We start from the raw sequence: 57,671 nt of genomic DNA, 5'->3' as shown, positions 1-57,671 counted from the left end.
CCTGCTGATTATTCTCGGACTGGAGTGGCTGCTGCGCCGTCTGTTCCATACCGGCGCGCGTACTCGCGGCTGGTTTACTGGACGCAAACGTCGTCGCGCGCAGCGTCATACTCAGACCGCATTAATGAAACTGGCGGAAGGCGATCATCGTCAGGTTGAAAAACTGCTGTCAAAAGATGCCGATCACGCTGAAGTGCCGGTCGCCAACTATCTGCTGGCGGCAGAAGCGGCGCAGCAGCGCGGCGATGAAATTCGTGCTAATCAGCACCTTGAACGCGCTGCCGAGCTGTCGGACAACGATGTTATTCCGGTTGAGATTACCCGCGCGCGTATTTTGCTGGCGCGCAATGAAGATCATGCCGCGCGTCACGGTATCGACCGTTTACTGGAAGTCGCGCCGCGTCACCCGGAAGTGTTGCGTCTGGCAGAGCAGGCTTATGTGCGCACCGGCGCCTGGGGTTCACTGATTGATATCCTGCCGGCAATGGAAAAATCCCAGGTAGGTGATGAACAGCATCGCGCCGATTTGCAACAGCAGGCGTGGCTGGGCCTGATGAGTCAGGCGATGGCCGATCAAGGCAGCGAGGGGCTGAAGCGCTGGTGGTCGAACCTGAGCCGCAAAACGCGGCAGCAAACGGCGCTACAGGTAGCCATGGCTGACCACTTGATTGAGTGTGACGATCACCAGACGGCGCAGGACATCGTGCTGGACGGCCTGAAGCGCCACTACGACGATCGCCTGGTGCTGCTGATGCCGCGCATTAAAAGCAACAATCCTGAAGCGCTGGAGAAAGCGCTGCGCCAGCAGATCAAACAGCATGGCGCAACGCCGCTGCTGCACAGCACGCTGGGACAGATGCTGATGCGCCACGGCGAATGGCAGCAGGCCGCAGAGGCATTTCAACAGGCGCTGGCGCAGCGTCCAGACGCTTTTGACTATGCGTGGCTGGCGGATGCCTGGGATCGCCTGCATCGCCCGGAAGAAGCCGCGAAAATGCGCCGCGAAGGCTTATTGCTGACGCTAAAAAACAATCCTGACCCCTAATTGTTATTACTTGTTTGAGCCGGGCTTGCCCGGCTTTTTTTTGCCTGTTTTCAGGGCAAAAAAATACCTGCCAGAGGCAGGTATAAGATCAGGTCGGTAAGACAACCTTAAGGCACCCGACTCAACGGGGTGTCTGTTGACCCTGTAAGGCGTAAGCGATACAGGCAGGCAGACAACGGGCACCAGATAGTGGCTCTGCATCATTCCCAGGTTTATGCAGCATCAGCAGACATAAGAGGTGGAATGAGCATCTACGCGCTAAGTATTGCACAGAGCGTGCCAGGTTGCCGGATATATAATAAAAATCATTATAATCAATACTATAAAGGCAGCGATCGCTTACAGAAGAATCTAGCCTGTTGGTAAAAGACGACAAATCGCCGTCTCGCTGTCTCTGTTTTGAGACGATGAAAACAGATTTTAATAAAAACATTATTAATCAAATGCTTATTCGTCTCAAAAAAGAGACAATTCCTGCGCCCTTCTCTTTTCAACAAGGCTCATCAAAATCTGAAAGGAAATAGCTTCGCTCTCCACAGCAAGGCGTTCATCAGGCAAAATACCCGCTACGGCTAACAGACGCAGGCTGGCCTGTTTAGCGGCGCATGAGGCGTGTACCCGCGCAGACCGTGTAAGCATGGATGCCTGAGCGACTTTGCGAGCCACGCCGGTATTTAACCCACAGCGGCGTTTTTCTACAGACGAAAAAAAACCTGCTTTTTCAGGCAGGTTTATAAAATGGTCGGCGAGAGAGGATGACGCTTGTCTGCGACAAGCGCCCTCCGGGCCGTTGCTGCGCAACCTTGTCTCGCTTGCGCTCGACTCAAACCTCCTTCGGAGGCTCTCATCCTCTTTTTCTACAGACGAAAAAAAACCTGCTTTTTCAAGCAGGTTTATAAAATGGTCGGCGAGAGAGGATTCGAACCTCCGACCCACTGGTCCCAAACCAGTTGCGCTACCAAGCTGCGCTACTCGCCGATAATTTTTATTGTTCTCTTTTGCCTGGTGCGAAGAGAGGGACTTGAACCCTCACGTCCGTTAAGACACTAACACCTGAAGCTAGCGCGTCTACCAATTCCGCCACCTTCGCGTATCCCAGCAAAATCTGGGGTGGCTAATGGGACTCGAACCCACGACAACTGGAATCACAATCCAGGGCTCTACCAACTGAGCTATAGCCACCACAATTTGGTATGTTGCAAGTCACTGACCTACAGCATGTAACTCTTTACTAACGCGGTAATGTAACCACCGCAGCTCCTGCGCACAAACTAAATGGCGCGCCCGACAGGATTCGAACCTGAGACCTCTGCCTCCGGAGGGCAGCGCTCTATCCAGCTGAGCTACGGGCGCGTAGCGCCGTTGCGGATGGGCATACTACGGACTTGGGGTGATCCTGTCCAGTGCTTTTTTAATAAAAAAACGCGTTTGATTACGCTTTGTGCATTTCGTCGAGGAATAGAGCGTTTTGACTATTTCCTCATCGAAAAAACACCGCAGTAATCAGCGAGATCAAAGATCGCCGCGCCAGTGATAGCCTAAATATTTGAGCAGTTTTAACTGACGACGCAGTCGGCTGGGTTGTCGAATCAGTCGATAGAGCCATTCCAGCCCTAAATGCTGCCAAATCTTCGGCGCGCGCTTCACCTGCCCGGTAAACACATCGTAAGTTCCGCCAACACCCATATAGAGCGCGTGCGGCCAGTGGGCGCGGCAGTCGCGCATCAGCAGTTCCTGACGCGGCGACCCCAGCGCTACGGTTACGATACGCGCGCCGCTGGCGGCGATGCGGGTAAACAGGGCATCGCGGTCGGCAGGCGCGAAATAGCCGTGCTGCGCGCCGACAATATTTACATTCCACTGGCGACGTAGCTTATCGCACGTTTCATCCAGCACCGCCGGACGGCCGCCGATCAAAAACACCGGCGTTCCCTGCCGTCCCGCGCGTTCCATCAGCGCTTCCCACAAATCCGCGCCGGCAATGCGCTGTATCGCCGCATGGCGGTATTTCTTACGCACCGAGCGCACGATACTGATACCGTCCGGATACTTGTACTCCGCTTCCAGTAACAGCGCTCGCAGGCTGTCATCCTGCTCTGCCGTCAGAATCTTTTCGGCATTAATCGCGACAAGCGTCCCGCTGCGTACCTTTTCTTCCGGCAGCAGAAAATCCACAAACGCGGACATACTGTCGAAACCATACAGCGACACGCCGCGAATCTCATACTGCGGCGCTTCTGGTAACCTTGTCATGGTAGAGTTCTGTTTTCCTGTTGTGCCCAGAGACGTTAAGATGGGCTATGTAAAACCTGGCCGCCGCGACGTCGAATTAACCCGGCGCGATCCAGCAGCCAGCAAAGCAGCTTCGCTACGCCCAGGCAGACCAGAAAAATTAATGCAAAAAAGACGACGCGTGAGCCAAATGCATCCAGCCCTTCGCGTGCCAGCACAATCATATTAAACACCGCGCCGAAGCAAAAACTCTGCATAACGGCGCCGCTATAGCGGTTCTCAGCATCGCGTCCGTGTCGATAGAGGGTGTCGAAGCCCTTAATGATTAATCCGACCGCTATCGCGCCTGGCAGAATAAACCACACGCCGCCCATCACCAATAGCGAGCCAAGCAGCGTCGGCGAGATTGCCAGTCCAGAATGGTTATTCAGCACTTCCCAGGTAAAGTAGTTGGCGCTGTTGAGCACCATTGACGGCTTGCCCGGCCACAGCCAGCCCGGAATATAGACGTAGAAGTCACGCCAGATGGGCGCCAGTCCCTGAAAATCGATTCTGGCGTAATTCTCCAGCAGCAATGCCAGGTTTTCCCACGGGGAAAAAGTATCGCGCGTCAGATAAAGAAAGGTATAAAACGCCTCATCGCCCAGAACGTTCAGGTTATAGCGGCGCAGCGCCAGCCAGAACATACCGCCGATCGCCAGCACGCCCGCAGCGGCCAGCATCCACAGCGTGATCCAGCCGCGAGTAATACCAATAAACAGAAACAGCGCAAAAGCGATAATGATATTCGCGCGCGTGCCGCCGACCAGCGCATAGGTCAGCAGACCAAAGGCCGTCGTCACCGCCAGAAACAGCAGCCAGTTGCGCTGCGTAGGACGCAAAAAGTAGAGGATCAACATCGCCGGGATAAAGAAATAGAAGAAGCGCTTTAGCGCCACGCCGGAAACTTCGCTGGAAAAAATCTGGTTATAGGCCGTCAGCCGGAACAGCAGAAAACCGTTGTGCAGAAAAAATACCGTCACGGTGCCGATAGCGACCAGCGCCAGCAGCACACAGGTGAGGTGCGTCTCAACGCGATTCATCTGCAACCAGGGTCTGGCGCGCGGCACGCCCGCAGGGCGCAACCGCACTTTATAGCTGACGTAATACACGGCATAGAATGCCGTCGCTGACAGCAATGCCTGCAACAGGTATTCCGGCGGCACCACTTCCACGTTAAAGCGGAACACCAGCATGCACGTCAGCGGGAATCCGAAATAGAAGGTCAGCAAAAACAGCAGGGTAAAAAACAGATGAAAGTTAAAGCGCTCTCGTCTGAACTCGCGCCAGGTCAAGGTTAAGATAAAACCCAGCGACAGCAGATAAACCACCAGCAGACCGCTGAACTGCATGAGGTTCATAATGTCTCCCTTTCACACTGGCGCAAAGCCTCGCGCCAGCCCGCGATATAGCCGGGGGCAAAAAAGGCGATGGCTTGCCGATCGCAGCCTGCCAGCTGACGGCGCGCCTCCGCGACGCACTCTCTGTTAAGCGTATCGCTGCTAAACAAAACCGGCAGCCCCTGTTCGCTAATATCGCGCCAGAACGGATTGCGCCGGTTCAGCACAAAAGGCACGTTGGCCTGAATCAGCAGGCACAGCGTCCCAATCCCCTGCTGCCGCTCGAACATAAAATAACCTAAATGACAGCGACCCAGCAGGGCTAAATAGTCATCAAACGCCAGGTTGCTGCGCAGCAGTTCAACCTGACCGTGTGGAAACAGCGTCTTTGCGGCCGTCGCGACCTCATCAATATAGGCCTCATTATTCGGCGGGTAACCCAGCGGAACGACAATGCGCACCTCTTCGCCAAACTGTTCGCGAATCGCCTTCAATCCTTCAATATGGCGATTGCTGGCGTCGCCGGAATTTCCCAGCAGGATGGTAAAGCGTTCATCAGGCGTGCTCTCTGGCGCGGCGGCAGGCATCTTCGTCGGAAAATAGAGCAGCTGACCTGGAACGCGCGGATGACGCTGCTGGTAGTAGTGCAGATCGCCCTGGGTAGCGAAGATCCGCGCGACGCGTCCCTGTGCGATACGGCGCAGCAGATAAAACAGCCGAAACTTCAGGCTGCGCGACGCTTCATAGAGATCGGCGCCCCAGACGTGCCAGTAAAGCTGACTGGCGCGAATTTTACCGCTCAGCAGCGCCAGCCAGATAGCCGGATTAAACTGCCCGTGGCAGAAAAAACGCTGCTCAGGATGCTTTGCTCGCGCGATCAGCGCCTGGGCCAGCGCTTTTTTTGTCGCGAAGGTTTCAATATTCAGCTGGCTGAAGGCGGAAAACGCCGCCGGCTGCTGCTGCGTAACCACCATAAAATGACGCGGCTGCGCCGTGGGCAGCTCAACGCTCATTACGTCGTTGAAAAAGCGCAGCACCGTCTGATTGTGATGAGGGATGTCCGATCCCAGAACGTGAATTAACGTCATGTTTTCCGGTAATAGATAATAAATGCGCCGCAGCAGAGCGCGAAATAACAGATATAGGTTGCCATATAGGCCTGAGCCGCGCCGGTAACGCCTGACAGCGGAATGAGCCAGTGCGAAAAAGCGATCAGCAAGGCAAACTGGCTAAGCTCGGCGAGAATATAAAAACGCAGCGACGCTTTAGCAATGACCAGATAGCCGAAAACGTAGGCGCCGACCTTAAACACATCGCCGCACAGCTGCCAGACAAAGAGATCGCGCATGGCGTGAAACGCCGGGGAAAAGAGCAGCCAGATAGCTACGTCGCGCAGCAGCCAGACGCAAAAGCCTGTTGCCGCCACGGCGGGCAGCACAAAGCGCAGCGCCCGCCCGATCTCGCGGGCTATATCGCGCTTCTGCTCCAGCCGCGCCAGCGTCGGCAGCAGCCAGACGCTAAAAGTAGCGGTAATAAACTGTAGCCAGGCGTCAGAAATGCTGGTGACGCCTTGCCATAATCCTACCTGCGCCCAGCCTTCGCGCTGCGCCAGCAGGTTACGCATCAGCACCCAGGCAACCGGCAGCGTGACCGAGGTAATCAGCGCCATCAGGGTAAATTTCGCCAGGCTGCGCGCAAACTCTGAATGCCACTGCGGCTTTAGCCAGGCGAGCGACAGCGGCACGCGCCGCCGCAGCATGATAAGCGCCGGAACCACCACCAGCGCGAGCACCAGCGCAAACCCCACCAGCGCGCCCGCATAACCGCCCACCCACCAGCAGAGCACATAGGCCGCTACGCCGATGAGGCTGCCGATAATCAACGACAGCGCATTACCACGCGCGTCGCGATAGCCTTTCAGCAGCGCCAGCGCCAGGTTAGCCCAGGCGATGCCGAACTGGAGAAAGGCGACGATGCGGATGACATTCTGAAAGCGCGTATGGCCAAACAGCGCCTGGCTAACGGGCGCCGCCGCCAGCAAAAACACCAGCGCCAGCAGCGTGGAGAAACCCAGCACCATGGCAGAGGCCGTGCCCAGCATGGCGCGTAGCGGCTCCGGCTGATGCTGATACTGCGCCACATAAGTGGTGACGCCATTAAAGATGCCTGCGCCCGCCAGCACGCCAAGCACGGTAATCAGCTGGCGGAAGTTACCCGCCTGCCCCACCCCTTCCGGGCCGAAGCTCACCGCCAGCAGCTTGACGACCAGCAGCCCGGCAGCAATCTTCACCAGCGTAGACGAGGCCGTCCACACCGACGCTTTTGCCAGCGACATCAGGCAAAAAAGCTCAGTAAGGAACTGATAACCGTATTCTGGTTATTGTCCGTCAGGTTATAAAACAGCGGCAGGCGCAGCAGCCGCTCGCTTTCGACGGTGGTGAAAATATCCTCGCCGTGGAAGCGGCCAAACTGTTCGCCCGCTGGCGAGCTGTGCAGCGGGATATAGTGGAAAACCGTCAGGATCTCCGCCTCTTTCATCCAGTTAATCAACGCCTGGCGATCGTCGCTGTCGCGTAGTTTGATATAGAACATATGCGCGTTGTGCTCGCACTCAGCGGGCAGAGACGGCAGCGTGATACGCCCGGTGGCCGCCAGCGGCTGCAACGCGGTGTAATAGCGCTGCCACAGGCGCAAACGCTGCTCATTGACGCGTTCGGCCGCCTCCAGCTGCGCCCACAGATAGGCCGCCTGTAAATCCGCCATCAGATAGCTGGAGCCGATGTCGCGCCAGGTATATTTATCTACCTGCCCGCGGAAAAACTGGCTGCGATTGGTGCCTTTCTCACGAATGATTTCGGCACGCTCCACCAGCGCGGCATCATTGATCAGCGTCGCGCCGCCTTCCCCGCCGGCGGTGTAGTTCTTGGTTTCATGAAAGCTAAAGCAGCCGATATGACCTATAGTGCCCAGCGCGCGCCCTTTATAGCGCGACATTACGCCCTGCGCCGCATCCTCAATGACATAGAGTCGATGCTTTGCCGCCAGCGCCATGATCGTATCCATTTCACAGGCCACGCCCGCATAGTGCACCGGCACGATGGCGCGGGTTTTAGCCGTAATCGCGGCTTCGATTTTGCTTTCATCAATGTTGAGCGTATCCGGGCGCACATCGACGAAAACAATGGTCGCGCCGCGCAGCACGAAGGCATTGGCGGTGGAGACAAAGGTATAGCTCGGCATAATTACTTCATCGCCGGGCTGAATATTGATCAGCAGCGCGGCCATCTCCAGCGAGGCGGTACAGGACGGCGTCAGCAGCACTTTCTTACTGCCGAAACGCTGCTCCATCCACTGCTGACAGCGGCGGGTAAAGCCCCCGTCGCCGCACAGTTTGCCGCTGGCCATCGCCGACTGCATATAGTCAAGTTCGCTGCCGACAACCGGCGGCGCATTAAATGGAATCATGATCTTTCCTGTAGAACCAGTAAGCAGTGCTTTCCAGCCGCGCACCGCTGCGTAAATAGAGTCGCATTGCCGCTAAATTGCTGAGCTGCGTTGCAACGCGCAGGCAGTTGAGCTGACGCGCCCGTCCCCAGTCCGCTCCCGCCAGCAGCAGGCGCTGGCCGATGCCGTTGCCCTGCGCATGCGGCAGCACGCCCAGCAGCCCGACGCGCGCCTCGCCTTGCGTTTCGCGTAGCGAGATAAAACCCTGTAGCGCGCCGGACGCGTCGCTGGCGATCAGGCACTGATGATCAAAGGTGCCGCGCACCGCGTTTTCAATCCACTGGGCGTAAAAGCGCGCGCTGGCGTCCGCCGCGAACCAGGGGGCGCGAAAACGGCTTTGAACAAAGATGTGCGCCGCCGCCGCGCGCAGCGCGTCGATCTGCGACTCGCGCGCGATGCGAATGCCGGACTGACGTTCGGTGCGTTTAATATTAATCGCAAGGTCGGCTTCGCCTTCTGCCAGCTGAAAGCCCTGCTGGCAGAGCGCATCGATCGCCTCCAGCCGATCGGCGGGGACTTTGATTTGCCACAGATCGGCCGGCTGTCGCAGCGCGTCGTCCAGCGGCCTGTCGCCATCCAGCTCAAGACGCGTCGTGTTCAGCCCGAAGAACGCGCTTTCCCAGGCAAGGGGATTAATACTGACGTGGACGGGCATGGAGTAAGTCCAGCAAATACTGGCCGTAGCCGGTTTTGATTAACGCCTCGCCTGCGGCGCGCAATTGTTCGTCGCTGAGCCAGCCGTTGCGCCAGGCAATCTCTTCCAGACAGGCGACTTTAAAGCCCTGACGCTTCTCTACGGTCTGCACAAAGGTACTGGCTTCAATCAGAAACCGCACCAGCGCTGAGCCGATAAATCCCGCTCCGCCGGTGATCAAAAACTGTTTCACCGCCATACTCCTCGCGTATCCACAATCCAGCGTTGCGTTACCTGCGCGGGATCGACCGCGCGAAACTGGCTGTGGTCCACCAGCATCACTAACACATCTGCCTGCGCCAGCGCCTGCTCGCGCGTGACCAGCTCAGCGTTATCGCCGAGCGCGGCGGGCAGCGCAGCGATATGCGGCTCTACCACCCAGCTCTGGCCGCGATGCCACTCGGCGATCATCTGCGCCACCTGCATGGCCGGGCTTTCACGCAGATCGTCGATGTCAGGTTTAAAGGCGAGGCCGAAACAGGCGATAACGATCTCATCGGCGCGCTTGCCGCTCTGGGTCAGGCAGTCGGCCAGCGCCGTTTTAACCTGATTGAGCACCCAGTGCGGCTTGCTGTCGTTTACTTCACGCGCGGTGCGGATCAGGCGCGCCAGCGACGGATTCTGCGCCACGATAAACCAGGGATCGACCGCAATACAGTGTCCGCCGACGCCGGGTCCCGGCTGTAAAATATTGACGCGCGGATGACGGTTCGCCAGCGCGATCAGTTCCCAGACGTTAATCCCCTGATCGGCGCAAATCAGCGAAAGCTCATTGGCGAAGGCGATATTCACGTCGCGAAAACTGTTCTCTGTCAGCTTGCACAGCTCCGCCGTGCGCGCGTTGGTCTCCACGCATTCGCCCTGAAGGAAGAGACGGTAGAGCGCGCTGGCCTGCGCTGAACAGGCGGGCGTCATGCCGCCGATAACGCGATCGTTATGAATCAGTTCCTGCATGATCTTACCCGGCAGCACGCGTTCCGGGCAGTAGGCGATAAAGACATCCGGCGTTCCGCCATGCTGCGGGAAACGCAGATCCGGCCGCGTGACGGCCAGCCATTCCGCCATCTGCTCCGTCGCGCCAACCGGCGACGTCGATTCCAGGATGACCAGATCGCCCTTTTTCAACACCGGCGCGATAGACTCTGCGGCCGCTTTAACAAAGCGCAGATCGGGCTGGTGGTCGGCCATAAAGGGCGTGGGCACCGCAATCAGAAAAGCATCGGCCGCTTCGGGCTGTGTCGTCGCGCGCAAAAATCCCTGCGCTACGGCGTCGTGCACCACTTTATCCAGCGCAGGCTCGACGATGTGGATCGCGCCGCGATTAATGGTCTCTACCGCGTGGGCGTTAATATCCACACCCACGACTTTTTTCTTCTGCGAGGCAAAAACGGCTGCGGTAGGCAGACCAATGTAGCCCAGACCAATAACGGAAATGGTGTCAAAACTCATAGATCAACTCTGTCTTTTAAAGCCTGCAAAATACGCTGGCAGGCGTTGCCGTCGCCGTAAGGATTATGCGCGCGGCTCATGGTTTGCCAGGCGGCCTCGCTGGTCAGCAGCAGGCTGACCTCAGCCACAATTTTTTCTATATCGGTGCCGACCAGCTTCACGGTGCCCGCATCGACCGCTTCAGGCCGTTCAGTGGTATCACGCATCACCAGCACCGGTTTGCCCAGCGAAGGGGCCTCTTCCTGAATGCCGCCGGAGTCGGTCAGGATGAGCCAGGCCCGATTCATTAGCCAGACAAAAGGCAGATACTCCTGCGGCTCGATCAGCACGATATTTTCAATACCGCTGAGAATGCGGTTGACCGGCTCGCTGACGTTCGGATTGAGGTGCACCGGATAGACAATCTGCGCGTCAGGATGCCGACGGGCGATGCGCGCCAGCGCGCTACAGATGCGCTCGAATCCCTCGCCGAAGCTTTCGCGTCGATGCCCCGTAACCAGCACCAGCTTCTTCTCGCTGTCGAGAAACGGATAGTATCCGGCGAGCTGCGCATTCAGGCCGGGATCGGCAATAACCCGGTCGCGCACCCACAGCAGCGCATCAATTACCGTGTTGCCGGTGACGAAAATGCGCGTATCGGGCAGGTTCTCCGCCAGCAGGTTCTGACGCGAGCGCTCTGTCGGCGTAAAGTGCAGCTGAGCGAGATGGCCGGTTAGCCTGCGGTTGCCCTCTTCCGGCCAGGGCGATGTGAGGTCGCCGGTGCGCAGTCCCGCCTCGACGTGGCCGACCGGGATCTGCTGGTAAAAGGCGGCCAGACTGGCGGCCAGCGTCGTGGTGGTGTCGCCATGCACCAGCACCACGTCGGGTTTGAAGTCGAGCAGCACGGTTTTCATACCCTGCAAAATACGGCAGGTAATCTCCGTCAGCCCTTGTTCCGGACGCATCACGTTCAGGTCATAGTCTGGTTGCAGCGCAAACAGACGCAGCACCTGATCGAGCATTTCGCGGTGCTGCGCCGTGACGCACAGGCGTGCGTCGAATGCAGGATCCTGCGCCAGCGCCTGCACCAGCGGCGCCATTTTTATCGCCTCCGGGCGAGTCCCGAATACAGTAAGCACTTTCACGCGATGTCTCTCGCTGATCTGCTGCTGGAGCGCCGCGCCAGCGCGACGCCAGCGCCCGTTAATGCGCCTAACGCGCCCCACATAATCATCATAAACAGACGACGCGGGCTATCGCGCGATACCGGCTCCTCGGGCGTACGCAAATAACGGTAGGTCTGGAAGGTACGGTTCAGCGTTGGCCCGGCATTGAGCGATGTCAGCATCGCCCTGTTCTGATCATAGCTGATATCAAAGGTCGGTCCGGTCGCCTGAAGGGTTTCCAGCTGCGCCCGTAGCTGCGCCTCGCCCAGCAGGAAAAGATCGCTGTCGGCGATAGGTTCACGCGCGTCGCGCGACTGATTTTCATGGATTCCCTGCTGGCTGGCGACCTTCAGCGCCTGTTGCAGACGGTGTTGCTGACGCTGGAAAACCGCGCTGGCGACATCCTCCTGGCGTTTCACCTGCGCCTGAAGCTGCTCGCTGCGCGCCTGCCAGGCGCCTTTCAGCTCACCGTTAAGATGACGGGCGGCGCGCTCGCTGGCGAAGGCAATATACTGGCGCAGCAGGTTATTGGCATCGCTGGCCGTTTCCGCAATCAGCTTTACGCTGTCGCGCGTGTTGCGCGCCGTATCCGCAGGCAAAAACTGGATATTGGCGACCATATCGTCCAGCAGCGCGGCATCGTTATGAGCGTTGCCGGAGCGGCGGCTTTTGTAATAGTCCGTCTGCTGCCAGAAGTCGCGGCGCGTATCCCATGCGCCCAGCTGCATAATAAATTCCTGATAAACGTCGTCCATGATGGTCGGCGAAGGCGTCGCCAGACTGAGCGTATTGCTACGCATATCAAGATTGTTGAGGAATTGCTCCTGCGCATAGTAAGCGCCCAGCATGTTCACCGTGGGGCGATCGGTGATCGCCGTGGTGCTCCAGGCCTGTTTCATCAGCAGCGAAGCGAGCCAGGCGCCCAGCGCGAAGAGCAGCGCAAGGCCGATGATCCAGCGTTTACCGCGCCACAGGGTGCAGCACAGGCCGCGAATATCCAGTTCGTTCTCCACAACCTCAGAGGTCATAACAGGGCAATCCTTATCAGGGTAATTTTTTCTTTACGTCGCCGCGGGTATTCAGGCGACGTTTTATACGTCGAATCAGGCGCGCCACGCGCCAGGCATGCTTCAGACAGTAGCCGTACAGCATAAAAGCCATCAGGAACAGCACCAGCATCACCCATTCCGGGATAAAGGCGAGGTATTCGCCCAGTACGCCGATGCCCGCCAGAATCGCGGCGGCGACGGTGATCAAGACGAAGGCCTGACGCGAGGTGAAACCGGCACGCATAATGAGATGATGAATATGCTGACGATCGGCGGAGAAGGGACTCATGCCTTTGCGCAGGCGGCGATACATAATCGCCACCATGTCCATCAGCGGAATAGCAATCAGCCACAGCGCGGTAACGGGCGTGATCGGGTGGCTTAAGCCCTGCGTGGTTTCCAGCAGAATCCAGATAATGGTGAAACCAATCATGGTGCTGCCCGCGTCGCCCATAAACACCTTATAGCGGCGACCGAGAAAGCCCAGATTCAACAGGATATAAGGGATGGTGGCGGCAATCATGGCGAAACACCACATGGCGAGGCTGAACTGACCGTCGAAGCAGAGAATAATGCCCATCGCGGCAAAGGTAACGGAAGAGAGACCGCCCAGCAGGCCGTCGATGCCGTCGACCATATTAAAGGCGTTAATCGCCGCCCAGACGGCAAACAGCGTCAGCACGTAGCCGAAGGGTCCGACAACCAGCTCCACCGGACCGATAATAAAACCGAGACTGAGCAGATAGAGTTTCGCGCCCATCATCATCGCCACGGCAACGGCAGCCTGCACCACGGCGCGGATTTTTACGCTAATGTCAAAACGATCGTCAAGCGCGCCTACCAGCACCAGCAGCCCGGAACAGATCAGGTAAAGCATGGCGTGCGGCAGATAAAAGTGGGTGATCAGAAACATAAAGCAGATGCCGGCATAGACCGAAATGCCACCGACCAGCGGAATGGCGCCGTGATGACGTTTACGGGAATTAGGCGTGTCGACCAGACCTATTTTTTTAGCCGCCTTGCGTGCGAAAAAAAGGAAAACTAAAGAAAATAGAAAAGTAAGGCCCAGCTCAGTACTCATAGTGAGTAAATTCACGTTAAACGCTCTCAGCTAAAATCAGGGACAGGATAAACAAACTGCGTGTTTTTGCCTTTCATCCCGAGTCCGAATTCTGCTTCCGCCAACGCACAACGGGTTATATTTTGCGCGCTGACGCCACAGTCATTATAAATGCTCCTGCCAGCGGTAATCCTAATGCGCACAAATAAAAAACGCCACGCTAAGACGTGGCGTTAGGGCAATTTCCTGGTCATTTTGGCTAAAAAAGTCGGTTTAGCCGACTCTGCCAGCCAGAACGGGATTACGAGCGCTTCATCATATCGAAGAATTCGTCGTTGGTTTTGGTCATTGCCAGCTTGTTGATGAGGAACTCCATTGCATCAATTTCGCCCATCGGGTGAATGATTTTGCGCAGGATCCACATCTTTTGCAGCTCTTCCTGAGAGGTGAGCAGCTCTTCCTTACGCGTACCGGAGCGATTGTAGTCAATCGCCGGGAAGACGCGTTTTTCTGCGATTTTACGCGAGAGGTGCAGCTCCATGTTACCGGTGCCTTTAAACTCTTCGTAAATCACTTCGTCCATTTTCGAACCGGTATCGATCAGCGCGGTCGCGATAATCGTCAGGCTGCCGCCCTCTTCTACGTTACGGGCCGCACCGAAGAAGCGTTTCGGACGATGTAAGGCGTTCGCATCCACACCACCGGTCAGTACCTTGCCGGAAGCCGGTACGACGGTGTTATAGGCGCGCGCCAGACGGGTAATGGAGTCGAGCAGAATAATAACGTCTTTCTTGTGCTCAACCAGACGCTTCGCCTTCTCGATCACCATCTCGGCAACCTGAACGTGGCGGGAAGCCGGTTCATCGAAGGTCGAGGCGATAACTTCGCCTTTAACCAGACGCTGCATCTCGGTCACTTCTTCCGGACGTTCGTCAATCAGCAGCACCATCAGTACGCAGTCTGGATGGTTATAGGCAATGCTCTGCGCGATATTCTGCAACAGCATTGTCTTACCGGCTTTCGGCGGCGCGACAATCAGACCACGCTGACCGCGGCCGATCGGCGATGCCAGATCCAGTACGCGAGCGGTAAGGTCTTCCGTCGAACCATTGCCGCGCTCCATGCGCAAACGGCTGTTCGCGTGCAGCGGCGTCAGGTTTTCGAACAGAATCTTACTACGCGCGTTTTCCGGCTTATCGTAGTTAACCTCGTTAACCTTCAGCAGCGCAAAGTAACGCTCACCCTCTTTCGGCGGACGAATTTTGCCGGAGATGGTGTCACCAGTGCGAAGGTTAAAGCGGCGAATTTGGCTGGGAGAAACGTAGATGTCGTCGGGACCGGCGAGGTAGGAGCTGTCTGCGGAGCGGAGGAAACCAAATCCGTCCTGCAATATCTCCAGTACACCATCACCGAAGATGTCCTCGCCGCTTTTCGCGTGCTGTTTGAGGATGGCGAAAATAATATCCTGTTTGCGCATACGCGCCAGGTTTTCCAGCCCCATATTTTCGCCGAGGGTTATCAGCTCAGAAACCGGCGTATTCTTTAATTCGGTAAGATTCATAGTGATGGGTTCTTAAACTCGGGGTAATTCTCGAAATGTTGGTCGTGAATGGTATGGCGTAATATTCCATGCCTGTTAATGGCGCTTTCAACTCTTCTCGACGATCATCGTCAGGGATGGCGACTGGAAGCGAGAGAGACGGTTGAAATGCAATGCCAAAGTTGGTGCTAACCGTCAGAATTGCTAAACGCTGTATACGGAACGTGCTTCAGGGTTTAACAAAGGAAATCTTAAGATGCAAACTACAAGGTAAGTGCGTAATGCAGTGAAAGTAACTTAGCACGCTAAAATGCGAACGTCCAGCAGTGGAAGCAAATTCACCACTACCGAACGTTCTGTCCCGGTTACGCCAGGTTGGCGTTCAGGAACTCTTTCAGCTGGCTTTTAGACAGCGCGCCGACTTTCGTGGCGGCGACTTCACCGTTTTTAAACAGCAGCAGCGTTGGAATACCGCGAATGCCGTACTTCGGCGCGGTGCCCGGATTGTCATCGATGTTCAGCTTGGCGATCGTGAGCTTACCGTCGTACTCTTCGGCAACTTCGTCAAGAATAGGGGCGATCATTTTGCAAGGACCACACCATTCAGCCCAGAAATCTACCAGCGTGACACCTTCTGCTTTCAGAACGTCTGCATCGAAACTGTCATCGGTGAGGTGAACGATTTTATCGCTGCTCATGTATTACTCCACAAGATTATGCCTGGCGAATTGGCGTAAAGTTTACCAACGAAGGTTGACTTTATTTCATCGGATACGCTTTCGTAAAGCGATAGTAAGCTGATATTCTACCACACTATGAGCAAAACACACTTAACAGAAAAGAAGTTTTCCGACTTCGCCCTGCACCCTCTGGTCGTGGAAGCCCTTGATAAAAAAGGCTTTCATAACTGTACGCCTATTCAGGCGTTAGCTCTGCCTTTTACGCTTTCAGGGCGTGATGTCGCAGGCCAGGCGCAAACCGGTACCGGCAAAACGATGGCGTTTCTGACGTCAACGTTTCATCATCTTCTCTCTCACCCGGCGCAGGAAGGCCGTCAGATCAACCAGCCGCGCGCGTTGATCATGGCTCCGACGCGAGAGCTGGCTGTGCAGATCCACGCTGATGCCGAACCGCTGGCGCAGGCGACCGGTCTGAAACTCGGTCTGGCTTACGGCGGCGACGGTTACGACAAGCAGCTGAAAGTGCTGGCTGACGGCGTCGACATTCTGGTGGGCACCACAGGCCGCCTGATTGATTACGCAAAACAGAATCATGTAAACCTCGGCGCCATTCAGGTCGTGGTGCTCGACGAAGCCGATCGCATGTTCGACCTCGGCTTTATTAAGGATATTCGCTGGTTGTTCCGCCGCATGCCGCCTGCCACGCAGCGTCTGAGCATGTTGTTCTCCGCAACGCTCTCCTGGCGCGTGCGCGAGCTGGCTTTCGAACACATGAACAATGCTGAGTACGTTGAAGTCGAACCAGAGCAGAAAACCGGCCACCGCATCAAAGAAGAGCTGTTCTACCCTTCCAACGAAGAAAAAATGCGCCTGTTGCAGACGCTGCTGGAAGAAGAGTGGCCCGACCGCGCGATCATTTTCGCCAATACCAAGCACCGCTGCGAAGACATCTGGGGCCATCTGGCTGCCGACGGCCATCGCGTTGGCCTGCTGACGGGCGACGTCGCGCAGAAAAAGCGCCTGCGCATTCTGGATGATTTCACCAAAGGCGACGTCGATATCCTGGTTGCGACCGACGTGGCGGCGCGCGGGCTGCATATTCCCGCCGTGACGCACGTCTTCAACTACGACCTGCCTGACGATCGCGAAGATTACGTCCATCGTATCGGCCGTACCGGCCGCGCGGGCGCAAGCGGACATTCGATCAGCCTGGCGTGCGAAGAGTACGCGCTGAATCTGCCGGCGATCGAAGAGTATATCGGTCACAGCATCCCGGTGAGCAAGTACAACAGCGATGCGCTGATGAACGATCTGCCGCCGCCGAAACGTCTGGCGCGCAGCCGCACCGGCAACGGTCCGCGTCGCGGCGGCAATAACGCGAATCGCCGTGGCGCGCCGCGCAACAACAACCGCAAACGTTCAGGTTAATCCACCTATGCTAAGCGCATCGTCACTCTATGCCGCGATCGATCTAGGCTCCAACAGCTTCCATATGTTGGTGGTGCGCGAAGTTTCCGGAAGCATTCAGACCGTTGCGCGTATCAAGCGCAAGGTGCGTCTGGCGGCCGGACTGGATAAAAACAACCAGCTCTCTGCCGAGGCGATGACGCGCGGCTGGGACTGTCTTAAGCTCTTTTCCGAGCAGCTCCAGGACATCCCCACCGAACAGATCCGCGTCGTTGCGACGGCAACGCTGCGTCTTGCCGCCAATGCGGCTGACTTCCTGCTTACCGCGCAGCAGATTCTTGGCTGTCCGGTGAATGTCATCAGCGGCGAAGAAGAGGCCCGCCTGATTTATCAGGGCGTGGCGCACACCACCGGCGGCTCGGATAAGCGGCTGGTGGTCGATATTGGCGGCGGCAGCACTGAGCTGGCGACCGGCGACGGCTCGCACGCTTCCGTGCTATTCAGCCTGTCGATGGGCTGCGTCACCTGGCTTGAGCGCTTTTTCAGCGACCGCCACCTGGCCAGAGAGAACTTTGCCGCCGCTGAGCAGGCCGCCCGCGACATGATTCGTCCCATCGTCGCGCCGCTGCGCGCGCAAGGCTGGGAAGCCTGCGTAGGGGCATCCGGCACCGTCCAGGCGCTACAGGAAATTATGGTGGCGCAAGGGATGGATGAACGCATCACCCTGAGCAAGCTGCAACAGCTTAAACAGCGCGCCATTCAGTGCGGCAAGCTGGAAGAGCTGGAAATTGAAGGGCTAACGCTTGAGCGCGCGCTGGTTTTTCCCAGCGGCCTGTCGATCCTCATCGCCGTGTTTCAGGAGCTGGGCATTGAAAGCATGACGCTGGCGGGCGGCGCGCTGCGCGAAGGCCTGGTCTACGGCATGCTGCATCTGCCGGTCGACCGCGATATTCGCAGCCGCACGCTTCAAAATATACAGCGCCGCTTTTCCATAGATGTGGAGCAGGCCGCGCGCGTTCGCCAGCTGGCTGAAGGCTTTTTTCGCCAGGTCAGCGCCGCATGGAAGCTGGATCAGCACTGTCGGGAGCTACTGCTTAGCGCCTGCGCAATACAGGAAATTGGTCTCAGCGTCGATTTTCGCTATGCGCCGCAGCATGCTGCCTACCTGGTTCGCCACCTCGATCTTCCCGGATTTACGCCTGCGCAAAAGAAGCTGCTGGCCTGCCTGTTGCAGAATCAGAGCGGCAACATCGACCTGGCCATGCTGACGCAGCAGAACGCGCTGCCGCCGCGTCTGGCCGAACGCCTGTGTCGTCTGCTGCGGCTGGCGATTATTTTCTCCAGCCGTCGTCGCGACGACACCCTGCCTGCGGTGCGCCTACAGGCCAGCGACGATGAGCTGCGCCTCTCCCTGCCCTCTGGCTGGCTGGCCGCGCATCCGCTACGCGCCGAACTGCTTGAGCAGGAGAGTCATTATCAGTCCTATGTGCACTGGCCGCTGATTGTTATGTAAAAGAGAAAGGGCCGTCAGCCCTTTTTCGCTTTATCGAGCATCGCCCGCAAGCCAGCCACACGGCTCTGACCGGTTTTCATCCGCTCTTCGGCGCTGACTACCTTGCGCTCCGTTTCCCAGACAACATCGTCCTGCGGCAGCTCCAGCAAAAAGCGGCTCGGCTCCGGCCGCACCAGCTCGCCGTACTGACGGCGTTCCCGGCACAGCGTAAACGTCAGCTCTTTTTGCGCGCGCGTGATGCCAACATAGGCCAGCCGGCGCTCCTCTTCGATGTTGTTTTCGTCGATGCTGCTCTGATGCGGCAGCAGTCCCTCTTCCATGCCGACCAGAAAAACATAGGGAAACTCCAGCCCTTTTGAAGCGTGCAGCGTCATCAGCTGTACCTGATCGAGGTCCTCATCGCTCTCGCCGCGTTCCATCATGTCGCGTAGCGTAAAGCGCGTCACCACCTGCGTCAGCGTCATTGGCTCGTCAATATCGCTGCCCTCCAGCATCTCCGTCATCCACTGAAACAGCGTGTTAACGTTTTTCATGCGCATTTCGGCGGCTTTCGGGCTGCCTGACGTCTCAAACAGCCAGCTCTCGTAGTCGATGCCGCGAATCAAATCGCGCACCGCATTGACCGGCTCGCGATCGACCATCTGCACGATCTCATGCAGCCAGTGGGTAAATCGCTGAAGATGCTCCAGACCACGCCCGTTTAGCGTCTGCCCTAACCCTACGTCGAAGCTGGCGTTAAACAGGCTTTTGTTGCGCAGGTTGGCCCATTCCCCCAGCTTTTGCAGCGTGGCCGGACCGATCTCGCGACGCGGCGTGTTAACGATACGCAGAAATGCGCTGTCGTCGTCCGGGTTGGTCAGCACGCGCAAATAGGCCAGCAAATCCTTGATCTCCGGGCGCGAGAAAAACGACGTGCCGCCGGAGATGCGATAGGGAATGCGATTCTGCATCAGCAGCTTTTCAAACACCCGCGACTGATGATTGCCGCGATAGAGAATGGCGTAGTCTTTATACTGGGTTTTGTTGATAAAGTGATGAGCAATCAGCTCACCTGCGACCCGCTCCGCCTCATGCTCTTCATGACTAGCGGTAACGACTTTTAGCTCGCTGCCCAGACCCAGCTCGGAGAATAGCCGCTTCTCAAAAACGTGCGGGTTATTGGCAATCAGGATGTTTGCCGCTTTCAGAATGCGCTGCGACGAGCGGTAGTTCTGCTCCAGCTTGATCACTTCCAGCGCCGGGAAATCCTCTTTCAGCAGCACCAGATTTTGCGGCCGCGCGCCGCGCCAGGAGTAGATAGACTGATCGTCGTCGCCAACCACGGTAAAACGCGCGCGCGCGCCCACCAGCAGTTTTACCAGCTCATACTGGCTGGTGTTGGTGTCCTGATATTCATCCACCAGCAGATAGCGGATACGCTGCTGCCAGCGTTCACGCACCTCTTCGTTGCGCTGTAGCAGCAGGGTCGGCAGCAGGATCAGATCGTCGAAGTCGAGCACGTTGCAGGACTTCAGGTGCTGATCGTACAGGCTGTAGCAGTGGGCGAAGATATTATCGCGTTCGCTGCGCGCCAGCGCGGCGGCGCGCGGCGGATCCACCAGGTCGTTCTTCCAGTTGGAAATAGTGGCAATAAGCTGCTGCAACAGCGTCTTATCCTCTTCCAGCCACGGCTGCGTTAAATCCTTCAGCAGCGCCAGCTGGTCGGTATCGTCGAACAACGAGAAATTCGACTTCATGTTCAGCGCGGCATACTCGCGCTTGATGATCTCCAGCCCCAGCGTATGGAAGGTCGAAATCATCAGGCCGCGCGCCTCTTTTTTGCCGAGGGTCTGCGCCACGCGCTCTTTCATCTCGCGCGACGCCTTATTGGTAAAAGTGACCGCCGCGATATGGCGCGCCTGATAGCCGCACTCGCGGATCAGGTGGGCGATTTTATTGGTGATGACGCGGGTTTTGCCCGATCCCGCCCCGGCCAGCACCAGACAGGGACCCGTGACAAACTCGACGGCACGTTGTTGGCTGGGGTTTAAACGCATAGTAAAAAATCGCTCAGTAAAAAGAGAAGGGGATGAAATAATGGGCCGCCAGTATACACAATCGGAAGACTATCATGGCGAAAACCGCGGCGGCTTTACACATCCTGGTGAAAGAAGAGGCGCAGGCTAAAGAACTACTGGCGAAGCTGGAAAAAGGAGCCAGCTTTCAGCAGCTGGCGAAGAAACATTCGACCTGCCCTTCAGGGCGCAACGGCGGAGATTTAGGCGAGTTTCGTCAGGGCCAGATGGTGCCGGCCTTTGACAAAGCGGTCTTCACCTGTCCGCTGCTCAAACCCTTTGGGCCGGTGAAAACCGCGTTTGGCTACCACATCATTAAAGTGCTCTACCGCAACTGATTACTTCTTCTCTTTCATTTGCTGTAGCACGTTGCTGCACTGATTATCATCATTATCGCTTGGGCTGATCAGCGCCAGCAGCGCGGCGGCGGGCGCCACCACCGCGCCGAGCGCTACCGCCGCCGCGCCGCGCGCGAGGAGCGGTCCGGCCTTCACGCCTGCGTCCGGATTTTTGAAGGTGCCGCGCACATAGAGCGGCGAGCGCAGCGTGACGATACGCACGCCTTTGCTTTCCGGATTGATCGAGAGATCGAGGCGCTCGCTGGCAAAATTAGCGTTGCCTGTCACGTTAATGACGGCATTTTCGGTATCGAAGACAAACAGGTTTGGCGTTGCCAGACCGTTTTGCAGCTTCACATCGGTGGCGGCGCAGTTGATGCGCACTTCGTCGTCGCCAAACAGCTTGCCGACCACGTAGTTGCCGACGTTAAGCCCGGCGATTTCCATCAGGCTGCGGCTGATTAAGCCATTGTTCATTAATAGCTTGAGCTGGCCGTTGCTGGTGGCGAGCAGATCCGCCACCGAGTTGCCGGTGCCGGTAAAGCTGGCATCGCCATTCAGCTGGCCCAGGCTGCGCTGCATCGCTTCGACATCAGGGAATAGCTGACGCAGATGCAGTCGACGCGCGTGAATATCCGCGCGGCCGCGCATGGGCGACCTGTCGCCTTCGAGACGAATAGTGCTGTTCAGCGAGCCGCCCGCGATGCCGAAGCGCAGGGGGTCGAGCAGCAGATCGCCATTTTTTAGCTGTAAATGGGTATAAAGATCGCTTAACGGCAGCGAACTGCCGTGTTCAATACGCTTCCCGCTGAACGTCACATCAGCGTCCATCACGTCCCAGCTTTTGGTATCAAATTTGTCATGGGGCAGCACGCGATCGGCAGGCTGAGCTGATTTCTCGCCGCGCTTCGCCTTCGCCTGTTCAGTTTTGGCGCTGCCTTTACCTGAGTCGACGCCGATTAAAGGTCCCAGATCCGCCATACGCAGCTGTTTCGAACTCAGCTCGCCGACCAGCGTCGGACGCGGTTTCCCCTGGGTATAGGTGAGCGAGCCGTGAATATCGCTGTCGCCGATATGGCCGTTGAAGTTTTCATAACGGTATTCCGGCCCTTTCTTCCCGGCGAAGCGGGCAATCAGGTGGCCGTCGGTTTCATACGGCGGGGTATCAGGCAACAGCACGCCGGTCAGGCCATAAAGATTCGCCAGCGTATCTCCGGAGAAACGCAGCCGCACATCCAGCCCCCCCAGGTTCATCGGATCCTGAATACCGCCGGTGACCTGCACGCGCGTCGTGCCGTTACGCACGTCGGCCTGCACCGGGAACGGCGTCGTTTTGCTGCGCAGCGACAGCATACCGCCAGTCTTACCTTCCCCTTCCAGACGTTCATTATTGTAGGTGCCGCGCGCCTGCCAGCCGAAAACAAAGTCGCCTGCTCCCTTCTGCGCGTCATTTCCTCCTGCAATCTGCGCATAGGGCACCGGTTTGCCAAGCGGATTAATTTTTACCGTGACGTCGGCATTGTTGACCGCATCGCGGTAGCGCACCTGCCCCTGGTCGAACAGGATGTTATCAAGGCGGAATGACCAGGCAGAAGGAGGGGCATCAGGATTAGGGTTTTCGCTGTTGGCGAGGTTGAAGGTCCAGTTGTTCTTTTTATCGGCTGTCTGAATCAGCCGCGCGTCGGGCTGCTGGAGCTTGATCCACGGAATGTAGACCTCTTTGTGCAGCAGCGCCAGCGGCGCAAGGGTTGCGTCGACGCGCTCCAGATGCACCATTGTCACTTCCGCCATCTCCGGCGGATTGCCTAACATAATGTCCTGAGCGTGAACGTGCGGCCAGGGTATCCAGCTACGCCAGCCCGGCTCATCCCGATTGCGCTCCCAGGCAACGCCTAAATCGCCGCGAATGGCGAACTGGCGATTCAGTTCCGTCGAGACTTTCTGGTTGATGGTTGGCTTCAGGCGATTCCAGTCAAAGGTCGCAATAACCACGACAACCACCACAACCAGCAACAAAAAAATCCCTGCCACCCAGCTAACAATTTTTCCCGTACGCGACATCTCGCTTCCTCCTTGCCTCTTCACCGTCTTAGTTAAAGATAGTCGAGACGTGGTGGAAGAACATCAGGCAAGCTGAAGCGGCAGATGATTAAGTTGTGAAAAAGGGACCGGGCGCGAAAAAAAGTATCCCTGGGCGGCCATTGCGGGAGAACAGCATACCTGTCGCCACTCCTCTTCCGTCTCGACGCCCTCCACGATGACGCCGTTGCAATAGCGGTTGATCAACGCCAGCAGCATAGAGAACAGCGCTTCGCCCTCTGCGGTTTTACGCAGCAGAATAAAGAGTTCGCGCGACAGTTTGATGTAGTCATACTTTAATTCGGTCAGCGCCGAGAAGTTCGCCATGCCGGAGCCGAAATCATCCAGCCACAGCGGTCCCAGCTCGGGCATCTGCGCAATCATCTCTTCCTGCGGCAGCGCATGATGCTCCGTCAGTTCGAAACGCACCCAGGGCAGCTCGGTGATTAGCTGGCGAATCGGCGGATATTGCTGGATCGCCATCAGCGTCGGCCCATCAATATTGACCGATGCCACCACGTTATTGGTGCAAAAGAAGTGTTGCCACTCTTTCAGGAGTCCAAGCTGCTCCTGAACAACATGCAGACGCTGATGAATCTCCAGCGCTTCAAAATAGGACTCCGGCGATAATCGCTTCTTCGGCGCAGACGGATGCGCCACTGCGGTCAGGATTTCAATTGCCAGCAACCGGCCCGATACCTGATATATCGGCTGGAAAGTGTAGAATCGTTGGCATTGCTGCCAGAAGAGACGCGCTTCCTGTTTTGGGTTGATGTCCGTTGAAGAAGGTAGCCGATGACTAATATTCTTCATCATCATGGTTTTTTCCTGGTTGTTGGCGAGTGCCATGTGGCAGCTCAGCGGCAAGTATCGGCTATCCCCGCGATAACTTTATTCACATGCTGGTCACATAAGACTACAGAGTGTACCAATCAAGCCAGGACGCAATCGTGAAAAAAAGCCTGCGTTTGGCCGCTAAATCGCCGCTAAGAAAGGCCTTTTTTTACTTAAGTGGAATTAAAACGGCGTTTTAAAAACCATTGACGTCTGCCATACCAGACGCGAGACTAAAGCACTATTTCTCTACAGGCCAAATACCATGACGCATAAAAAAATAGCCATTATCGGCGAGTGCATGATTGAGCTGTCCGAAAAGGGTGAGAACATCAAACGCGGCTTTGGCGGCGATACGCTGAATACGGCGGTTTACCTGGCGCGCCAGGTCGATGAGGCGCAGCTCAGCGTTGATTACGTCACGGCGCTGGGCATTGACTCCTTTAGCGACCAGATGATCGCTGCATGGCAGCAGGAAAAGGTAAATACCCGATTAATTCAACGGCTGGAAAACAAAATGCCCGGCCTGTACGTCATTGAAACCGATGATAAAGGCGAGCGCACCTTCTGGTACTGGCGCAGCGATGCCGCCGCGCGCTACTGGCTTGATGGCCCGCAGTCTGCCGCCATCGTCAGCGAGCTGGAGAACTATGACTATCTCTACCTGAGCGGCATTTCGCTGGCCATCCTGCCTGCGGAGAGTCGTGAGAAGCTGATGCTGCTGCTGGATCGCTGCCGCGCCAACGGCGGCCAGGTCATTTTCGATAATAATTACCGCCCGCGCCTGTGGGCTGACCAGGCCAGCGCCCGGCAGGCCTACCGCGCGATGCTACAGCGCACCGACATCGCCTTTCTGACGCTGGACGATGAACATCTGCTGTGGGGCGAATATCCGGTAAGCGCCGTTATTGAGCGCACGCGCGAAGCCGGCGCCAGCGAAATCGTTATCAAACGCGGCGCAGAATCCTGTCTGGTCGCGCTCGGCGACGATGCGCTGATTGAGGTCCCCGCCGTGCGTCTCGATCCAGCGCGCGTAATTGATACCACCGCCGCAGGCGACTCGTTCAGCGCGGGGTATTTGTCACAGCGTCTGACCGGCGGGTCGGCGGAGGCATCGGCCGAACGCGGCCATTTGACCGCCAGCACGGTGATTCAGCATCGCGGCGCGATTATTCCGTCTGAGGCGATGCCAGAGTAATAACAAGCCTCGCTTATGCGAGGCTTGTTCATTTCATTTCGCAAAAGACAAAATTAACGCGCATCTCATTTGCGTTAACGCACGATATTTTTCGGCGTATTTTTGTTAAAAGCCAATTAACCATCGGCGCTAATTTTAATTCTGCTAACACGCCTTATTTCAGGCCTGCAACCCGCCTCACTACCGCCTTCCAGGCATAGTCTGAATCCTTCTCCGCGACCTGTTTTCGGATGGACGACCGCGCTAAAAAAGACCATCTTTTCCTCAATAACAGCAGGACGCTGTTTATCCGGCCGCGATAAAACAACGACAATACTTTTCGCATCAGGACAGTTTTATGCACACAGACATTATCACTATCTGGCCAAACGGCGACGCGCCCGGCGCAAGCGATTCGCGCGCGCAGCCGCAAATTGTCGATCTGGCAAAAGAGTATGAGCCTTATGACCGTGCCGCGACCGGCGTGCGCTGCCCGGAAATCGCGCTCTGGTATCCCGAAGAGTCCAACGGCATTACGCTGCTGGTCGCGCCGGGCGGCGGCTATCAGCGCGTGCTGATCGACCGTGAAGGCAGCGCGCTGGCGACATTTTTTACCGCTATGGGCTACACGCTGGCGGTGATGACCTATCGCCTGCCCTACGACGGCCATCATGAAGGTCCCGACGCGCCGCTGGCCGATGCGCAGCGTGCGGTGCGCGTACTGCGCGAACGAGCGCAGCGCGGCCTGAACGGCAAATATATCGTCATGACCGGCTTCTCGGCAGGCGGACACGTCGCAGCCAGCCTGGGAACGCGCTACGCAGAGAAAATCTATCCGGTGCAGGATAGCGCGGATACCTTTTCGCCGCGCCCGGACGCCATGGTGCTGGTCTATCCGGTAATCAGCATGCGTGACGGCATTACGCATGAAAGTTCGCGCACGCGCCTGCTGGGCGCCTGGCCCGACCAAAAAACAATCGATGCGTATTCGCTGGAAACGCGCGTGCACGCGCAAACGCCGCCCACGCTGCTGATCCACGCGGCGGATGATGAAACGGTATCGGTGAATAACAGCATGGCGTTTTTCAGCGCGCTGCGCGAACACAACGTCCCCGCCGAGCTGCATTTCTACCAGAAAGGCGGCCACGGATTCGGCATCCGTGGCGTAGCGGATTTGCCCCTTGCCAGCTGGCCGATGCTGGTGACCGAGTGGCTCAGGGCAAAAACCTGAGGATTAGGTGGAAGGCGGCGCGCTGTCGCTGGCGCTGCTCTCCTGTGGCGCCGCGTCGCTGCTCGCTGGCGGAGCCATGACCTTATCCCAGATAGCCTGTAAGTTTTTCACGTTGGTTTCCGCTTCGCCTTCCGGCTGCATCAGCACCATCGTCAGCTCCTGCGACAGCTGCTGACGCAGCTCCTGATTCAGTTGCTCGCGCGTCAGGCCGCCAAGAAACGCCTGACGCAGCTTCTGATACTGCTCAGGCGCGATGTCCACTACCGCGTTCTGCTGCGAACGCAGGCGCTGACTCATCAGCACATCGGTATCGGTGCGCGCATAGGTGGCGAACAGCTTATTCAGCTCCAGCAGCTTTTGCGCCATCAGCGCGTCAAACTCTTCCTGCGGCAAACCCTTATCCCGCACCACGGCCAGCTCGCGCGCCACCATATTCAGGCCCGACTCAAGCGCGTCGTTGCGCGTATCCAGATTGATAGAGCACTGGGCGCGCTGATAGAGCACGCGGCAGTCGAAGCCGACCTGTAAGTTCTGCGCTTTGCTGTCGCCCAGCGTGCGTTGCAGATGCCAGAACAGCGCCTCGCGGGCCAGATCGCTCTGCCAGTAACGTTGCAGGTTCTGCGAATCCCGTATCGGCTGCCAGGCCGAATCCCATACCAGCGCCAGCCGATCCTGATTCATCGCGCCGTTGACCAGATTAATTGGCTGGTGCGGCAGCGGCGACAGCGTCGGCAGCGGCGCAGGACTGCTGCGTTTGCCTTTCAGAGAGGAGAAGGCTTTATTAATCTGCTCCGCCAGGCTGCGGCTCTCTACGTTGCCCACCACATAAAGCGTCATGGCGTCTGGCGTATACCACTGCTGATAAAAGTCGTTCAGCGCTGCGAGATCGACCGGCGCGCGCGGCTGGTCAGCCGGGTCGTGCGCCAGCAGAGTTGAGCCTTTCAGGCGATAGCGCCACCAGACATCCTGCGTACTGGCGGGCCAGGTGGCGGTCGGATCGGAAGCGGAGAGCGCCGTGCTCACCACCTCTTCATTGATAGTCATCTTGCCCGCGGTCGCGGCCAGCCAGTTAAGCGCCTCTTTCAGCAGCTCTGGACGGTTGTTAGGCAGGCTAAGGTTATACTGGGTGTAGTCATAGGAGACGATCGCGGGCGGCAGCGGACGTTGCGGATCCATGGCCTGTTGCCATAGCGCGCGCTGCTGGTTGGTGTCGAGAGCGGCGTTGTGCACCATTGCCAGACGCGGCAGAAGATGACTAAATCCGCTCTGCTGAGTGGTCTCTACCAGCGAACCGGTATTAACCACCATGCGCAGTTCAATGCGATCGCTGGGGCGCTGCGGCGTAGTCAGCAGCTGCCAGCTTAATCCGTTATCCAGTTTCCCTTCCTGCCAGGCTGGATCGGGTTGCAGCGTTTCGGCACAGACGCCAAAACTGGCGGCCATCCATACTACCCCCCCAACCAAAAGCCGAATTCTGGTGCCCTGCATGTGAACCTCTAATCAAAAAGTCGTAATCACCGGCACGTTTCGCCGTTGTCATTCGCGGTTCGTTTTTCGTTTTAGCCGCGTCGTTTTTCGACAACAGAGTCTTTGACCACGGGAAGGCCAGGATGTCGCGCAACAAAGTGAAAAACCATGAAAAAAATAAGTGGGGTTTATTATGCAAATGCCCGCTGTCAGGGCAAGCGACAGCGGGCATTTGTGGGGATTTAACTGTAAAGCTGCCCTTATGCAGAGGTTTCCGGCAGTTTTTTCGCCTTCGCGTCGCCGGAAAGCGTCGATTTCAGCTGACGTTCATCCAGCTGGCCGACCCATTTCGCCACTACCACTGTCGCCACGCCGTTGCCGATCAGGTTAGTAAGCGCACGCGCTTCGGACATAAAGCGGTCGATACCCAGAATCAGCGCCAGACCGGCAACCGGCAGATGGCCCACCGCCGACAGCGTCGCCGCCAGCACGATAAAGCCGCTGCCGGTTACGCCCGCCGCCCCTTTCGAGGAGAGCAGCAGCACCACCAGCAGGGTGATCTGATGGAACACATCCATATGCGCATTGGTGGCCTGGGCGATAAATACCGCCGCCATGGTCAGATAGATAGAGGTGCCGTCGAGGTTAAAGGAGTAGCCGGTGGGGATAACCAGACCGACAACCGACTTCTTACAGCCCAGCTTCTCCATCTTATCCAGCATACGCGGCAGCGCGGATTCGGAAGATGAGGTGCCGAGCACGATCAGCAGCTCCTCTTTGATATAGGCGACGAAACGGAAGATATTGAAGCCGGCTATGCGCGCGATAATCCCCAGCACTATCACCACAAACAGCACGCAGGTAATGTAGAAGCAGGCGATGAGCTGGCCGAGCTGCACCAGCGAGCCGACGCCATATTTACCTATGGTGAAAGCCATCGCGCCAAAGGCCCCAATAGGCGCAAGACGCATAATCATATTGATAATGCCGAAGATGACTTTCGAAAAGCTCTCGATCACGTTAAAAATCAGCGTGCCGGTATTGCCAAGACGATGCAGCGCAAAGCCGAACAGGATAGCGAACAGCAGCACCTGCAAAATATTGCCGCTGGCGAACGCCCCGATCACGCTGCCCGGAATGACGTCAAGCAGGAAGGCGATAACGCCCTGCTGTTCCGCCTGCTGGGCATAGACGGCGACCGCCTTCGCATCCAGCGTTGCCGGATCGACATTCATGCCTGCGCCCGGTTGCAGCACGTTGACCACCACCAGGCCGATAATCAGCGCGATGGTGCTGACGATTTCAAAATAGAGCAGCGCAACCGCACCGGTGCGCCCCACTGCTTTCATGCTCTCCATGCCGGCAATCCCGGTCACGACCGTACAGAAAATCACGGGCGCGATGATCATCTTGATCAGTTTGACGAAGCCATCCCCTAACGGCTTCATTTGTGTGCCGAGTTCTGGATAGAAATGGCCTAACAGGACGCCGACGCCGATGGCTAACAGCACCTGGAAATAGAGGCTTTTGAATAGTGAGGTTTTCATAACAGGTGTCCACTACAACAGGGTTGTGAGGTTGTCGTTTTAATATATCCCTCAGCGCGACGAGCCTGTCGCTGGGGGTTGGCAAAAAATAACACCCTGTTAACTGGATTCATACAGGCTTACAAAGCCTGAGGGATTTCTACAAACGCAACTATGAACTGAAACGCTTCAGCTACGACTTTTGTAATTAAAAAACGCAGGAAATCAAAGGATCAGCGGCTTTCATTATCCCCGGAGAGCCGGGGCAGCCAGAGTTGGGTAAAACGTTCCAGCGGCAGCGCCTCGGCGTAAAGATAGCCCTGCCCGATATGAATACCGCGCGCCAGCAGCCAGTCGCGCTGCTCTGGCGTTTCCACCCCTTCGGCGATGACGTCGAGATGGATAATCTCGGCAATCGCCGCCACGATGCGCACCATGGTGTCGTCATCCGGCAGAGCGGCGACAAAGCTGCGGTCCATTTTCAGCTTATTTACCGGCAGCGATTTAAACTGATGCAGATAGTTGAGATTGGAGTAGCCCATGCCGAAATCATCCAGCGCGACCGCGACGCCAGCCGACTGAAGCGAACGAAGCAGCGCCATCGCGACTTCGGCATCGCCGATTTGCGCCGTTTCCGTAATTTCCAGCACAAAACTGCCGGGCGCAATATGGTGACGTTCAAGCAGCCCCTGCAAATGGCTCACCATGCTGGCATCGCGCAGCTGCACTGCGGAGATATTGACGCTGAGCGGAAGAGTAATGCCGCGCTTCTGCCAGCCGGCAAGAATGCGGCACGCCTCTTCAAACACCCAGCGTCCGATAGCGCCAATTACGCCGATCTCTTCCGCGCTGGCGATAAATTCTTCCGTCAGACCGTAGCTGCCATCGGGCATCCGCATACGCAGCAGCGCTTCCGCCCCGGCCAGTTCGCCGGTCTGCATATTGATCTGCGGCTGAAGGAAGAGTCGGAACTGCTCATCCTGTAACCCCTGCAAAATGTCATGCTCCTGCGTCAGACGCTTTTGCGCGCGCTCGGTCAGCGCCGCGTCGAAAAACAGGATCTGGTTTTTGCCTAAATGACGCGCCGACATCATCGCCGAGGTGGCCCGATCGAGCTGTTCGTTCGCCGAGAGACGCTCTTCATCATAAAGCGCCAGACCAATGCTGGCGTTAGGACGCAGCTGTAGCTGATGCAGGGTCACCGGCTGGTTAAGGCGGATCATCAGACTGCGCGCCAGGCGCATCGCCCTGAATGGCGTGCTGGCGCGCTTCATCAGCAGCGCAAAGTCGCTCGCGCTGGTCTGCGCCAGCAGCGTGTGGTCGTCGATAGTACCGCGAATTTTCTCCACCAGCGTCAGCATCAGGATGTCGCGCTGCTCGTCGCTCAGCACTCCATTGGCTTCCTGTAGCGTCTCAATGCGGATCACCATCAGGCCGAATCCTTTGCTGTGGCTGCGGATGTGCTGATCCAGCAGCGCCAGAAACAGCGCGCGGTTGGGCAGATCGGTCACGGCATAGTGCGTGGTCAGGCGGCTCATCTCATCATGCACCGACTCCAGCACCTGCTGATTGCGGTTATAGCTGCGGATCAGCATACCGATCTCATCATCGCGGTGGCTGGCGGGCAGCGTCAGCTTATGCGTCAGAATGGCTTGCGGAGGCAGCTCCTGAAGCTCACGCGAGATACGGCGCAGCGGATGCACCATTAGCCGGTTGATGCACCAGCTAATGGCCACCGACAGGATCAGCGCCAGCAGCAGATAGGTGATCACCATGGTAGACACGGTGCTAAGGATAAACTGGTAAACGCGCGTTGAGTTGGCCTGCAACACCAGATAGGCGAGCGGCTTGGGCGATCCGCTGCTTTCCACCGAATAGAGCGGCAGCGTAATTTGTACCGGCAGCTCGAACACGCGGGCAATCAGGCGCGGAATGGGCTTTTCGTTTTCAAAACTGGCATGAAGCGCCTGAAAGGCGTTAGGCAGGACGACATCGGCGCGCGACAGCACGCCTGCGGGCTTCAGGGTTTGCAAAATACGTTCGGCCTGGGCGATATCGGCTTTGAGTACCGCCTCAGAGAGCGGCTGGCGCACGGTATGCGCGATATTCTCCATCTGCTGGGCGTAGTCTATCCTGCGCTGCTGCACAAAATGAAACAGTTGAATAACGATAAAGACAGAGATGGTAACCAGCGCCACCGCTGATACCGTCGCCATTTGCTTTATCGTAAGTGAACGACTGACGCGCAAAATCTTCTCCAGGCTTAAAAGCACAGTTATCAGACAGGGCAATGCGCAGCAAGTATATCCTGAAACTGGCTTTTTTTACTGCCTGCTGAAGTCTGAGTTTTGCGCGCCCCGCCTTATTTAAAATCCGCGTAGGGAATTAACGGCTGTGGCGGCATATCCAGATCGCCATCCCAGCCTGCGGCGGAGTAGCGTACATAGAGCAGCCCGTGGCTGGGGGTATAATCCTTCGCCTGCTGAATATCCATACCCGCGCCGATAAACCAGTGCGGCGTAATGCGACGTTCAACCACCGCCTGCAAGGTGTAGCCCACGCCGCCCCCGCTGCTGCTGGCCGAAGTCGGATTGCTGGCCAGCGTAAAGCCGGGGTTTACCGGATAGCGCTGTTGCGCGTCGGTTTTCGAGTGCGACCAGGAGACCGACCCCCCCAGATCGAACGACCAGTTTTCGCTGCGCTGCCGCCAGGTCACCGGCACGGAAAATGACAGATACTGCTGTGGGCTGTAGTAGCCGCCCTGCCCGAAGGTGTAATCGCTGAGGTCTTTCTGGTAGTGCCACAGCATCGTGTTCAACCCGACGGTGGCGCGGCGATTATCGGTATTGATCAGCTTGTAGTAGTAACCCGCCATCAGACGCTCGCGGCTGTTATCCGCGACGTTCTTACCCGTGATCTGATGCGCGCTGATGTCGGCCCAGACGCCGTGCGCGCCGCCGCGGTCGAGACTTAACCCGACGCTGCCGCCGGTCGCTACCACGCCGCCCCAGCTTTTGCCGCCGTTGGCGGCCGGATCGCGCGCGCCAGCATAGGCGAGCAGCGAACTGGAGATGGGCCGCCGCGAGGCGGTCAGGGTTACGCCTACGTCCCTGACGTCGGTTTTCCAGCTCAGGCCGCCAACCCAGTTCGTTACCTCAAAACCGAGCGGCGTAGTGCCGATGTCCGCCGACCAGATGTCATTTTGCCAGCCGACGCCGAGCGCGGTGCCCTCATCGCGCTGGGTTGCGTCGCGGCTGCATCCGCCTGAGTTTGCGTCGTCACAGCTACCGAACTGCTCGCTGAAGCTGCCGTTGCTGGTAGAGAAGGTGCCCGCCGACACCTCTACGCGATCGAGGCGCACAAAGCTGCGTCCGTCGGCAAGCGGCGTCTCCGCCTGAAGCATGGTGGTATGCGCGGTAAAGTCCGAGATGCCGCCGGTGCCCTTGTTGCGTGAATAGTCCTGCTCCAGCATCAGCGTAGTGTCCTGCTGGCGATACAGATCCGCGGCGTCGCTGCGAATGCTGCGCTTCAGCCAGTCATCCTGCGTGTTATTGCGCGTTAACCGACTGAGGTTGTCGCTGTCGCCGATACCGCTGGCGGCCATGGCCTGGCGATAATCCGCCAGCGCCGCGTCGGGCTGCTGCTGCATCCGCTCCAGCCGGGCCGCATCACGAAATACCAGCGCTTTGTCCTGAGACGGCGGCTGCGGCGCGGCGCGCTGTTTGAGACCGGCGAACCGCGCGGCGGCCTGGGTGGTGTCGCCCACTGCCTGCCACGCCAGCGCCACGCGACGCTCAGCGTTCAGGCTGGTCTCGGCTGGCGGCAGCGCCTTGAGCGCCGCCTGAGCTTCGCCTTTACGCTTCAACGCCACCAGCGCCTCGATACGACCAAGCGCCGCGTCGCCATTAGCGCTTTCCCGCTCAAGAACCTGCTGATAAGCCTCAAGCGCCTGCTGCGCATCGCCACGAGCCAGCGCCCAGTCGGCCAGCGTCAGATCGCGGCGGCTGGAAGCGGGCTGCTGATGCAGCAGCGCAATCGCCTCGCGCTCCTGCCCTGCTGCACGTAACGCCTCCGCACGCGCAAACAGCTTATCCTGCTCCAGACGCGCGGCCAGTTCGCGCATGTTGCTGCTCCACTGCGCGTCCGGCAGGCGGCGCAGCGCCGCCAGCGCCGCGTCGTCGTCATCTTTGCCGGAAAGGTAGAGCGCCGAAGCATAGAGCGCGGTGGCATCCTGCGGGCGTTGTCGCAGCAAGGCGTCAATCACCGCATCGGCCTGCTGTGCCGCGCCGCCGCTACGCAGCGCGCCGGCCAGGCGGTAGTGAAGCCAGACATCGTCAGGGGAGAGCGCGAGCGCCTGACGGTATTTTTCCGCCGCCTCTGACCAGCGGTTCTGCTGCGCCAGCGCATCCGCCTCGGCGCGCAGGCTGTCGCTGCGCAGCGATCGCAGCGTATCAGCCAGCGCACGCTGCTGCGCGGCGGGCAGGCTATTAATAAACTGCATGGCGCGGGCCGGTGACTGCGCCTGATAGAGTCCCGCCAGGCGGCGCACCGCCGTGGTGTTGCTGCTGTCGAGCCGCAGCGCGCGCTGCCAGAGCTGTTCGGCGCTCTGCGCGTTGTTACGCGCCATCGCCACGTCGCCGAGACCGATCAGGGCATAGCTGTCGCTGTTATCCAGCGCCTGGGCAGCGCGGTAGTGGCGTTCGGCGCCGTCGAGGTCGCGCTGCGCCAGCGCTTTGTCGCCGTCGTCAATCGCCTGCCAGTAGCGGCTGGTCTGCAACAGCGACTGCCATTTGCCGATTTGGGTGCTCTGCTGGCCCGCCTGAATCGCACGCTCCAGCCAGAGCACTGCGGCCGCGCGATTACCGGCGCGCGCCTGCGCCTGGCCCATCGCGCCCATCAGATCGGCATCGTTGGGATTCGCTTTCAGCGCGGCGTCCAGCGTCGCGATGGCCTCAGCGCCACCGCCCGCATCCACCAGCGCCAGCCCGCGCATCCGCTCGCGATAGGCGGGATCGGCGAGCAGCGCCTGCTGCTTCGCCAGCGCGTCCAGCCCCTGTTTCTGCGCATCGCCTTCGGTAAAGACGCCTAAATACGCCTTTAGCTGCGCCACGCTGCTGTCGCTGACCGGCTGGTCGTTAATCTGTTGCAGCCAGAGTTCCGCCGCGGGGCCGCGTCCGCCGCTGCTGGCCGCCAGCTGTTTTAGCTGGGCGATAGCCAGAGTCGGCTGCTGGCGATCGAAGGCCATACGCGCAATTTGCAGCTCAACGCCGATATTGCCCGGATAGCGCTGTTCCAGCGCCTGGAGCTGTTGATAAGCAATGTCGTCCTGTCCCGGTATGCGCGCCAGCAGTCGCCAGTATTCCAGCGCGGTGCTGGCGTCAGGAAACACGCCGTTAAACAGGGCGTCGTAGGCGTTTTTGGCTTCCGTCAGGTGGCCGGAGGTGGCAAGCAGGCGCGCCTCTTGCAGCTTCTGTCGTCCATCTTCAGACATCAGCGCCAGACCGACGGCGGATTCGCGCGTCGCGGCCGAATCGGGCGCGACCTTTTTCAACTGCTCCAGCAGCGTCTGCGCACTGGCGACGTCGCCCTGATGCAGCGCCAGGCGCAGGCGCGCCGCCAGCACCTGCGGATTATCAGGATCGATCTTCTCCAGTCGATAGAGCGACTGCTGCACCAGCTCATATTTGTTGGTCGATTCGCCCATGCGGATCTGCGTCAGCAGCCACTCCACCGGCGACACTTCCGGTCCGGCGGCGGGCGCGGCCAGCACCGGCAGCGCGCTTAATACTCCGCTCAGTAGCAGGCTCGCCCGCAGCGCGTAGGGTTTATTCATCTTCATCATCAAGCAAACGGCGGCGCGTGATAATCCGCAGCAGACGCCAGGTCATCAGCGCAAACAGCACCACGACAAACACGGCGCACACCGCCAGCCAGAACGGATGCGTGGCCAGCTGCGCCCACAGACGCTCCCACCACGGCAGATGACCGACATAATAGGTATCCCCGACGCGCAGGCTGTTAACGCCGGACTCGCGGACAATCGCGGCGGAGCCGAAGATCGCCGCGCGCTTGCCGCTGTCGGTTAGCGCATCGTTGAGCAGCTGCCACGCACGCGGGCTGCCGTCGGACAGCAGCGCCACCACGCTGCGCTGATCGTTAAAGGGCGACTGAAAACCAATCACCGCCGCCAGCGGGCCGCGCGACGCAATCGCCGTTGTACTTTCCACCGCGCGATCGCTGTCGTTAAGCTCAGGTACGTCGGAGGCGGTCTGGCGCATCGGTTTGTTCATCCAGCTGGCGGCGGCGTCGGCCAGCGCGCCGATCCGGCGGTCGTCCTGAAGATCTTTGGGGATGTCGCCGATCATCAGCAGATCGGCATCCTGCGCTTTGGCTTTGCTCCAGTCATCGCTGAACTGCACGCGCAGCGCCGGATAGCCGGTTTGCGCGCCAATGTTGCCCAGCGCGTTGAGCAGCGTACCGACCTGCTGCGCGTCAGGTTTCGACTGCACCAGCACCAGCGTTTGCGCCAGGTCGGCATAGCGACTGAACGGGAAGCCCGCGTTAGCCCAGGCGCGCAGCGACGGCATTTCGATATAGTGACGGTAGCCGGAAAAATCGATGCTGGAGTTGTCGTCCACCACCACATGGTGACTGACCGGCGTGACGGTTTCGCAACGTCCGTCAGCCGTCCCGCTGATATAGGTATTAGCGTAATCAAAATCGAAACGCAGCTGATTCACTACGCCCAGGCGCAGCGCCGGAATAGTTATCTGATGGCTGTTATCCTGTAGCCCCTGAACCAGCGGAATGTGCAACAGCTGCTGGCCTGAGGTATTTTTCGGCGGCAGCGGGTAGTCCTGAATAAACTGATTATTGAGGTTTACCGCCAGTCGCGAGCCATCCTGCTGAAAGGGCGCGGTATAGCGATAGCTCAAATCCATATCGATACCGCGCGCGCGCACCAGAAAAAGGTCGGGCGGCAGATTCAGCGTCACACTCACCGGGTTAGGCTGCAACCCGTCAGACTGAAGCTGATTCTCATACTGCCTCAGCTCAGCAAAGGTGGTGCGGCGATCGGTGCGCACCCAGTTCGGCGCGTCATAGGCCCGACGCGGCGCCAGCAGTTTGACGCTATCGACAGTGGAAATGTCGCCGCGCAGCAGCAGCTCGCCCTGCGCAATGCCCTGCACCGCCGTCAGCAGATCCTCATCATTGCGCCCTAAAATCAGCAGCATTTTTTCGTAAGGATTGTCGGGCTGGCTGACGATCTCCACCGTGGGCTTGCTCACCGGCGGCAGATCCCGCAAAAAATCGGGGCGCGCGTCATTGGTGGCGAACACGATGGCGTGCTGTTGCGTCGGCAGCTGGTTATAGAGCACCGGGAAATTCTGACCGCGCCAGCCGGCTTTACTGCCGAACCAGGAGGCGAGTATTGCGGCCGCGCGCTGCTGCGTCACGTCCGGCTGTGCGGCAAAGACAACAGGCAGCGTCAGCGGGCGGGTGTCGCGCGCGTCGAAGAACGGCTCCGGAAAGTGCGACAGATCGTTTTTTAACGGCAGCTTTTGCAACGTCAGATCGATGCCGCTCTCTTTGCCAATATCGAGCCAGATGGCGCTGTTGGCCGGGTTTTCACACAGGTTAGCGTAATGTCCCACCAGCTCAAAACGCACGCGGTTGAAGTCGCTGATAAAGCGCGGATCGATGGACAGCTGGGTCTGATTCTCTTTACCGAGCTGCTCTGGCGTCACGGTAATCAGCCCAACCAGTTCATCGTTGAGATAAACCTTGAGCTGCGACAGCGTCGGCAGCAGAGCGGGCGAGGGACGATAGCTGAGATTCAGCAGCGCGCGCGTCACCACTTCATCGCTGCGCACGCCGAACTCAATCTGGCCGGTTGGCTGCGTGCCGCGCAGCGTCATGCTGCCTGGCGGCGGCGCAAGCTGGGTAAACGCCAGCTGACTGGCGCGCAGCGGCGCGCCGGGGATCGCCGGCGCAGCCTGAACCGGCACTGTTTCTGCGGCATTTACCGGCGCGCTATCCTCTGCGGCGGCACAGCTCAGCGTTGCGGTGCCCAGCAGCAGTGCAGTAAACCAACCGTTCACTCTTGTTATCGTCATATCATCAACTCAATGCGTTTTTTGAAGCGGGCGTCCGCCCGATGCCTTGCGGCAACAGCGAGGCCAGCCAGCTCACCCCAGCGGTAAGCAGGTTAAACAGCCGACGTAACTGCGGCGGACCATACTCCGCCAGGCGCAGATAACCTTTAAAACCCAGCACCATAATATCGGCGAGGCTCTGCACCGGTTTATCTTCCGGGAAACCGTCCTGCCACAGCGCCCAGGTGTCGGCGCGGGCGAAGGTACACTGGATAAATTCAATATGCTGCTGCGTCGTCAGCTGATGCAGACGAATACCGGCGCGAAGCCCAAAGACGCGCTGCACGCGGCAGGGAAAGCTGAACTCCTGCTGGCCGCGGCGCAGCAGCAACCACACTTTCTCATCTTCTTTCAGGGCATTCGGCTCGCGCAGCTCCACGCCGACGCCGCCGTCAGAATAGTCGCGTAGCGTGCAGGGCAGCATATGGCCATCCTCGCGCGCCAGCGCGGCAGGCATCGCGATCTCGACGCGGTGCGCCTCGCGGATCTGACGCGCCTCGACGGAAACGGCCACCGCGCCGCCGAGGATCACCATGTTGTAAATCACCCAGACCAGACTGACCCAGACCGTCAGCACCTCGTTGGCCGGGCCATAGTTCATACGCCAGAACGCCATCCCTACCCCGGCCAGATTTAGCAGCACCAGGAACATATAGGGCTTGGTGATCACCCAGTCGAGATGCTGGTCTTCCACCAGTCCCCCTTTGGCGGTGACGTTGAACTTGCCTTTATGCGGGTTAAACAGCGCGACAGTTGTCGGCCGGGCGATATACCAGGCCAGCACGGTTTCATACACTTCGCTCCAGAAAGAGTGACGCCAGCGCCCCTGAATACGCGAGTTGGTCAGGCTGGTATGCAGCATATGCGGCAGCACGTAGATCGCGATGGCCAGCGCGGGCGCGTAGATGATGTAGGCGTGGCAGAGCAAAAAGGCCAGCGGCGCCAGCAGGAAGATCAGGCGCGGAATGCCGGAGAGAAAGTGCAGCATGGCGTTGGCGTAGCAGAGGCGCTGCACCCACTTCAGCCCTTTGCCGAATAAGGGGTTATCCAGGCGGAAAATCTGCACCATGCCGCGCGCCCAGCGGATACGCTGGCCGATATGCGCCGACAGGCTTTCCGTCGCCAGCCCCGCCGCCTGTGGAATACGGATATAGGCCGAAGCGTAGCCGCGTCGGTGCAGACGCAGCGAAGTGTGCGCATCTTCGGTAACGGTTTCTACCGCGATGCCGCCGATTTCATCCAGCGCGGTGCGGCGCAGCACGGCGCAGGAGCCGCAAAAGAAGGTGGCGTCCCAGGTATCGTTGCCGTCCTGCACCAGGCCGTAAAACAGCGAGCCTTCATTAGGCGTGCGGCGGAAGCGGCCAAGATTGCGCTCAAAGGGGTCGGGCGAAAAGAAGTGGTGCGGCGTTTGCAGCATCGCCAGTTTGGGATCTTTGATAAACCAGCCGATGGTCATTTGCAGAAAAGCGCGCGTTGGCACATGGTCGCAGTCGAAGATGGCGACAAAATCGCTGCGGCAGCGCGTTTTCAGCGCATGGTTGATATTGCCCGCCTTCGCATGCTCATGCGTCGGGCGCACCACATAGTTGACCCCGACGCTGGCGGCGAACTCGCGAAACTCTTCGCGGCTGCCGTCATCCAGCAGATAGATATTGAGCCGATCTTTCGGCCAGTCGATGCCCATCGCCGCATAGATGGTCGGCTTCACTACGCTGAGCGGCTCGTTGTAGGTCGGCACCAGCAGATCGACGCTCGGCCACTGTTCCAGCGCGTCAGGCATAGAGACAGGCTGGCGATTAAGCGGCCACAGCGTCTGGAAATAGCCCAGCACCAGCACCACCCAGGCGTAGGTTTCCGCCGCAATCAGCAGCAGACCGAACACCAGGCTGAGGGGATCGTCCCAGTTCAGCGTCGAGGTGTAGCGCCACCACAGATAACGGCACGACACGGTCAGCGACAGTACGATCAGCATCATGGTGGGCAAGCGGCCCGGCACGCGTCGCACCAGCATCGCCAGGCTCCAGAGCAGCACCACAAAGATAAACTGCGTCATCAGCCCAAACGGCTGACTGACGCAGAGCAGCGCCAGCAGCGAGGCGAACAGCGCTACTCCGACAAACACCAGCCGACGCGCCAGCGGCGACAGCCTCTGAAGCCGTTGTTCAACGCGCGCGTCAAGGTTGCCGGCCTGAACGCGCGAAGCGAAGCTATCCAGCCACTGATAGCCCCGCTGACGCCAGCGGAACAGCGCCTGAAAACCTTTGAAGCGCTGCCGCTCGCTGCGGCCGCTGTCGTCCAGCGGCAGGATAACCACCAGCCACAGCGTCTGAATCAGGTAACGAAGAATATCCAGCGGGCGCGGACGCTCCGGCGAGATATGGGGATAGAGTCGCCGACGCTGATGAATAATGCGCTGCCAGCCCGGCGTCTCAAAACGCAGCAGCATCCAGCCGAGCGCGCACCAGAGCAGATGCAGGCCGCTGGCGAAGCGAGACGCGCCGTTGTCGCGCGCCAAGGTATAGCGCAGGCGTAGCGCCTGCCAGACCGGCGCCGTCAGCAGCCAACGCAGCGGATTCACGGGCGTTCTCCGTTTAAATGCAGCAGCATCCAGTTAGCCAGCGTGGTGATCTCTTCGCTGGCCAGCGCAAACGGACGGTACTCTCCGATCGGCTGCTTCATCATCAGCGCTTCCGCCAGCGCTTCGTCGCGATGAATAAGCAGCGGAATCAGGTTATTCAGCGAGGCCACCCACAGCTGATGCAGATCCTGCTGCAACCGGCTGTTGGCATTGAACTGGTTGATAAGAAAGCGCGTGTGCGCGGGAAAACGCTGATGATGCAGGCGCAAATGGCAGTTGGCGTCGGGCGTCAATACGCAGAGCAGATGGTCAAGCTGAGCGTGCAGCGCGGCATGCCAGGGCAGCGGGTCCGCCGGCAGATCCACTATCACCCACCGATAGCGGCTTTTCAGATCCGGCAGCGCGTTGAGCAGCGGCGCGGCGATCGCGGCGTCCTGATGCAGTAAACTCAAGCGTTGCTGATGAGACAGCGCGCCATGCGGCAGCAGATCAGGGCCTTGCGGATAGCGCAGCGCGGAGGCTTGCCAGGCTTCGCCGCTGCATAGCGCCTGCATCCAGCCCTTTTCCGGGCGCGCAGGCATATTAAAATGCGCGCCAAGCTGACTGGCCGGAGAGCCGTCAACCAGCAGCACGCTTTCGCCAAGCGTCGCCAGCGCCCAGCCGAGCGCGGCGCTGAGCGAGGTTGCGCCGGTGCCGCCGCGTACGCCCTGAAGCGCGATCAGCGGCATTAGCGCAGACGTCCCGGCTGGTCAGCCGCCGTTTCGCCTAACAGCGGCCAGCGCGCCACAATATTCGCCAGGCGTTCTTCACGCGCAATATCGACATAGCGAAAAGCCTTCAGAGAAAAGGCGTCGCGCAGTGCGCTAATATCATCCTGACGCTCGCCATCAGAGGCGACCAGAGTGTAAGCATTTTCTTTTGTCATTACTTTTCGCCACCGATAAAACAACGTCGGATAAAAGGTGGTTATATTTACGTGAAGGCACAACAATGTTCCCATTGACTCGGCGCGATGATAGATCAATGTGAACCCGCCTGTCATAACGTATTTTTTAAATTTCTCAGGTTGCATCCTGTCCCGTCTATAATAAGCTAGCCTGGACTGAACAAATCGCGAATCCAATATGAAAAATTCCTTTGCGCTGGGGCTGTTGCAGGTTCAGCCTGAATTAACGGCATTGCAAACGCCTGGCTGTTATTGGGTGACCTGTACTCGTCAGGAAGATGCCCGCCTTTTTATTCGTCAGGCGATAGCGCAGCAGCAATCTGTCACGCTGATTAGCGCCGACGCGCCGCCGCGCGAGCTGTTGACGCCCGAACCTGCGGGTGGGCCAGACCGCATCCCGTTGTTTTCTCTTCCTAAAAACAAAGGCAGCCTGCTGCGTCTGGAAAGCGATTTTTCACGTACGCTGAGCCATAAGAGCGGACTGGTGATTTTTAACAGCAGCGCCGCGCAGTGGGACAAACTGGAAGAGGCGGAGCTGACCGCCTGGATAAAGCGCATGCGCCGACTGCTAAATAAAAAACAGCTAACCCTGTTAATAGTGACGTCCGGCGCGACAATAATAAACCTGCGCAATAATCTTCAGCGTTATTTTCGCCAGCTCGATGGGGTGGCACATTTAACTTTTCAACAAGATAGCTGGCAATATCGAATTAACTGGTGGTATGCCGCGGAGCGCCTGCTTGCCGACCGCGCGATTCGTCTTGGCTGCAAAGACGAGCGCTTTTATGGCCTGAATGAAAATGAAAAGCAGGAGCCGCTGAGCCTTAACGATGAGCAACAGTATCTGGCGGATAAAATAGTGCTGGAAGGCGCGCCGCCGCTTTCACGTCAATGGCAGCTCTTTGACGATAATGAACAGGTTTATTTACGTGCGCAGCAGGCCAGCGCCGCCACGGTAATTTTTAGTCTCTCCCGCAGCGACTATATCAGCGAGCTGGCAAAGATGACGCACAGCCTGCGCCGCGCCCGCGGCAACGGTTTAAAAATAGTGGTGCGCGAAATGGGAACGAGCCTGCGCTACAGCGACGAACGACTTTTGCTGGCGTGCGGCGTGACCGCCATTGTCCCGGCCGCCGCCCCTATGTCGCGCTTTCTTACTCTGCTGGAAAGCGTTCAGGGGCAGCTGTTCAACCGCCGCGTGCCGGCGAATTTTGATGCCCTGACCGCCGCGCTTCAGCCCTTGCAGGAGAAGGGCTACCTGCGCCTCGACGCCTTTTGCCAGGCGGTCAAACAGCTGATCGGCAATACGCTGTTGCCTGAGAATGATAAAGGTCTGCTGGTGGCGCTGCGCCCGGTTCCCCAGCTAAAGCCGCAGCAGATCCTGACGCTGTGCAAACCGCGTCGCTTTGGCGATCTGGTAACGGTGCTGGACGATCGCGTCATTCTGTTTCTCTCTTCCTGCCGCTACAACGACCTGAATACGGCGTTGAAGTTCATCTTCTCGCTGCCGCATGATGAGCTGTTCGCCAACCGAATGGTGTGGTTTGAGGACAACCAGATACTGGCGGAAATCAATAACATAAAAAACCTGACGCCTAATGCTATACAGGATCTGACGCCGGAACTTCAGCCGACGCCGTCGCCTGTCGCGCCAGCCGACAGCCGCGAACGCCAGGTTCCCCAGCCCTTCACCTTGTTACCTGAGGGTAAAACGCTATGAACCTGATGGACTGGGTGCAAATCGCGCTACTCGTGTTAGTTATTTTACTGTTTTTAAAGCCATTATACCGCCAGTGGCTGCCGCGCCGCTGGAACGGCATGTTGAATCGCCTGCTGCCCGCGCGTGCGCTCAAATCTGAAGGTCACTGGCAGCGTAAATCCTCGAAAACGGATGCAAATCATTAATGAATAACGATCAACCGACTTCCGCCCACTCTTCCCGTTTGTGGTCTTACTGGCGCGGGCTGGGCGGCTGGAACTATTACTTTTTGCTCAAGTTTGGCCTGCTGTGGTACGGCTACCTTAATTTCCACGCGCTGAGCAATCTGATTTTCCTCGCCTGGCTGCTGTTTCCGCTGCCTTCGCCGCGCCTGCACCGCCTGCGCAACTGGATATCGATCCCCATCGGCTTCGGTCTGTTCTGGCATGACACCTGGCTGCCGGGCCTGGAGAGTATTCTCAGTCAGGGCGATCAGGTCGCTGGATTCTCCGGCGCCTATCTGCTCGACCTGGTAAACCGCTTTATCAACTGGCAGATGATCGGCGCGGCCTTCGTGCTGCTGGTGCTCTATCTGTTTGTATCTCAGTGGATTCGCGTTACGGTGCTGGTCTCCCTGATGCTGATTTGGCTCAACGTGCTGACCATTGCCGGTCCCGCGATGTCGCTGCTGCCGACCAAAGCCGCCACGCCGGAAGTGGTGCTCAATCAGACGCCGGCCGCAGGTCAGGCGCAACCGGCCAGCGCGCCAGACGGGCTTGATCAATCCGCGCCGCCGACCAGCGCGAACCTTACCGCCTGGCTCAATCGCTTTTACGACAGCGAACGCAAACGCGTAACGGTTTTCCCGGACAGTTTGCCTGCGGATTCGCAGCCGTTCGATATTCTGGTCATCAATATCTGCTCGCTGGCCTGGACAGATATGGATGCATCGCAGTTGCGCAGCCATCCGCTATGGCAGCACTTCGATATTGTGCTGAATAACTACAACTCCGCGACCGGCTACAGCGGTCCGGCGGGGATCCGCCTGCTGCGCGCCAGCTGCGGCCAGACGTCGCACAGCGATCTGTATAAACCCGCCGACGCTCGCTGCTATCTGTTCGATAATCTGGCGAAGCTAGGCTTCAAACAGCAGCTGATGATGGACCATACCGGCGTGTTCGGTGACTATCTCAAAGAGCTGCGTGCAGACGGCAATATTCAGGCGCCGCTGATGTCGCAGGCAGGCATTGCGCCGGAGCTGACCTCTTTTGACGGTTCGCCCGTGTTTAACGATGCGCAGCTGATGCAGCGCTGGCTGGACGACCGCAGCAAGAGCAGCGACGCGCGCAGCGCGACCTTCTACAACCTGATCCCGCTGCACGATGGCACGCGCGAGCTGGGCAGCACAAAAACCGCGCCCTGGAAGCCGCGCGCGCAGTTGCTGTTCGATCAGCTGGACGCTTTTCTGACCAACCTTGAGAAGTCAGGCCGCCGCGTGATGGTGCTGGTGGTGCCGGAACATGGCGCGGCATTGCAGGGCGACAAGATGCAGATGTCGGGCCTGCGTGATATTCCCAGCCCTGGGATTACGCATGTGCCGGTTGGGATTAAGTTTGTCGGTATGAAAGCGCCGCATCAGGGCCAGCCGCTGACCATTGATGCGCCGACCAGCCTGCTGGCGATTTCCGAGCTGGTTTCCCGCGTGGTGGATGGCCAGGTGTTCAATGCGCCGAATGTGAATATGTCGGTGCTGGCGGATAAGCTGCCGCAGACGCCGGTAGTGTCGGAGAATGACAACGCGGTGGTGATGATGTATCAGGGCAAGCCCTGGATCCGGCTGAATGGCGGCGACTGGGTCGCCTATCCGCAATAACGGGCTGAACGCCGTCGCGGGCGACGCCCTGCCGGACAGGCGCGGGTCGGTCAGCGCCGAACCGCGCCCGCTGCGGGCGAAATAAAACGCCCGCGGTCAGGCGCGCCACGCCTGTTCAGCATCCCCTGCGCGGCAGGCAAAACCTTGCGCCGGGGGACGACGGCGATCTCCGCCCGCCTGTCCGCGCGGTTTATGCCGCCGTCGCTCGTTAGCGCTTCTCCTGAAGCGCCAGCCACACCAGCAGCTGCAAACTGGCGGAGAAGTAGTTCTGATCCGGCGCCAGCCGATCGCTGATATACCCGGTCTCATTCAGCGTCAAATCACGGATTGCCAGCAATCCGCCGTCGAGATTGTAGGGGGCGTTGCTGTTGCCCAGCACGTCAAACCACGCGGGCGTTGTCAGCCGACCGTAGCGCTGCCAGACGTTCTGAAACGGCACCAGGCGCAGGCTCTGCGGATCGTACCACCAGATATTCAGCGGCACGCGAATCGCATCGTAGCTGAAGCGACTGGAGTAACCCACCGCAGGCGCGACCGAACCGTCCGCATTCAGCGCCACCCAGTCGAGCGGCAGGCCCGTTTTGCCAAAATGCATCGCGCCCAGCAGATCCATCCCGTCGTTGATCAGGGCATTCCAGACCTTAAGATGGCTGTGGGCAGCGAAGGCGCTCCACGCCTCAAAGAGAAAATAAGAGGGGTTAAGCACCACATAGCTGGTTTTGTTGAAGCCCTGCGCCCCCGGCAGCATCACCGTACGGCCTGCGAAAGTAGCGACGTTGTGCTTCACGATGGCGCGCTGGATACGATCCGACGCCTGCTGATAGCTTTGCGACGACCACTTATCCGCGGCGCGCTGCAATGCCCAGGCAATAAGCACGTCGCCGTCAGAGGCGTTGTTCTTGTCCGCCACCGGCTCGCTCGCATCCGGCGTATAACGCCAGTAAAACAGGTCGTTCTGCGTATTCAGCAGATGCTGGCGCGTCCAGCTCCACAGCCGATCGAAAGTCGCGCGATCGTCGTTTGCCACGGCCAGCAGCATGCCGTAACCCTGCCCTTCGGTATGGCTGACGTTGTTGTTGGCGTTATCGACAATTCGACCTTCGGCAGTAAGAAAGCGGCTCTTGAAGGTGCTCCAGCCGTCTGCCGACGCCTGCGCGCTCACCATCATCACCATAAAAAATATCGTCCATCGCAGCCAGGCTGGCTTAATCATCACGTTGCTCCGTTAATATCGATAGTGCAGGGTATGGCCGTCGTTAAGCTCCAGCACCACGGCGACCGCCGCGCCGCCGCCCTGGGCGCGCAGCCAGCCGCTGTACAGACCCGCCAGCACGGCGGCCAGCGCTGACTGCCAGTTCGCTGCTTCCAGCGCGTTATCACCTGCGGGAAGCGCGTAGTGCTTCAGCAGAATAGCCGCGTCCTGCGGTTGCAGCTGCACAAAGCCCCAGTTGAAACGGGCCAGTTGCAGATTGAACTCACGCTCCAGATCCTGCACGGTGCGCGCTTCAGGCAAAGGATAGCGTGCCGCCAGCGAATCGCCCATGCTATGGAGAAAGGCTTCCGCCTCCTCTTTACCCGCATTGGCGATCATTCCTTCAATCATGACGCTGACCAGATCGAACCAGCCGGGCTGATGCGTATGGCTGACGACGTCCGAATGCTCACTCATTAGTTGTCTCCAAACAGATAGCGGAAGTAGAGCTGTGCCGTACTTTCGTTGTAATCACCAAAGGTGTCGTAGCCAAGCTGCCCCCCGATGGTCACCTCTTTATTCACTTTGTAATCCGCCCCGGCGTGCAGGTTATAGCCGATGCCGTTTTTGCTTTCGCCGCTGTAGTAAGCGCTCTTCACCGCGCCGCTCGCCGCCCAGGATTCCAGCTGCGACTGCATAGCGGGATCGTTCGGAAAGTAGGCGCTGCGATCCTGGCTGTAGGACTGATAGCCGACCGAGCCGCCCACCTTCACGCTCAGATCGTCGAACCTGCGCGTGAAATCCAGCGGGAGCGACACCGCCGCATAGTTTTGCGGGCTAAAATAGCCGCCCTGCCCGTAGCTGAAATAGCTGAGATTTTTTGCGAAATCCATCCATGACAGGCTCATGCCGACTTTCAGCTCGCGGTCATCAGCGTGGAAAGGCCGCACGTAAGCGCCCGCCGTGGCGTTCAGGCTGTGGTTGCTCGCCACGTTCTCGCCGAGATAGCTGTATGCGCCGCCGCCAATATAAAAGCCGGCATCGCCGTTGTCATAGCTGAGCAGCGCGTTGCCGCCGTTTTTGGTCACCTCTCCCCAGCGCTTGCCGCTCGACTTATCCTGTACGCCCACGTAGGAGAGCAGGCTGTCGGTCATGGCGCGACGCTCGCCGGTGAGGATCAGCGTCAGGAAGTCGGTCAGCTTCGGCGACCACTGCACGCCGCCCACCAGCGTGCTGATGTCCTGGCCCAGCGGCGTACTGCCGAGGTCGATTTTGTAACTGTCGCCTTTCAGCGCCAGATTCAGTTCAACGCCAGACGCCGTCTGCGAATCGGTTGAGGCGTCCGGCACATCGGTGACTTTCGCGTTGCCCGCCGCCACCACTTTCGCCTGCTCCAGCGCATTGCTGCCAAAGCGGCGCCAGGCGTCCCCCGCCGCGCTGCCCGCCGTCAGCGACAGCGGCGTCATGGTGAAATCGAAACGCGCGTCGCCATAAGGCGCGGTAGAGAAGGTCAGCGGCGCTTTGGCTTCAGTCAGCTTGCTGAGACCCGACTCCCCGTCGCGCGCGCGTATCTGAACCTGGCCCTGCGACCAGGTGCCGGTTTTCTCCTGCAATCCTTCCATCATGCTGTCGATCTGGCGCAGCGTGCGCGCCTGCTGGAGCGGCAGACTATCGCCGCTCGCCAGGGTGACCCCTACGGCGCTGCTGGTGACGCCCGCCGACGCGTTCTGCCACGGCAGCACGACGCCGTAGCTGGAGGGCGAACGCCCTGACGGCGCGGCGCTGCGATTAATAAAGGGGTTATCGGCCAGCGCCAGACCGCCCAGGGTTGGCGTCTCGCCGCTTTGCGCGCCCTGTAGGCCAATCAGCTGGCCGCGCGCGCTGCGCAAATAGTTCATGGCCTGAGTATGCTCGCCATTGGCATCGGCGACGCGCGCCAGTAGCAGTAAACGCTCCGGAGAGTGCTGCATCTGTAGGCCGCGCGACAGCTCGTTAGCGCGTGGCAGATTGTTCTGCGCCAGCGCCACGTTGATCGCGCCGACGCGCGCGTCCTGCGTGGCGGTGTCCTGCGTCATCAGATAGTCGTAAACCACGCCCGCTTCTTTGTTCATTTTGCCGTCCTGATAAAGACGAGCCATCGCGAACATCAGATCGCGGTTCTGCGGATCGCGCTGCAATGCGCCGATCAGCTTGTCGTAAGCGGCGGCGTACTGCTTCTGCTCGCGCAGGCGATCCGCTTCATTAATGACGTAGCCGTTACGCATACCCGCCAGCTGCGCTGGCGTGCTGCGCGCCTGTAAAGCCGGATTGCTGAGAAAATTCTGGGCTTCGTTGCTTAGTCCGGCCTGATTCAGCACGGCGACCTGCGCCGCGTAATCTCCCGCGTTGCCCTGTACGCCGCGCTGCATATTGCCGCGCACAATCGCCACGGCGGTCGTGACGTCGCCTGCCCGCAGCAGCTTTTGCGCCAGATTACCGGCATCGACCGGATTCACCGGCGGAGTCTGCGCCAGCGCCTTTAGCGTATTGGCGGCAGCAGTATTCGCGCCCTGCGTCAGATACTGGTCGGCAGTGGCCATTTGCAGGTTGAAGGTAACGCGCTGGGCCAGATCGCGCATGTCGCGCGTCTGCGCGGCGGAGGGAATGCGCGCCAGCAGCGAACTGGCCTGCTGCCAGCCGCCGCTTTCGCTGGCGTTAAGGGCGGCGGCATACAGCTCACCGCTGCCCGCGCCGTTGCGCATTGAGGGCTGCATCACGCTGGCGGCCTGAAGCGTATCGCCCTGGGCGCGATAAAGGCGCGCCAGGTCCAGACGTAGCCAGCCATCGTTGGGGTAGCGCTGAACGCCCTGTTGCAGCGTGGCGATCGCCGCGCCGATGTTGCCCGCCTGCTGCTGGCGCTTCGCCTGCTGCCGGATCGCGCCGCCGCCGTCACCGCCGCCGCGCGGCGCAACGCTTTGCCGCACGCTATCGGGCAATGACGCCAGAAGGGTGTTCGCTTCGCTGCTGCGATTCTGCTGGCGCAGCACGTAAAACAGCCCCTCTTTCGCGCTGCGGTTGTCCGCATCGCCTTGCAAAACAGCGCGGTACGCCTGTTCCGCCTCGCTGAACTGGTTGCTGCGGCGCAGCACGTCGGCGCGGAACAGTTTTGCAGCCGTGCCTTTCTCGCCGTCCGCCTGCGTCAGCGGCTCGCTGAGCGCCAGCGCCCGCGCGCTGTCGCCCTCTTTTAGCGCCTGCTGCGCGGCGGCAAGCTGAGCATAAAAGCGCGCGTCGCTGGCCTGCTGCTGCCGTTCCGCTCCTCGCTCGCCGCCAAGCTGCGCCGCGCGTTGCAGATAGTCCGCCGCTTCGCTGTAGCGGCCGGCGCGCTGCGCGACGTAGCCCATACCGGCCAGCGCGTCGGCGTCCTGCGGATTGGCGTTCAGCACCGTTTCAAAACGCGTCTGCGCGCCGCTGACGTCGCCACTGTTAAGCGCGCTAAAACCTGCGCCCTTTTCCGCGCCGCCGGCGTTTTTACGGTAATAGTTCATCACCTCCGCGTCTTGCGGATGGCGCTGCTGCCAGGTCTGATACAGCGCGGCGTCCGACGTCTGCGGACCCAGCCACAATAGCGCCTGACGCAGCGAACGATCGGCCTCCTGGCTGCCGTCCGCCAGCGGGCCGAGCAGGTCAATGCCTTCACGACGCGTCGCGTCCTGATAGGTCAGCGCTTTGCCCAGCGCCAGCTTCGCGCCGGTATCCTGCGGATGCGATGCTGAGAACTGGCGCAGCGCCTCAACCGCCTGCGGCAGCAGCGTGCGATCCCCCGCCATGGTCAGATAGTATTCCGCCGCCACGCTGTCAGGCGGTTGGTCGCCCTGAAAGGTATTGCGCCACGTCTGCAACGAGGCGGCGATATTGCCGCTTTGCGCCTGCTGACGCGCCAGCGCCAGTTGCGCCTGCGGAATAGTCTGTAGCTGGCGCGCCTTGTCCAGCTCGCCCAGGCGCGCATCCTGCGGTGAGGCGCTGCTCAGCTGCTGGCGATAATGCGCCGCGCCGGCGCTGTCGCCGCTCTGCTGCGAGTACAGGGCAAGCAGGTAAAGCGCCTGAACATTGTTCGGCTCGACCATCAGCACTTTTTGCAGCGCGGATTTCGCGAGATCATCGTGCGCCTTCTGATGCCAGTAGGCCGCCTGGTCGAACAGCGCCTGTAGCGCGGGGTTGGCGCTTTCCGCCGCCAGCAGCGGCAGAGAGAACGTCAGCACGCTGCCCAGCAGCAGCGCGCGACGAATACCGGTACTTAACAGATGTGTTTTCATTATTTTTGTCCTGACGTCTTACCGGAATCGCCTGCTCCTTGCGGATTGAGCCGCCGCCGCGCATGACGCTGCAACATAGCGAAGACCGCCATGCCCGCCAGCGCGGCCAGCGCCAGCGCGGCCAGCGCCATCAGCACTGAATGCTGACTGGCGTACCACACCACCATCATGTACCAGGGCATCTCGCCGCTGGGGTACTGAGGACCAACGCGGAAACTGCGGATGCCGTTTTCATCGGTGATAATCGCGGTATCGCCGCGGATCGCCGCGTTAATGCGCGCTGAGTTCAGATCGCTATGCAGCCGCAGCAGCTGTTCGTCACTGGTGGCGACCGTCATCACCACGGTGCGGTCGGGATTCCAGGGCGAGCGATAGCTGATAAAGCCGCGCCACGCCTCGTTCGAAGAGAAGTAGCGATCGGCGTCGAGCGGCTGGCGATACCAGTCGCCCGTCAGCCAGCTACGCAGCTTCTCCAGGGTCGCGGGCGTCTTTACGCCCAGGGTGCTGCCGCTGGTCTCAAACGGCGAGCGCGCCAGCAGCTGTTGGTTAAAGCTGCTGTCGCCGGTGGTGCCGATCGCCAGTACATCGCTCTGCGCCAGCCGCGCCAGATGGGCGCCGCCGCTCGGCAGACCCAATATCACCTGATTCTGCGCCAGCGCGACGCCGGTGGCATTACCGGCGCGCGCGGCCAGATCGAGCAGCGTGGCAATCTCAGCGTTGCTCGGTGTTTCCGGCAGCAGCAGCGTGGTCTGGCTGAAGTCCGCCAGCCGCGAAAACGGGAACGACGCGCCGACAAAGTAGGAGAGGTTCGGCAGCAGCGTGAAGTGCCGCGTGTGGCTCAAGTCGATCCAGGAACCCTCTTCGATACGGCTTTTAATGTTGTTGTTCAGCAGCACGCCGCAGGGCGCATCCGCTTTTGGCCTGATATTGAAGTAGAGCGACAGCTGGTTGTCGCCGTAGATCAGCCAGGGGTCAAGATGCAGCTGATACTGCTCCTGGCGCGCGTCGCCGCCCAGGCGGTGCCAGGCCTGCTCCAGCAGGCCCACTTTGTTCACCGTCAGATTGCGCAGGAAGGTGCCGTTGAGCATCACGTTCAGGAACGAGTTGTCTTCGTCTATCCAGCTTTCCGACGGAAAACGGTAGTTCAGGTTAACCGGCACGGTATCCCCGTCCCACAAAAACAGATCCGGCGCGGCGCGGAAGTTAACGCGCAGCGCATCGTGCCAGATACCGGTTGAGGTCAGGCTCTGGTTGGGGTCCAGCAGCTCGCTCAGGCTTACCGGACGGCTGGTGTTGATCCAGCGCGGCGCATCGTAGGGCTTACGGCTGACCAGCGGTTGCGGCTGAACGACGAGACTGCTGGCATCGGTATTCAGCGGCTGCGTGGTGAGACGTAACGCCGCCTGGCGCAGTTGCGCATCATTCTCGCCGGTAACCAGCAGCAGCTTGTAGACCGGATTATCAGGATTATCCACCAGCGTCAGCCGGGGACCGCTGGCCTGAGGCATGATCAGGGTGCCGATGCGATCGCCCGGATGCCCGAACAGGATGCCGTTTTGCTCTGGCAGCGCATCGCGCGTCACAGGAAAGCGAATGGTGCGATAGTCGCTCTGAATACCGAGCCATGACGCCACCAGCGCGGCGGCGCTAACGGCGTCTGACGTAATCGTGCTGGCGAACCCCATGCTTACCGACGCAGGCGTCATGCGCAGCGGATCGATAAAGGGACGCGGGAAGTTGCTCAGGCGCGTGCCGATATTCAGCTGCTGCCCTTCGAGACTCAGCGTGGTGTTCGGCAGAACCGTTACCTGATAGTTGCGCGCGCTCTCTTTCTCACACAGCAGCTTATCCGCATCGTTGATTTTGAAGCTGAGATTGTTGCTGGCGACCACCATCGCCGCGGGGATCTCCAGCTGGTAGTCGCTGACGTCGCTGTCGCCGCTTCCCAGCGGCAGCGTGCCAAGCGGCTGGCCGTTGAGCATGAGCTGAAGCGAGGTGTTGCGCGCCGCCAGCGCCTGCGAGACGCGCAGTGACAGATTGAGGCGCGCATTGGTCACCACTTCGTCTCCCGGCAGGGAGAAGACGATGCCGGACTGAAGCTGGCCTCCGGTCAGGGTAATGCCCTGCGGCTGGCCCATCTGCGCGACGGAAATAGCGCTGCTGATCGGCTGGTTAAGCGCAGCGGCAGGCGCAGGCGCGGCAACGGGCTGACCGGGCACAAAAGGCGCGGCGGAGGCCGCCGACGAGAGCTGCGGATCGGCCTGTTCCTGATCCTCCGGCAGCGGCAGCGTCCCAGGCGTACTGCCCGCCTGCGGCGCCGGCGCGCTCTGTTCCGGCGCGGCGGGCGCAGGGCTGTTGACGGGCGCATCCGTTAGGGTTTCCGCCCAGCCTGAAGTCAGCCACAGCGCGGCTGCCAGCGAGGCCGCCAGCAGCGAAGGTTTGCGGATTTTCATGCTGCGCTGTCCTCTTTTACGCCTGCTGACGCCGCGTCTTTGCCTTTGTTGCGGCGATCTTTCCAGCTCAGCCAGAACAGCTCAAATACGGTGCGGATTATGGTGCCCAGCGACAGCAGCGCATTGTCTTGTTTATACTCCGGCTGAAGCCAGGCGTCGGCCCGCGCCAGCACCACGCGCACCAGTTCGCGACGCCGCGCCAGCGGCATCGCGGCGAAGCGCAGACGGATAGACTCGTTGTCGCCGGAAATTTTGCTTACCGGAATGGTGATCGCGCCGGACTGTAGCAGCAGATCGATCTCTTCAATCTCGTCGGTTTCATGACGATTATCCGGCGCATCCAGCTGCGCGCCGCCCATAGAGAGATCGCTGGTGCGGGTGCGTGACGAGATACCGCTGGCGTAGTGAATAATCGCCGGGATCTGTACCTCAATGCGGATCGTTTTACGCACCTGTCGGGTTTCTCGCGCCACGGCGATCGCCGCCATCAGAATGATCAGGCTAAAGACGGCCCAGCCCACGTTCAGGGCAATCACGTAAGGATCGACGCCGAAGTAGTCATGCATCACGGCACGCACCACCCCCGCAGTGATGCCAATGCCCAGCAGCGCCGCCACAATGACGTGTGGGCGCACAATATGGAAGTCGAAGAAGCCCTGATCCAGCAGGCCGCCTTTATCGGTCACGTTAAACTTACCGTGCTTCGGCGATAACAGGGTTAACAGCGTTGGGATGACCAGATGAAAACACATCACGGTTTCATAGATTTCACCCCAAAAGGTGTAGCGAAAGCGGCCATTCATGCGCGAGTTTACGTAGAGCGACATCACCAGGTGTGGCAGTACATAGGCGAAGATCAGCGAAGCTGACGAGTGAATAATATTGAGGTTAAACAGCAGATAGGCCAGCGGCGCGGTGAGGAATACCACGCGCGGCAGGCCGAACTGAAAATGCAGCATGGCGTTGAGATAGCAGAGACGCTGCTGCCACTTCAGGCCGCGTCCCAGCAGGGGGTTATCGACGCGGAAAATCTGCGTCATGCCGCGCGCCCAGCGCGTGCGCTGCACAACGTGCAGGCCGAGACGCTCGGTGGCCAGACCGGCCGCCAGCGGAATCGCCAGAAACGCCGATCCCCAGCCGCGACGCTGCATCTTCAGGGCAGTATGCGCATCTTCCGTCACCGTTTCCACCGCGAAGCCGCCGATCTCTTCCAGCGCCGACCGACGAATGACCGCACAGGAGCCGCAGAAAAAGGTCGCGTTCCAGTTGTCGTTGCCCTGCTGCACCGGACCGTAGAACAGCGCGCCCTCGTTGGGAATGCTGCGCGCCGCGCGCAGGTTGCGCTCAAAGGGATCGGGCGAATAAAAGTAGTGCGGCGTCTGCAACAGCGCCAGCCTGGGGTCCTTCAGAAACGGGCCGACGGTGGCCTGTAAAAAAGCGCGCGTGGCGACATGGTCGCAGTCAAATACGCAGATCAGCTCGCCTTTGGTGATCTTCATGGCGTGATTAAGGTTGCCTGCTTTGGCGTGGCTGTTGTCGTCGCGGGTAATATAGCCGACCCCCACGTCGGCAGCGAAGACGGCAAACTCAGACCGCTTGCCGTCATCCAGCAGATAGATTTTCAGCTTGTCGCGCGGGTAGTCGATGCACTGGGCCGCCAGCACCGTATCACGCACCACGTCGAGGCTTTCGTTATAGGTCGGCACGTAGACGTCCACCGTCGGCCACAGGCTAATGTCATCCGGCAGCGGTTCGATGGTGCGTTTTAATGGCCAGGCGGTCTGCAAAAAACCAAGAATTAAAATCAGCCACACATAGAGTTCGGCAAGATATAAGCCGATGCCCAGAATCGCCTCTGTTTCAGAATTAAAATGCAGGGTTTCAGTGGTGCGCCACCAGATATATCGGGTGGACATCAGCGCAGAGAGAATAACCATGACCACCGTTATTTTCCGACTTTTGCTGAAGCCCAGTAAAAACATCATCAAAATGCTAATTAAGCCAAATATATATTGTTTCTGGCTATCCATCGGCGTAATGACGATCACCGCGGCCGCTGGCGCAAGTACCAGCAGCAGCAGGTAAAACCCGATTTTATTCATGATTTACCCTGGGAAAAGCTGTGTTTTTTTAAAGCCTGGCGACGCCAGGCAATTAATAATGCGTGCTGCGAATGGGCGCCGGAACTTCACCATTGCCGACGGAAATTTTCAAAATACTGGCGACGCGTTTTGCAATTAGCTCAATATCGAACGCCGCTGCGGACGCAGGACTGAAATCATAAACGGACTGCTGAGAGGCGTTGGCTTCGGCCACGCTTTCATCGCGGTGTACCACGCCCAGCAAGCTGTCGCCCAGACGCTGTTGCATAAACGCGGTGACATCGCGGCTGATATTGCGGCGGTTATCGCTCTGGTTCAGCACAAAATAGTGCCCGGACTGATTATTCAGCGGCTGGCCAGTCATGCGATTATTTTCAACCTGAGGTAATAAAGAGACCGAGGCGGTATCCGCCAGCATCACCACTAAATGCATTTCCGCCAGCGAGCTTATCGCTTTCAGCGCCGCTCCCGGTCCCGGCGGAAAGTCAGCGACAATCACCAGACCTGGGTAATTCAGCACCGTATCCAGCCCGCGCCGTAAAAAATGGGGATCTTTCGCCAGCTTCTCTTCAAAGCGTTCGCGCTGCGCCTCGGTGACGTCGCCATAGGGCAGGACAAAGAGGTTGCCGCCGGTGGTGAGGATAGACTGGCTCCAGTCCGCCTGCTCTTCGGAGCGCGCGACAAAGCCGCGTCCATCGTTCAGCGGCACGCCGAAATGCAAACGCAGCGCGTTCTGCACGTCAAAGTCTATCGCTAATACCTTGCTGCCCGCCCGCGCCAGACTCCAGGCCAGATTGGCCGCCAGCGTGGTTTTTCCGACACCCCCTTTCGGCGAGCACACACAAACTAACGGCATAACGCAATCTTCTCCAGTAACGGTTTGAGTAAAGTCTCTTTTGACAGACTGACCGGTTCGCTGTGGCGCGCCCGGAACAGGCCGCCAAAGCGGCGCGGCGCTGGCGCGGCAGGCGACGGCGCAGGCGGGGCCACGCTGGACGCAGGCTGGGCTTCGGTCTGCGGCGCGCTGACCGGCGGCGGGAACAGCGCAGAGACCGGCGCCGCTGCGGCTGGCGCGCTACCGGCAAGGCTGTTGAGAAGGGTATGGCGCGCGGTGGCGGCAGGCTGACGCAGCAGCGGCGAAGCGAGGGGGGTCTGGAATTCATCACCGCGTAAAGGCTGTGGCTGCGGCATATCGATGCGCTGGCTGCCGCTAAAGGGTGTCGATGCCTCTTCATTCGCCAGCTGGCGAATCAGCGCCCACTGACTATTTCCGGCAGATTCCTGTCGCTGGCCTGACATATCTTTAAAGGCGATATCGAGCGTGTGCGTTTTTTCCTTAAAACGCTGCAAATCGTCATAATCTTTCATCGGGCCAGAGTCTGCATTGAGGGAAATTTTGCCGGGAATATATCACATTCATTTAGAAGCGGTGAGATAAATCTGATTACAAAAAATCCACATCCAATAAAAGATATTTATCTTTATGATTAGTTAAACAGAGATATTCGCCTTATTTAGTCATATCAGGAATAAAACGGTTAGCTGTATTTAAGTAATAAACTTAAGCGGAAAATGAGTATCTGCCTCTCTTATTCTCTGTTAAGCCTTAAAGGTTTCGTCACTATTAAACAGAACCTTTGCACCTTTTTCCTTAACGTCAGGCAGAGGCGTTTTCCACGCTGCGGCAAAATGACAGCCGCTCACGTCAGCGGCGATAAACTGTCAGGGCGGCTGTTAGCCGGGAAGAGAGAAGCGTTAGTTGCGATGAAGGTTAAGTAAAAAGGCTCCTTGCGGAGCCTTTTCTGTTAGCGTATTTCCTCTGCTACGCCGACCGGCTGGTTCTCATCCTGATCAACGGCGAAGCAGGCGATCTGTTGCTCGCCGTAGCGCTTCAGCTTCGGCTGTAGCTGCACGCAGGTGCCGAAACGACGACGGCAGCGCGCGTTAAAGGCGCAGCCCGGCGGCGGATTAAGCGGGCTGGGCAGTTCGCCCGTTAGCTTGATACGTTCGCGCCGGTCGTCTGGATTAAGACGCGGCGTAGCCGACAGCAGCGCCTGAGTATAAGGGTGGCGCGGATTGTTAAAAATCGCCTCTTTGCTGCCTTTCTCAACGCAGCGCCCCAGATACATTACCATCACCTCATCGGCGATATGCTCTACCACCGAGAGATCGTGCGAGATAAAGACGTAAGAGAGTCCCATCTCCTGCTGCAAATCCATCATCAGGTTAAGCACCTGCGCGCGCACCGAAACGTCCAGCGCCGACACCGGTTCATCGGCGATCAGCACGTCAGGCTCCAGCATCAGTCCCCGTGCGATAGCAATACGCTGACGCTGACCGCCTGAGAACATATGCGGGTAGCGATCGTAATGCTCGGTCTTCAGACCGACCTTCGCCATCATCTCCAGCGTCTTCTCTTTGCGTTCCGCTTTACTCAGCGCGGTGTTGATCAGCAGCGGCTCTTCAAGAATCTGACTGATTTTTTTACGCGGATTGAGCGAACCGTAGGGGTTCTGGAAAACAATCTGGATTTTCTGGCGACGCAGCTTCTGCGCCTGAGGATCGTGCTTCAGCAAATCCTGGCCGTGCCAGTAAAGCTGGCCTTCGGTCGGGGTTTCAATCATGGTCAGCAGGCGGCCCAGCGTCGATTTGCCGCAGCCGGACTCGCCGACCACCGCCAGCGTTTTGCCGCGCTCCAGATTAAAGGAGACGCCGTCCAGCGCTTTCACCATGCGCTGCTGACCAAACAGGCCCTTTTTCACCGGATAGTGTTTTTTCAGGTCTATTGCCTGTAGCAGATAATCCTGCTTTGTATTCTCAAGACTCATAGGTCGGTCTCCCGGCATCATCCAGCGGATAGTGACATTTGGACTGACGCCCCGGAATGTCGCGAAGGGCAGGTTCTTCTTTACGGCAGCGATCGGTGGCGTAGGGGCAGCGCGGATTAAGCAGACAGCCGAGCGGGCGGTCATATTTG

At 58.9% G+C, this 57,671-nt stretch carries 42 protein-coding genes, 4 tRNA genes and 1 other RNA gene (2 of these 47 cut by a window edge); 9 read left to right on the top strand and 38 right to left on the bottom strand.

Annotated features, from left to right (window positions below; all coding sequences use genetic code 11):
• A protein-coding gene (gene hemY / locus BBB56_RS11555; RefSeq protein WP_123801098.1) for a protoheme IX biogenesis protein HemY crosses the window boundary here: on the top strand, positions 1–1,045 show its 3' portion. The gene continues 152 nt to the left of window position 1, outside the view; 1,045 of the gene's 1,197 nt are visible here — the last part of the coding sequence; its start codon lies beyond the left edge, outside the window; it ends in the stop codon at positions 1,043–1,045.
• A gap of 739 nt (positions 1,046–1,784) precedes the next feature.
• Here hemY and BBB56_RS11550 read toward each other — a convergent pair.
• The 18 genes from BBB56_RS11550 to trxA all read right to left on the bottom strand — a co-directional run bounded on the left by BBB56_RS11550 (position 1,785) and on the right by trxA (position 15,795).
• Positions 1,785–1,914, bottom strand: a non-coding RNA gene (locus BBB56_RS11550) — RtT sRNA.
• Positions 1,915–1,946: 32 nt separating this feature from the next.
• Positions 1,947–2,023: transfer RNA gene (locus tag BBB56_RS11545), tRNA-Pro, on the bottom strand.
• A gap of 25 nt (positions 2,024–2,048) precedes the next feature.
• Positions 2,049–2,135 (bottom strand) — tRNA-Leu (locus BBB56_RS11540).
• 16 nt (positions 2,136–2,151) lie between these two features.
• Positions 2,152–2,227: transfer RNA gene (locus BBB56_RS11535), tRNA-His, on the bottom strand.
• A 94-nt stretch (positions 2,228–2,321) separates the two neighbouring features.
• Positions 2,322–2,398: transfer RNA gene (locus tag BBB56_RS11530), tRNA-Arg, on the bottom strand.
• Positions 2,399–2,557: 159 nt separating this feature from the next.
• Entirely contained in the window at positions 2,558–3,298 is a 741-nt protein-coding gene (gene wecG / locus BBB56_RS11525; RefSeq protein ID WP_123801097.1) for a lipopolysaccharide N-acetylmannosaminouronosyltransferase, read from the bottom strand.
• Between the two features lie 35 nt (positions 3,299–3,333).
• On the bottom strand, positions 3,334–4,677 hold the full coding sequence (gene wzyE, locus BBB56_RS11520) for an ECA oligosaccharide polymerase (protein WP_123801096.1): 1,344 nt from the start codon (positions 4,675–4,677) through the stop codon (positions 3,334–3,336).
• Positions 4,674–5,744, bottom strand: coding sequence for a TDP-N-acetylfucosamine:lipid II N-acetylfucosaminyltransferase (gene wecF / locus BBB56_RS11515; RefSeq protein ID WP_123801095.1), 1,071 nt, complete (start codon positions 5,742–5,744; stop codon positions 4,674–4,676). The genes wzyE and wecF overlap by 4 nt, the downstream gene beginning before the upstream one ends.
• Entirely contained in the window at positions 5,741–6,991 is a 1,251-nt protein-coding gene (gene wzxE, locus BBB56_RS11510; RefSeq protein WP_123801094.1) for a lipid III flippase WzxE, read from the bottom strand. Before wzxE ends, wecF begins: the two co-directional genes overlap by 4 nt.
• Positions 6,991–8,121 (bottom strand): dTDP-4-amino-4,6-dideoxygalactose transaminase, encoded by a 1,131-nt coding sequence (gene rffA / locus BBB56_RS11505; protein WP_123801093.1) that lies wholly within the window; start codon positions 8,119–8,121, stop codon positions 6,991–6,993. The genes wzxE and rffA overlap by 1 nt, the downstream gene beginning before the upstream one ends.
• A complete protein-coding gene (gene rffC, locus BBB56_RS11500) occupies positions 8,108–8,815 on the bottom strand; it encodes a dTDP-4-amino-4,6-dideoxy-D-galactose acyltransferase (RefSeq protein WP_123801092.1) in 708 nt (235 codons plus the stop codon). The genes rffA and rffC overlap by 14 nt, the downstream gene beginning before the upstream one ends.
• The gene (locus BBB56_RS11495) at positions 8,793–9,053 is read right to left on the bottom strand and encodes an NAD-dependent epimerase/dehydratase family protein (RefSeq protein WP_123801091.1); all 261 of its coding nucleotides are present in this window, start codon (positions 9,051–9,053) and stop codon (positions 8,793–8,795) included. The genes rffC and BBB56_RS11495 overlap by 23 nt, the downstream gene beginning before the upstream one ends.
• Positions 9,044–10,303, bottom strand: coding sequence for a UDP-N-acetyl-D-mannosamine dehydrogenase (gene wecC / locus BBB56_RS11490; RefSeq protein WP_123801090.1), 1,260 nt, complete (start codon positions 10,301–10,303; stop codon positions 9,044–9,046). Before wecC ends, BBB56_RS11495 begins: the two co-directional genes overlap by 10 nt.
• Positions 10,300–11,427: a non-hydrolyzing UDP-N-acetylglucosamine 2-epimerase gene (wecB, locus tag BBB56_RS11485; RefSeq protein WP_123801089.1), complete on the bottom strand. Its 1,128-nt coding sequence runs from the start codon at positions 11,425–11,427 to the stop codon at positions 10,300–10,302. The genes wecC and wecB overlap by 4 nt, the downstream gene beginning before the upstream one ends.
• On the bottom strand, positions 11,424–12,476 hold the full coding sequence (gene wzzE / locus BBB56_RS11480; RefSeq protein WP_123801088.1) for an ECA polysaccharide chain length modulation protein: 1,053 nt from the start codon (positions 12,474–12,476) through the stop codon (positions 11,424–11,426). The genes wecB and wzzE overlap by 4 nt, the downstream gene beginning before the upstream one ends.
• A 16-nt stretch (positions 12,477–12,492) precedes the next feature.
• Positions 12,493–13,578, bottom strand: a complete 1,086-nt coding sequence (wecA, locus tag BBB56_RS11475) for a UDP-N-acetylglucosamine--undecaprenyl-phosphate N-acetylglucosaminephosphotransferase (protein WP_123801087.1) — start codon at positions 13,576–13,578, stop codon at positions 12,493–12,495.
• A 280-nt stretch (positions 13,579–13,858) separates the two neighbouring features.
• The gene (rho, locus tag BBB56_RS11470; protein WP_123801086.1) at positions 13,859–15,118 is read right to left on the bottom strand and encodes a transcription termination factor Rho; all 1,260 of its coding nucleotides are present in this window, start codon (positions 15,116–15,118) and stop codon (positions 13,859–13,861) included.
• Between the two features lie 344 nt (positions 15,119–15,462).
• The gene (trxA, locus tag BBB56_RS11465) at positions 15,463–15,795 is read right to left on the bottom strand and encodes a thioredoxin TrxA (protein ID WP_033754540.1); all 333 of its coding nucleotides are present in this window, start codon (positions 15,793–15,795) and stop codon (positions 15,463–15,465) included.
• A gap of 117 nt (positions 15,796–15,912) precedes the next feature.
• On the opposite strand from trxA, the gene rhlB reads away from it, so the two are divergent.
• Both rhlB and gppA read left to right on the top strand, forming a co-directional pair.
• On the top strand, positions 15,913–17,205 hold the full coding sequence (rhlB, locus tag BBB56_RS11460; protein WP_123801085.1) for an ATP-dependent RNA helicase RhlB: 1,293 nt from the start codon (positions 15,913–15,915) through the stop codon (positions 17,203–17,205).
• 7 nt (positions 17,206–17,212) lie between these two features.
• Positions 17,213–18,697, top strand: coding sequence for a guanosine-5'-triphosphate,3'-diphosphate diphosphatase (gppA, locus tag BBB56_RS11455; protein ID WP_123801084.1), 1,485 nt, complete (start codon positions 17,213–17,215; stop codon positions 18,695–18,697).
• A 14-nt stretch (positions 18,698–18,711) separates the two neighbouring features.
• Here gppA and rep read toward each other — a convergent pair whose 3' ends face one another.
• Positions 18,712–20,733: a DNA helicase Rep gene (rep, locus tag BBB56_RS11450; RefSeq protein ID WP_123801083.1), complete on the bottom strand. Its 2,022-nt coding sequence runs from the start codon at positions 20,731–20,733 to the stop codon at positions 18,712–18,714.
• A 74-nt stretch (positions 20,734–20,807) separates the two neighbouring features.
• Here rep and ppiC point away from each other — a divergent pair, with 74 nt between their 5' ends.
• Entirely contained in the window at positions 20,808–21,089 is a 282-nt protein-coding gene (gene ppiC / locus BBB56_RS11445) for a peptidylprolyl isomerase PpiC (protein ID WP_123801082.1), read from the top strand.
• Here ppiC and BBB56_RS11440 read toward each other — a convergent pair whose 3' ends face one another.
• Together BBB56_RS11440 and pdeH are read right to left on the bottom strand one after the other, a co-directional pair.
• Entirely contained in the window at positions 21,090–23,150 is a 2,061-nt protein-coding gene (locus BBB56_RS11440) for an AsmA family protein (RefSeq protein ID WP_123801081.1), read from the bottom strand.
• Between the two features lie 63 nt (positions 23,151–23,213).
• Positions 23,214–23,987, bottom strand: coding sequence for a cyclic-guanylate-specific phosphodiesterase (gene pdeH / locus BBB56_RS11435; protein ID WP_123801080.1), 774 nt, complete (start codon positions 23,985–23,987; stop codon positions 23,214–23,216).
• A gap of 280 nt (positions 23,988–24,267) precedes the next feature.
• Between pdeH and kdgK the strand changes: the two genes are divergently transcribed.
• Both kdgK and BBB56_RS11425 read left to right on the top strand, forming a co-directional pair.
• Positions 24,268–25,200 carry a 2-dehydro-3-deoxygluconokinase gene (kdgK, locus tag BBB56_RS11430; protein WP_123801079.1) on the top strand — a complete coding sequence of 311 codons (933 nt, stop codon included), beginning with the start codon at positions 24,268–24,270 and terminating at the stop codon, positions 25,198–25,200.
• Positions 25,201–25,537: 337 nt separating this feature from the next.
• Positions 25,538–26,410, top strand: a complete 873-nt coding sequence (locus BBB56_RS11425; protein WP_123801078.1) for an alpha/beta hydrolase — start codon at positions 25,538–25,540, stop codon at positions 26,408–26,410.
• A gap of 3 nt (positions 26,411–26,413) precedes the next feature.
• Here the strand turns inward: BBB56_RS11425 and BBB56_RS11420 are convergent, their stop codons facing one another.
• The 8 genes from BBB56_RS11420 to bcsR all read right to left on the bottom strand — a co-directional run bounded on the left by BBB56_RS11420 (position 26,414) and on the right by bcsR (position 41,062).
• Positions 26,414–27,898, bottom strand: a complete 1,485-nt coding sequence (locus BBB56_RS11420) for a M16 family metallopeptidase (RefSeq protein WP_123801077.1) — start codon at positions 27,896–27,898, stop codon at positions 26,414–26,416.
• 239 nt (positions 27,899–28,137) lie between these two features.
• Complete coding sequence (locus tag BBB56_RS11410) at positions 28,138–29,424, bottom strand: dicarboxylate/amino acid:cation symporter (protein ID WP_123801076.1); 1,287 nt, start codon at positions 29,422–29,424, stop codon at positions 28,138–28,140.
• A gap of 212 nt (positions 29,425–29,636) precedes the next feature.
• Positions 29,637–31,652 (bottom strand): biofilm formation regulator HmsP, encoded by a 2,016-nt coding sequence (hmsP, locus tag BBB56_RS11405; RefSeq protein WP_199756232.1) that lies wholly within the window; start codon positions 31,650–31,652, stop codon positions 29,637–29,639.
• Between the two features lie 113 nt (positions 31,653–31,765).
• Positions 31,766–35,236, bottom strand: a complete 3,471-nt coding sequence (gene bcsC / locus BBB56_RS11400; protein WP_123801075.1) for a cellulose synthase complex outer membrane protein BcsC — start codon at positions 35,234–35,236, stop codon at positions 31,766–31,768.
• The gene (gene bcsB, locus BBB56_RS11395; protein WP_123801074.1) at positions 35,229–37,520 is read right to left on the bottom strand and encodes a cellulose biosynthesis cyclic di-GMP-binding regulatory protein BcsB; all 2,292 of its coding nucleotides are present in this window, start codon (positions 37,518–37,520) and stop codon (positions 35,229–35,231) included. Before bcsB (BBB56_RS11395) ends, bcsC begins: the two co-directional genes overlap by 8 nt.
• 4 nt (positions 37,521–37,524) lie before the next feature.
• The gene (gene bcsA / locus BBB56_RS11390; protein WP_123801073.1) at positions 37,525–40,137 is read right to left on the bottom strand and encodes a UDP-forming cellulose synthase catalytic subunit; all 2,613 of its coding nucleotides are present in this window, start codon (positions 40,135–40,137) and stop codon (positions 37,525–37,527) included.
• Entirely contained in the window at positions 40,134–40,865 is a 732-nt protein-coding gene (gene bcsQ, locus BBB56_RS11385) for a cellulose biosynthesis protein BcsQ (RefSeq protein ID WP_123801072.1), read from the bottom strand. The genes bcsA (BBB56_RS11390) and bcsQ (BBB56_RS11385) overlap by 4 nt, the downstream gene beginning before the upstream one ends.
• A complete protein-coding gene (gene bcsR / locus BBB56_RS11380; RefSeq protein WP_123801071.1) occupies positions 40,865–41,062 on the bottom strand; it encodes a cellulose biosynthesis protein BcsR in 198 nt (65 codons plus the stop codon). The genes bcsQ (BBB56_RS11385) and bcsR overlap by 1 nt, the downstream gene beginning before the upstream one ends.
• A gap of 199 nt (positions 41,063–41,261) precedes the next feature.
• Between bcsR and bcsE the strand changes: the two genes are divergently transcribed.
• The 3 genes from bcsE to bcsG are packed head-to-tail and all read left to right on the top strand — an operon-like array spanning position 41,262 to position 44,655.
• Complete coding sequence (bcsE, locus tag BBB56_RS11375; protein ID WP_123801070.1) at positions 41,262–42,803, top strand: cellulose biosynthesis protein BcsE; 1,542 nt, start codon at positions 41,262–41,264, stop codon at positions 42,801–42,803.
• Positions 42,800–42,988 (top strand): cellulose biosynthesis protein BcsF, encoded by a 189-nt coding sequence (bcsF, locus tag BBB56_RS11370; RefSeq protein ID WP_123801069.1) that lies wholly within the window; start codon positions 42,800–42,802, stop codon positions 42,986–42,988. Before bcsE ends, bcsF begins: the two co-directional genes overlap by 4 nt.
• Positions 42,988–44,655, top strand: coding sequence for a cellulose biosynthesis protein BcsG (gene bcsG / locus BBB56_RS11365; protein WP_123801068.1), 1,668 nt, complete (start codon positions 42,988–42,990; stop codon positions 44,653–44,655). Before bcsF ends, bcsG begins: the two co-directional genes overlap by 1 nt.
• 208 nt (positions 44,656–44,863) lie before the next feature.
• Here bcsG and BBB56_RS11360 read toward each other — a convergent pair whose 3' ends face one another.
• The 9 genes from BBB56_RS11360 to dppD form a co-directional block, all read right to left on the bottom strand.
• Positions 44,864–45,871 (bottom strand): family 8 glycosyl hydrolase, encoded by a 1,008-nt coding sequence (locus tag BBB56_RS11360; RefSeq protein ID WP_370661859.1) that lies wholly within the window; start codon positions 45,869–45,871, stop codon positions 44,864–44,866.
• 9 nt (positions 45,872–45,880) lie between these two features.
• Positions 45,881–46,324, bottom strand: coding sequence for a cellulose biosynthesis protein BcsD (gene bcsD / locus BBB56_RS11355; protein ID WP_123801066.1), 444 nt, complete (start codon positions 46,322–46,324; stop codon positions 45,881–45,883).
• Positions 46,324–50,139, bottom strand: coding sequence for a cellulose biosynthesis protein BcsC (locus BBB56_RS11350; RefSeq protein WP_123801065.1), 3,816 nt, complete (start codon positions 50,137–50,139; stop codon positions 46,324–46,326). The genes bcsD and BBB56_RS11350 overlap by 1 nt, the downstream gene beginning before the upstream one ends.
• Entirely contained in the window at positions 50,139–52,592 is a 2,454-nt protein-coding gene (gene bcsB / locus BBB56_RS11345; protein ID WP_123801064.1) for a cellulose biosynthesis cyclic di-GMP-binding regulatory protein BcsB, read from the bottom strand. Before bcsB (BBB56_RS11345) ends, BBB56_RS11350 begins: the two co-directional genes overlap by 1 nt.
• Entirely contained in the window at positions 52,589–54,694 is a 2,106-nt protein-coding gene (gene bcsA, locus BBB56_RS11340; protein WP_123801063.1) for a UDP-forming cellulose synthase catalytic subunit, read from the bottom strand. The genes bcsB (BBB56_RS11345) and bcsA (BBB56_RS11340) overlap by 4 nt, the downstream gene beginning before the upstream one ends.
• A gap of 52 nt (positions 54,695–54,746) precedes the next feature.
• Positions 54,747–55,550, bottom strand: a complete 804-nt coding sequence (gene bcsQ / locus BBB56_RS11335; protein WP_123801062.1) for a cellulose biosynthesis protein BcsQ — start codon at positions 55,548–55,550, stop codon at positions 54,747–54,749.
• Positions 55,541–56,062 carry a cellulose biosynthesis protein BcsO gene (gene bcsO / locus BBB56_RS11330; RefSeq protein ID WP_123801061.1) on the bottom strand — a complete coding sequence of 174 codons (522 nt, stop codon included), beginning with the start codon at positions 56,060–56,062 and terminating at the stop codon, positions 55,541–55,543. Before bcsO ends, bcsQ (BBB56_RS11335) begins: the two co-directional genes overlap by 10 nt.
• Positions 56,063–56,499: 437 nt before the next feature.
• On the bottom strand, positions 56,500–57,522 hold the full coding sequence (dppF, locus tag BBB56_RS11325) for a dipeptide ABC transporter ATP-binding subunit DppF (RefSeq protein WP_123801060.1): 1,023 nt from the start codon (positions 57,520–57,522) through the stop codon (positions 56,500–56,502).
• Positions 57,512–57,671 carry the final stretch of a dipeptide ABC transporter ATP-binding protein gene (gene dppD, locus BBB56_RS11320; protein ID WP_123801059.1) on the bottom strand. Its footprint extends 827 nt past the window's final position, so only the last 160 of its 987 coding nucleotides appear in the window; the start codon falls outside the window, past its right edge — the gene reads right to left on this strand; its stop codon occupies positions 57,512–57,514. The genes dppF and dppD overlap by 11 nt, the downstream gene beginning before the upstream one ends.

Origin of the sequence: Candidatus Pantoea deserta (genome assembly GCF_003813865.1) — a bacterium.
Classification (GTDB): domain Bacteria; phylum Pseudomonadota; class Gammaproteobacteria; order Enterobacterales; family Enterobacteriaceae; genus Pantoea; species Pantoea deserta.
The sequence above is the reverse complement of the archived record's forward strand: the minus strand, read 5'-3'. Positions and strand labels throughout refer to the sequence as shown.

Coding starts and splice junctions, on each gene's coding strand:
- pdeH (WP_123801080.1), bottom strand. CDS start 23,987: ATGATGATGAAGAATATTAGTCATCGGCTACCTTCTTCAACGGACATC.
- bcsD (WP_123801066.1), bottom strand. CDS start 46,324: ATGAGTGAGCATTCGGACGTCGTCAGCCATACGCATCAGCCCGGCTGG.
- bcsB (WP_123801064.1), bottom strand. CDS start 52,592: ATGAAAATCCGCAAACCTTCGCTGCTGGCGGCCTCGCTGGCAGCCGCG.
- bcsA (WP_123801063.1), bottom strand. CDS start 54,694: ATGAATAAAATCGGGTTTTACCTGCTGCTGCTGGTACTTGCGCCAGCG.
- wecG (WP_123801097.1), bottom strand. CDS start 3,298: ATGACAAGGTTACCAGAAGCGCCGCAGTATGAGATTCGCGGCGTGTCG.
- BBB56_RS11420 (WP_123801077.1), bottom strand. CDS start 27,898: ATGCAGGGCACCAGAATTCGGCTTTTGGTTGGGGGGGTAGTATGGATG.
- bcsO (WP_123801061.1), bottom strand. CDS start 56,062: ATGAAAGATTATGACGATTTGCAGCGTTTTAAGGAAAAAACGCACACG.
- bcsF (WP_123801069.1), top strand. CDS start 42,800: ATGAACCTGATGGACTGGGTGCAAATCGCGCTACTCGTGTTAGTTATT.
- bcsB (WP_123801074.1), bottom strand. CDS start 37,520: ATGACGATAACAAGAGTGAACGGTTGGTTTACTGCACTGCTGCTGGGC.
- bcsE (WP_123801070.1), top strand. CDS start 41,262: ATGAAAAATTCCTTTGCGCTGGGGCTGTTGCAGGTTCAGCCTGAATTA.
- BBB56_RS11495 (WP_123801091.1), bottom strand. CDS start 9,053: ATGGCGGTGAAACAGTTTTTGATCACCGGCGGAGCGGGATTTATCGGC.
- wecA (WP_123801087.1), bottom strand. CDS start 13,578: ATGAGTACTGAGCTGGGCCTTACTTTTCTATTTTCTTTAGTTTTCCTT.
- ppiC (WP_123801082.1), top strand. CDS start 20,808: ATGGCGAAAACCGCGGCGGCTTTACACATCCTGGTGAAAGAAGAGGCG.
- wecF (WP_123801095.1), bottom strand. CDS start 5,744: ATGACGTTAATTCACGTTCTGGGATCGGACATCCCTCATCACAATCAG.
- bcsC (WP_123801075.1), bottom strand. CDS start 35,236: ATGAATAAACCCTACGCGCTGCGGGCGAGCCTGCTACTGAGCGGAGTA.
- trxA (WP_033754540.1), bottom strand. CDS start 15,795: ATGAGCAGCGATAAAATCGTTCACCTCACCGATGACAGTTTCGATGCA.
- rhlB (WP_123801085.1), top strand. CDS start 15,913: ATGAGCAAAACACACTTAACAGAAAAGAAGTTTTCCGACTTCGCCCTG.
- rffA (WP_123801093.1), bottom strand. CDS start 8,121: ATGATTCCATTTAATGCGCCGCCGGTTGTCGGCAGCGAACTTGACTAT.
- gppA (WP_123801084.1), top strand. CDS start 17,213: ATGCTAAGCGCATCGTCACTCTATGCCGCGATCGATCTAGGCTCCAAC.
- BBB56_RS11350 (WP_123801065.1), bottom strand. CDS start 50,139: ATGAAAACACATCTGTTAAGTACCGGTATTCGTCGCGCGCTGCTGCTG.
- BBB56_RS11410 (WP_123801076.1), bottom strand. CDS start 29,424: ATGAAAACCTCACTATTCAAAAGCCTCTATTTCCAGGTGCTGTTAGCC.
- bcsG (WP_123801068.1), top strand. CDS start 42,988: ATGAATAACGATCAACCGACTTCCGCCCACTCTTCCCGTTTGTGGTCT.
- rep (WP_123801083.1), bottom strand. CDS start 20,733: ATGCGTTTAAACCCCAGCCAACAACGTGCCGTCGAGTTTGTCACGGGT.
- bcsQ (WP_123801062.1), bottom strand. CDS start 55,550: ATGCCGTTAGTTTGTGTGTGCTCGCCGAAAGGGGGTGTCGGAAAAACC.
- wecC (WP_123801090.1), bottom strand. CDS start 10,303: ATGAGTTTTGACACCATTTCCGTTATTGGTCTGGGCTACATTGGTCTG.
- BBB56_RS11425 (WP_123801078.1), top strand. CDS start 25,538: ATGCACACAGACATTATCACTATCTGGCCAAACGGCGACGCGCCCGGC.
- BBB56_RS11440 (WP_123801081.1), bottom strand. CDS start 23,150: ATGTCGCGTACGGGAAAAATTGTTAGCTGGGTGGCAGGGATTTTTTTG.
- dppF (WP_123801060.1), bottom strand. CDS start 57,522: ATGAGTCTTGAGAATACAAAGCAGGATTATCTGCTACAGGCAATAGAC.
- kdgK (WP_123801079.1), top strand. CDS start 24,268: ATGACGCATAAAAAAATAGCCATTATCGGCGAGTGCATGATTGAGCTG.
- rho (WP_123801086.1), bottom strand. CDS start 15,118: ATGAATCTTACCGAATTAAAGAATACGCCGGTTTCTGAGCTGATAACC.
- bcsQ (WP_123801072.1), bottom strand. CDS start 40,865: ATGCCGCTGATCGCGCTTCAGGGCGTACGCGGCGGCACCGGCGCAACC.
- wzxE (WP_123801094.1), bottom strand. CDS start 6,991: ATGTCGCTGGCAAAAGCGTCGGTGTGGACGGCCTCGTCTACGCTGGTG.
- bcsR (WP_123801071.1), bottom strand. CDS start 41,062: ATGACAAAAGAAAATGCTTACACTCTGGTCGCCTCTGATGGCGAGCGT.
- rffC (WP_123801092.1), bottom strand. CDS start 8,815: ATGCCCGTCCACGTCAGTATTAATCCCCTTGCCTGGGAAAGCGCGTTC.
- wzzE (WP_123801088.1), bottom strand. CDS start 12,476: ATGACCTCTGAGGTTGTGGAGAACGAACTGGATATTCGCGGCCTGTGC.
- wzyE (WP_123801096.1), bottom strand. CDS start 4,677: ATGAACCTCATGCAGTTCAGCGGTCTGCTGGTGGTTTATCTGCTGTCG.